The organism is Treponema denticola (genome assembly GCF_024181405.1).
Taxonomy (GTDB): Bacteria; Spirochaetota; Spirochaetia; order Treponematales; family Treponemataceae; genus Treponema_B; species Treponema_B denticola_D.
In genome coordinates this window covers 1,440,137-1,497,807 of record NZ_CP051302.1, presented here as the reverse complement: position 1 = coordinate 1,497,807, position 57,671 = coordinate 1,440,137, and the positions used below count along the sequence as shown (strand labels likewise).

Here is a 57,671-nt window from a genome sequence, read left to right as displayed (position 1 = left end):
GGGCCGAATAATAACCTATATTAGGTTTAAAAGCTGCGGGAACCAAATTCTTTTCCTTCATCTTATCTAAAAGCTCTTTAAAAAAGCTTACAAGATTATCCTTTACCATTCCCGTTTTATTCGGAATAGCTTCAAAAATCGGGTCTAAGCCCATACATGCACAGTTATTCGTTTTTTTTGCCGAAGTTTTTAATAAGTCGATGTAGTTCATATTGGCGCTAAGTTTAGCCTAAAACGGAAGATGTGTCAATTATCGTTAAGCTATAGATTTTTTTTTGCTTATTTATTATATTTATAAGATTATGTTAATTACTTTTAAAGAATTGGGACTTGACGATATAGTCCTGCAAGCAGTTGAAGCCAAGGGTTTTGAAGAACCTACTCCTATTCAGGTTTTGGCTATTCCCCGTCTTCTTTCGGGAGAAGCAAATGTTATCGCTAAGGCTCGGACAGGAACGGGAAAGACGGCAGCCTTCGGCCTTCCCCTTGTGCAGGAGCTGCGTTCAAACACCGGAAGGGTGAGAGCCCTTATTTTGGTTCCTACCAGAGAGCTGGCCGTTCAAGTTGCCGGCGAACTTGAATCTTTTAGAATCGAAGAATATCCCCGTATCGCAACCGTTTACGGAGGAGCGGCGATAGGCCCTCAACTTAGAAGCCTAAAAACCGGCGTCGAAATTGTTGTAGGAACTCCCGGCCGCATAATGGATCATCTTGAGCGGGGCTCCCTAAAAATCGAAGATATAGAATATTTTATTTTGGATGAAGCTGATGAGATGCTTAACATGGGCTTTATCGAAGACATAGAAAATATCTTTTCAAAGGCAAATCCTGAAGCCCGTGTTTTAATGTTTTCGGCGACGATGCCCAAGCAGATACTGAGCATAGCTTCCGACTTTATGGGCGACTATGAAATTGTCGAAGAAGAACCTCAAGAAGAAAGAGCGTCTTTAACGGAACAGTTTTTTTGGGTCGTAAGGGAAGGGGATAAAACCGAAGCTCTTGTCCGTCTTATAGATACAAGCCCTAACTTTTACGGCCTCGTATTTTGCCAAACAAAAATCGATGCCGATGATGTTGCAAAGGAACTTGACGAAAGGCACTACGAAGCTGCCGCCCTCCACGGGGATATTCCTCAAAGTCAAAGGGAAAAAATATTGGAACGCTTTAGATCTAAAAAGACTCGCATTCTTGTTGCAACCGATGTTGCCGCAAGGGGTATAGACATCGAAGGCATTTCCCATGTTGTAAACTATGCAATTCCTTATGACGGGCCGACCTATACCCACCGTATAGGAAGAACGGGACGGGCCGGAGCGGCAGGGGTTGCCGTAAGTTTTGTACGCCCTAATGAGGTAAAAAGAATCGAGTACCTGCGCAAACATGCCCGCGGAGAATTAAAAGAAGGCAAAATTCCTTCAATCGAACAAGTCATCGAGATCAAGCGTACCCGTATCTTAAAAGAAACGGCTGCCCAAATCGAAAAACGCATTAGCGAAGAAAAACCCGAACAGGGCTTTGCAGCCTTTGCAAATAAACTTGTAGAATACGGAGATGCTCAAACTGTTCTCTCCTTTATTCTTCAAATGCAGTACGGCTCGTTTTTATCGCCTGCTCATTATAAAACAATCAAGCCTGTGCGTTCCGAAGGGAGGGCGCGAAAATCGGATGAGGATTCTTTGCGTCTTTATATAGGTGTGGGCCGAAAAGACGGCATCACAAAGCGAAAACTTGCCGAAATGCTAAGCCGGCTTCTTTCAATCCCCGAACGGCTTGTAGATGACATAGAGGTTATGGATAAGTTTTCTCTTGCTACAATGCCTAAAAATGCCGCAAATGATGCTCTGCGCCTCTGTAAAAAGAAAAGGGGCTTACCTCATATGCATATTGACGCAAAAAATGAAGCTCCGGCTAATTACGGCTCTATCGGTAAGGGAAAAAGAGGACAAAAACGGAAAAACGGAACTCAAAGGAAAAAAGAAGGCTTAAGCTCTGCCTCAAAGTATAAGCGTAAATAGTTTTAATTTGAAATTTGTAATTTTTGCTTGACAATATTCTGTTTTTTACGGTATAATCTGCGGTACAGGAGTTATTTTTATGAGTGTTATAAAGGGAATTGTGCGGGATAAAAACAAACAGCCTGTCAGTCATGCTAAAGTTGCTCTTTTAACGGAAAGATTTGAAGTTATAATCAGCGGTGAAGCTGATGAGTCAGGCCGTTTTCGTTTGGAAGCTGATGCTAAAAAATATCCTTATTTTATCGCTTCAAAAGGTTTTAATGAAAAATTTCTTGATTTTTGGGGCTATAATATAGATCTAAGGCATGACCTTGAGGTAAACCCTCTGCTTGATAAAATAGAAATTTTTAGTTTGATATTCTTTCCTTCCCTCGATGCAGATAATTGCATGATGGTTTATTTTAGGCCTATGAGTTTAAAACAGCTTGTAGGCAAGGAAAAAGTAATTGCACCTGAGCTCGGCACCGATGATATAACCGTTTCCGTCAACGGGGACTTTTATGAAATTGCTACGATGAGGGTTATAAGCGAAACGGTTAATAAAGGGGTTGAACCTATAAGGGCCTATGCCTTAAAAATAAGCCTGGACGGAATCGAATTCGACGGGAAAAATAAACTCGAAATAAGCATTATAAAAGATGACGGTTACGGCGAAGCCGTTTTATTTTTCTAAATATAAGTTTTAAATAAGATTGGTTTATGATAGATTCCCATGTTCATCTTAGAGACGGTCTTTTATCCGATAAGGAAACTATAGCCCATGCCTTGGCCTTGGCCTGCCCCGCAGGTTTTACGGCCTTTTTTGATATGCCGAATACCAATCCTCCTCTTACAAATGCAGAGGCTGTTTTGGAGCGTTTTGCCCTTGCGGAAAAATCTATAAAGCAGGCCGGAGTATCTGCTTTTTACGGTATTTATGGCGGCCTTACTTCAGATATTTTTCAGATAGAAAAAATGGTTTTATTCTATAAAAAATACTTTCCTAAAATAGTGGGCTTTAAAATGTTTGCGGGTCATTCTACCGGAAACATGGGTATAGTTGAAAAAGAAGATCAAAGAAAGGTCTATGCCGCTCTTAAAAAATTCGATTACAGGGGCATTCTTGCCGTTCATTGCGAAAAAGAAAGCCTTATGAATAATTCCGTCTTCGATATTGAAAAACCTATTACTCACAGCCTTGCCCGTCCTCCCGTTGCCGAAACGGAATCCATAAAGGATCAGATTGAGCTGATGCAAAATGAGGACTTTAAGGGGCATCTTCATGTCTGTCACATAAGCACAAAAGAGGGAATAAGGCTTGTTGCCGAGGCAAAAAAAAGCGGTATTAGTATTTCGTGCGGGGCTACGGCTCATCACGCCCTCTTAAATATTGATTCTTATAAAAAGTCCGGTATCTTTGTAAAAATGAACCCTCCCTTGCGTGAAAAAGAGGAACAGGAAGCCGTTTTTAATGCCCTCATTTCAGGAGGGATTGACTGGATCGAAAGCGACCACGCTCCTCACACATATGAAGATAAGAAAAAAGGCGCTTCCGGTATTCCGGGTTTTGCCGGTTCTCTGATTCTTTTAAAAGAACTTCGCAAGGCCGGCTGCTCCGAAAGAAGACTGAGCGAACTTTGCGGTAAGGCCGTAAACCGTATTTTTAAACTTGATTTGGCTTATAAAGTCCCCTCAAACAGCGAAATCGATGCCTCCCTCCCAAGTTTAAGATCCGGCTACCCCTTCGATGCCTTTGAATTTTTTAAGTAGATGATTAAAGGGCGAAAAGCAAATCAGAGTGAAATTAATATTAAAATAGATACTTTTTTACGCTCTTATGCATTCGGCTAAATTCAAAATTTTTCAATTTTTCTCAATTTTACTTGGTATTTTAAATTTTTTGATGTATAATGGAAGAACGAAGAACGAAATACAATTTGCCGTTTATCATTCGGCATTTCAAACATTTGACCTTCGCCTTTACTATAGGAGGTTTTTATGAAAAAGACATTATTTTTTGGTTTGATGATACTTGTTTTAATGGTGTCATCCTGTAATTTATTTTTAAAAGAAGAATACGGCGAGCTTATTTTAAGCTTTGACGGAAGTCTTCCCGACGGAGCCAGAGCCTTGGATTCCAAAGGTCTTCCCGTTCTTTCGTCTTCGCCTATGAAAATCAATATAATCAGAGAGAATGGCTATACAATAACAAGAGAATTAGGAGCCGAAGAGCCTAAGTCTTTGGTTGAGCTTGTTCCTGTCGGCGAAAAAATCGGCATAAAAGTCATTTTAATCAGTGATCTTGCCGAATGGGCCGGCTATGCCGAGCATACAGTTACGGCAGGACCCAATAAGGTTGACGTAACGCTGTCTAAAAAGCCGAACGTTGCCGCCAATCTGCTGGTCTCCATTACGGGAAAACATCTTTCAGGCAGCAATATCGTATCCTTAAGTACGCAAAACGGTAAAACACTGCTCGATGGAATTCTTGTCGGTAAAAAGCCGGTAACGGCACGGGACAAAATCGGCAGAATATATGTGTTGTATGAAGATACTTCCTCTACTCATCTTAAACGCTTTGATGTAGAGGGAAATGAAGATACCGGATTTGGAACAGCTCTTACTACTGCACTACCGCCCGGCGTTACTATCAGTCATATTGATAATATCGCAATCGATATAGACGATAACTATATCTTTTTGTTTAAAGAGAATACCGTCTATTGCTTCAAGGAGAAAGAAGATCATTCGTTTGAATCTTTTAGCAGTGCTGCATTCCCGACTGTGCCGTCACCAGTGCCGAGTTCCAGTGCCGTTGCAGTATATGATGATGTACTGTTTGCTGTGTATGATCAGACTTTGTTTGCCTGTAAGTTTGAATTTGAATATGCGTCCGGTCATTCCGGTGCTAAGCGTTTAAAATTTGAATCGCAGGCAACTAGAAAACCGTTGGATAAACTTCGATCGGATCCCGCCTTCGGCAATAATCGTACTGAGTGTACCGGACTATTTGCCGACGAGGACGGTGTGTACTGCTTGCTTAAAGAGCAGGGATTGCATCACGGAAAACTATACGCACTTGGTCAGCTTGTATGTTATAAATATTCCGGCAGTACGCTTACAAAAAAAGGAGAAACAGGGCTTAATCCTGCTGCTTCAACCGGAGACCCCATCGCCTTTAATGCACAGTATTTTTCCAATCCCATCGGTTTTATCGGCTATGATGAAGATAATATCTACATTGCGGACGACGGTATTGATATTAAATATGTAAACGAAAATTGGCGGATTATTGGCAATCAAAACCGCATCGCCGCATTTAATCGTGAAACGAACGGCATGTCGTTTGACGATGCGGGTAACGCGACGTGGTTTGCCGAACATTCCGTATACAAAAAGCCCAATACGAAAATGTTGCTGTGGGAGAAAGGCGATGAATCTACGTATTACGGTATGAAATATTGGTTAGGCGATTCGGCAGGAACACCTCCCCCAACAACTGCTACCGATGCGCTTTGGTTTTCTACTTTACAGACAGAAAATCCTGCCGACGTGTTCTGCTACGATCAGGACGGTAATCTGTATATCCTGTGGCGAGACAATTCGAATAATTGCAAGGTCAGACGCTTTGGGCTGAAAGCAGACGGTACTTATGATAAGAATACAGCTACAACTCCGGATCAAAATTTGGATTTAACTGTACCCTTCTCGCCTAATGCTGACTGTGTCATTGCGGTAGATATTTCCGACGGGAAAAAGTATCTGTATTATGTAGATACCGCTAGTAATCCGGCGCCCGTAAAAAGGTTTGAATGGAATACGTTATTCGGTGCCGGTTCTAAGGATACTGCCTACAATATCTCAATTCCGGCGAGCGAAAAAGTTACCGCGCTTGCAGCAAACAAAGACGGGCTGTTTGTCGGCACAAGGACAATGAGCATATCTCCTGCCGGCTATACATTATCGGTAAAGAAATATGCCAAGCAGGACGGAGCCGATAAAGGAACGATCGATGTCGGGGCATTCCAGCCGACTCCTACCGAACCTGGTTCTCCCTATCCTCCGTATACGAAAATTATGAGCGCTATTAACGACTTACAGGTTTTCGACGGTGTGTTGTATGCCGTCACTTCAGAAGAAGAGTGCGGTATGAAAAAAACTAGTTTCGATTACAGAGCCGATACCTTTAAAAACAGCGGCAAGCTGTATAAAATCGGCAGCACGAAGGATGGATTCTCCGGCAGTGCCGTCGAATTGGCTAAAAAGGATCCTGTAGATACGGCAGGGAATGAAGTCGGCTACGGCTTTTATCGCTTTATTGCCGTAAAATACGACGAAGCCGAGCGGATTAGGCTCATCATCGCCTCGGACGGTGCATGGGGTAAGGATGGAACTGTTATTTTCCCTGAACAGCCTTACTGTAAAAATGCCGACAAGGTATTGGAGTACGATTTGAAAGGCCGTTTACAAGACGAACAGAATTCCGGCGGAAGCTTTTCTAAGACGTTACAAGAATCAGGCTTTGAGTGGGACTAAACTGTCGGATGAGTTTTATTTCTCGAGCCGCACGCTTCGGGCGAGCGGCTCGGCAGAAGCCGCCGGTCAGCCTTTGCGTTCCCGTGTATGGGACGGAGGGGCTGATCGGGCGGTTTTTTGAAAGCGTGCTGCAGCAGACGGATTCTCCGCCTGTTGAAACGATCGTCGTCAACGACGGAAGCCCCGGTACAAAAGAACTGCGGAGTATTGTTAAAACATATACAAAGCGGTTTAAAGCGCAGGGGGTGCCGCTCGTGTTTTTGGAACACAGTAAAAACCTCGGTACGCTCGAAGCGCGCCGGACAGCGGTAAATGCGGCATCGGGCGAATACTTCGCCTTTGCCGACCCCGACGATGAGCTGCCGCCTGACGCTCTCCGCATTTTGTACGATGCAGCCGTTACGTCGGGTGCCGATATTGTACACGGGAAGGCTGCGGTATGCGGTATGGAAGGAGAACCGGACGCGCGTGTTGCAGCCTTTGCCCAAAGGGCGCAGAATGTGTACGATGGTGTTTTAACCGGCAATGAAATCCTCCGTACATATATCGTTGAACACTCATACAGCAGTTTCGTATGGGGCAAGCTTTTTAAAACAGACCTTGTTCAAAAAGCGTACGGCGACATTCCGTTTACCTATTGTACAATGGCGGAAGATATGCTTCTCTATTTTTTTATAACCTTATATGCCGATAAATACATAGGCATACCCGATATCGTGTACAATTACCGCATCAATACAGGCCTTACTTCCCGCCGCCAAATCACCGATCTTGCCGCCTGGCAAAAAGTGTGTTCGGCTTCTTCGGTATTTACGATCCTTTTTTCCTACTTGGATGACCATCCCGCTATCGGCAGTGATATACGAGAAGCGGTACGGGATTTAGGCCGTGCTCACTATGCCGATAACCTCAAGCAGCTGGAAATCTGCGTAGTTCCTTCATTACAGGAAGAAGCTCGTGCGATGCTGGAAGAATGGTGGGGAATGCATAATTTATAATTAGAATGATTAAATTCATAATTCATCAGTTATGTTTTGGCATCCGTCCTTTTCAATACATCAAATACTTTTCCCTCATCTTTAAAAACTTCTTTTCATCTTTTTCGATAAATTTAAAGTAGTCATCTAAGGAAAGGCTCATCGAGCTTAGCTTGTTTGTTCCGGTTAATAAATTGAGGCCGCAGAGTTCGGCAGGGTAGTTATTTATCTTAAAACTATCGGGATACATTTCCCTTATTGTGTACATCATCGCGATTGCAGCTGTTACGGGCAAGAATCTCTTTTTATCCCTTACGATAATTTGAACCCCTTCGCATAGCTCCTCCTTATAAACCGAAATGGCCGGTGTAAAATAGGCGGGCTTAAAAAAGACTCCCTCAAGTTTGAGGGCATTTAGAGCTTCTGCTAGAGCCTCGGCATCTATATAGGGGGCTCCTATGTATTTAAAGGGCATGGTTGTTCCTCTTCCTACCGAAATATTTACCCCTTCAAAGATACAAAAGCCCGAATAAACTAAGGCCGTATCGGCCGTAGGAATATTCGGCGAAGGCGGCACCCACATTAAATTAAGGTCTTCAAAATAGTCTTCACGCTTCCAGCCCTGCATGGGGACTATTTTTAAATTACAGCCTATCTTAAATTCTTTATTGAACATTAAGGCTAATTCTCCCACTGTCATTCCGTGCCTTTGGACAATCGGAAAATAGCCCGTAAAGGATTTAAACTCCTCTTCCAGAATATTCCCTTCAACATTTATGCCGTTTATAGGATTGGGCCTGTCAAACACAACAAATGTTTTTCCGTCACGGGCACATGCTTCCATGGCATAGGCCATTGTGTAAATATATGTGTAAAACCTTGCCCCTACATCCTGAATATCGAAGCATAAAACATCTATTTCTTGCAACATCTCTTTTGTGGGCCGCTTTGTTTTTCCGTAAAGGCTGTAAACGGCAAGGCCGGTTTTTTTATCTACCATGTTTGAAATACCGGCTCCCTCCCTTGCATTTCCCCTTATTCCGTGTTCCGGAGAAAAGAGGCTTGAAAGATTAGTCTTTTCGTATAAGATTTCGATGCTTGATCTTCCTGAAGAGTCCATTCCTGTTTGATTTGTAATCAATCCTATTCTTTTCCCTTTAAACAGATTAAAAAATTCGTCTACGCGTTCGATGCCTGTCTTAAAATCAGACTCGTCCGGCTTTCCATTGGCAAAGCTAAGGATTGCAAGACTACAAAAGCAAAATAAAAAAAGCTTTTTCTTCATTTTGCCGTTCCTTCAGCTTGTTTTTTTGCCAAGCTTTTCTTTGAGTTCCTTGATTGAATTTCCGCAAGTATTGCCATAGCTTTTTCACTTTTTAAAAACTTCCTCAATATTGCAGATTGCTTTGATTGTTCTTTTATGCTTTCCATTATGGCTGTCAAGTCCTTGCGGGAACCTTCATTATCATAAATTTCAGGAATCATATTTATAAGTTCGTTTCTGCCTACTGCAAGTTCTATAAGCATTTGATCCAGCATAGCATTATCATAGTTTTTAAATGCAGAATAAATAAGGGTGGTAATGGCTCCATAGTTTTTTGCAAGATAAAAATCGCCTTCATATTTTCCGCGCAAGTTTTTTCCAAAAAGGGCTGGGGTGTTTTTTGCACTTGTAAAAATTATGATTATTAAATCTTCTTTAGGATCGATTAGAGTTAATGTCCCGGTCCAGCCTGTGTGTCCTATTGTGTCCGCACTCGCAAGCTGCGAGAAAGCCCAAGCGTAGCTGTTATTAAGCCCCTGCCTCCTCCATCCTAAACCTGCCTGCGAAAAAAAATTCCCCTGACTGGTAAATAAATTTAAAACGCTTGAATCGAATAATTTGATATTTCCATATCCTCCGCCGTTCAGCATTACCTGAGCCAGGACTGCTATACTTTCGGCATTTGCAAAAAGCCCCGCATGACCGCTTACCTGATCCATTGAATTGTAGGCCTCAGGGTCATGTACCGTCCCGTGAACCGGCATGTATTTTATATCTTTGAATTTTTCGTCCTTTGTTCTTTTGGCCGCCCGTATTTCGGTTGCGGTAATATCCTCTTTTGTAAATCCCTTTTTTAGGGGTTCATAGCAAACCGAAGCTAGATTTAAGGGCTTATAAAGGTTTTCTTCCGTATACTTATCCAAGGGAAGGCCTGTTACTTTTTCTATAATCAAACCTAAGAGCATATAATCTATATCGGAATATAAGACCTCAGTACGCGGAGAATATATTAAGGGAGTGTTGCAAATCAGCTCCAAAACAATCTCCTTGTTTTGTCTTTTATCGGTATTCTTTTTTTGTGTTATTTTTTTGTTCACATAATATTGTGCCCCTGCCGGGAAACCCGCCTGATGCTTTAATAAGTCCTCAACCGTAATGTCGCTCTTTCCCTTAAAAAGAGCTTTTTTTTTGTCCTTAAAATCAGGAAAAAAATCTTGTACCTTATCATAGATTGAAATCTTTTCTTCGGATATAAGTTTTTGTAAGGCGAAATTTACCGTATACATTTTGGTATTGCTGGCTAGATCAAAAAGAGTTTCTTTTGTGATAGGCTTTTTGTTTTTTTGCATCAGAGGTTCTCCAAAATCATCCACGGTGCTGATATAGCCGTAGGCCGAGTTTTTTATCATCCTTCCGTTCTTTACCACTACAAGCTGAACCGATGGAAAACCGTTTGCTGTTTGCGCCTTCATAATGTCATCTATTATTTGAAAGGCTCTATAATTTACGTTATTTAATTTTTCCGTTTTTTCGATAATGGAAGGGTAGGGGATTTTTACCGATAAGGTATAGGTTTTCGAAAAGCCCTTATCATTTTTTTCGGCTTCAATGTTTGTAATAAGTAAGTTATTGGTGCCGTTTATTACCTCATCTCCGATATAAATTTGAGTGTATTTATTTTTACAGATTTTTTTTGTATCGATTCTTTTTCCGTTTAAGTATAAGAAAAAATTCTTTACATTTTCGGTATAAAAATAAATATAGCCCTGTCCGGTATAAGCCTTAAAAGGAATAAAACCGTTTGGTAAAATTGAAGGATCATATTTGTCTTTTTCCGGAGGAAAGCTTACATCCGTCTGAAAGCCTGAAAAGCCGTCTTCGTTTTTTTCCGATTTATAAATGTCTGCGTCTGCCGGATCGGCCTTTATCTTTGATATTTGAGCCGAGCGGCATGACAATATTAAACCTGCTAACAAAATGCACAAAAACTTTTTCATTTGCCCATTGTATCATAAAATGTAAAAATAGAAAAGAAGAGAAATTTCTTCTTGCACATCAAGGGATTATTGTATATAATGAATTCGGAGGTAATTTATGTCACAATTTAAAATGCAAAAAGCGAGTGCCGAAATTCTGGATAAATTGATAAAGCCTGTTTCATCGATTACCGGCTCCCATAATGAGGGCTTTTTATTGACTGCAGGATGCGGAACTGAGCGTGAACAATGGAATACAATGACTGCGGGTTGGGGATCTATAGGCTTTTTATGGAATAAACTTACTGCTACCGTTTATGTAAGACCTACCAGATATACTTCCGAATTTATCGATAAAGAAGATTATATAACTCTTTCTTTTTTTGACGAAAATGATCCATGGGCTCGGAATATGCTGGCTTTTTGCGGTTCCGTTTCGGGACGAAATATAGATAAGGCAGGGGAAACCGGTTTAACGCCTGTGATGCTTGATGATGGTGTTATATCTTTTGAGTAGGCTAAGGTTGTGCTTTCATGCCGTAAGTTATACCGAAGCGAATTCGATATGGATTTATTTGTGGACCCGCAGATTATTATAGATTCATATCCAAAAAAAGATTTTCATTATGTTTATATTTGCGAGATAGTTTCCGTTTATACAAAATAAAGTTATTCGCTGCAGGTTTAACGGCCTATAATGGACACATTTGCACCGAACCATTTTTTACTCGTTTTTTCTAAAAAATCGGTTTTAGCCATCTCTTCTAAAGTCGATTCTACTGCGTTCTTCAGGGCAAGGTCTTTTTTTCGAAAGGCTATAACATATTCTTCATAAGCTATAGCTTCATCCAGCACTCGGTAAGAGCCTTTTCTTGTTTGTATTAAGCTGTTAATTGAAAGAAGATCGTATACTACACACTCTACTTCACCTTTTTCAAGAGCGTTTATGGCTTCTTGAGCACTCTGAAATATAACCGTATTTGTAAATATTCCGTGAGTAGATTCGGCTTTTTTAAGGCTTTCGTGTATAAATGACGAGGAGGTAATACCCATTTTCTTTTCCCTTATGTCTTTAATAGAATAGTAAGGCGACTTATCCTTTACAATCAATACTATGGCACTCTTTATATAAGGTGAGGTAAGAGAATAAGCTTTATCACGCCTTTTACTGTATGAAAAGGCACTCCATATACAGTCAATTTCTCCGCTGTTAAGCAGTTTATCTCTTTCGCTCCACTTAATGACTTTAAAAATCGGCTTTATTTTCATTCGATTGCACAGCTCTTGAGCGACTTCAATGTCATAGCCCTCCATTTTTGTAGTAAAAAGATTTAGAAAGGAAAAAGGAGGATGGTCATCTTTTATACCTATTACAAATTCTTTTTTTACAAAAATTTTTGCAAGAGAAATATCGTTTTCTTTTTTTTGGATACGGACAGCCCTTGGTTTACAAGATGCCATAGCTAATACCGTAAATAAAAAGATAAAGCTAAGTTTAAAAATATGATTGTAATTTTTTTTCATGATAAATTTTCCTTTTTACTTTCCAAAAATCAGTAAATCTTTACCGAACCATTTCCTTGAAATCTTTTCAAGAACGCCTTTTTTTTCTAAGATGTATAAAACTCTTTCGATTTCCGCTTTTAAAGCCTTATTTCCTTTTTTAAATGCATATACATAGTAGTCTAAGGCTATAGCCTGTTCAACAAGGCTGTACACATTCGGCTCCTTACTCAAGTATTCTATTATTGCCGAAATATCTCCGACACAGGCATCTACTCCAAATATTTTTAAGTCTTCCAAAATTTGAGGAATATTATCATATGAGTCATTTAGTGAATGGATTTGACTCATAATATCGGGATTATTTTTAATCAATTCCGGCCCTAAACTTCCTTTTTGTCCCCCTATCTTCTTACCCTTTAGGTCTTCCATAGTTTTAATATTCCTTGATCTCAGAGTTAAAATAACTACGGCATTGCGTAAATAAGCTTGTGAAAGTTCATAGTTTTTGTTTCTCTCATCCGAATAAGAGAATCCTGATGCAATACAGTCTATGGCGCCCGTATTTATCAGCTCGTTTACTTCTGTGGGAACTATGGGGCGGAATTCCGCCTCAATATTCATTATATCTGCTATTTCTTCGAAGACATCGATATCAAAGCCTATTATTTCATCTTTGTTATTATAAAAACATATGGGCGGATTATATGCATTTACCCCTACAATGATTTTAGATCTTACAAGAACCTCGGCCAATGAAACATCATCCGAAGATATTTCATTGATTTCATTCTTTTTGCATGAGGATATCAAGCTGAACAGCAACATTACCGCAAAAAAAACAGCCATTGAGTTTAATTTATTACGCATAAAATCAATATATCACAGTATTCGTAAATTGTAAAGAACGGAAAAAAGCTTGCTTTTTCATTATTGAAACTTTTATCGAAAAATGATAGAGTATAGGTTAGGAGAAATTTGTGAACGATAAGATTGCCATTATCGGAGCAGGCTCTTGGGGAACGGCCGTGGCCTGTTCTCTAGGAAAAAACGGACACAGGGTTGTGCTTTGGAGCCATACTGCAGGCGTTGCCGATTCGATAAATAATGAACATATAAATGTAAAATATTTACCTAAGCATAAATTGCCTAAAACCGTCTCCGCTTCTACGGATATGGAAGAGGTGTGTAAGGATTCTTCTTTTATATTTTTAGCAAGCCCTTCGCTCTATTTAACCTCAGCAGTTGAAGAACTTCTTAAATTTGCTCCTTTTAGCCATGATGACGGCAAAATGCCTTATCCTACAATGGCGGTGCTGACAAAGGGTTTTATTCCCGATGAAAACGGAGAGCCTCAGTTTATAATAGACGTTTTGGAAAAAATGCTGCCCGATTTTTATAAAAATCACTTGGTTTATGTAGCAGGGCCCAGCCACGGGGAGGAGGTGGCCGAAGGTAAGCTGACCGGTCTTATAGCTGCATCTCAAAATCCCATGTGTTCTATCCGCTGTAGAGAAATTTTAAAATCGAGGAGTTTGCTTGTTTATTCCAGCTTGGATATAATCGGAGTGCAGGTTTGTGCGGCCGCAAAAAACGTTATAGCCGTCGCTTTCGGTGTCTTGGATGCTTTAACCGTAACCTCCGATATTTTCGGCGACAATACCGAATCCCTCCTTTTGGCTGCCGGCTTAAACGAGATTCAGGCTATAGGCAGGGCTATGGGAGCGACTCATCCCGAAACCTTTACATCGATTTCCGGAGTAGGCGACCTTGACGTAACCTGCCGAAGTAAGTACGGAAGAAACCGCCGCTTCGGTAACGAGATTATCACAAAAAAGATTCTCCTTTCTTTTGAAAATTTGGATGATCTTATTAAAAATATCGATAAGATAGGCTACTTGCCGGAAGGCGTTGTAGCCTGTAAATACCTGAACATTCTTGCAGAAAAGCGTAATTTAAAGCTGCCTATCTGTTCCGGTCTTTATAAAATCTTAAATAAGGAATTAAAACCTCTTGACTTGATAGAAAACTTATTACAGGGAGATACAAAGTAATGCTCGAAAATATTACCGAAAAATTCAGCGGGATAATACGCTCTTTGAGCGGTAAGTCCAAAATTACCGAAAAAAATATTGAAGATACAATCGAAGAAATAAAAACGGCCCTTTTGGATGCCGACGTAAACTTGCGTGTTGTACGCCGTTTTATAAATGCTACGGCAGAAGAAGCCAAGGGAGAAAGAGTTTTAAAATCCGTCGATCCCGGGCAGCAGTTTACAAAGATTGTATACGATAAGATGACCTCCTTTTTAGGGGACGAAAAAAAAGCCCTCGATCTAAGGGGGCCTGACACCCAATCTGTAATCCTCTTTTTAGGTCTCCAAGGCTCGGGAAAGACTACCAGTGCCGCAAAGTTAGCCTTAAAGCTTAAAAACGAAGGAAGAAAGCCCTTGCTGGTTGCCTGCGACCTTGTCCGCCCTGCCGCCGTAGAGCAGCTTTCCGTTTTAGGCGGAAACATCAGCGTGCCCGTTTACAAAGAAGAAACGAAAGATGCGGTAAAAGTAGCTAAAAATGCTTTGGCCTTTGCAAAAAAGAACTTTTATGACACGGTAATAGTCGATACGGCGGGACGTCTCCAAATCGATGAAGACATGATGAAGGAAATCGTCAATATTAAATCTGCCGTAAAACCTATGGAAACCATTCTTGTTGCAGATTCAATGACGGGTCAAAGTGCCGTTGATGTTGCAAAGGAATTTGACGAGCAGGTAGGGCTTTCAGGCTTAATCCTTACAAAATTCGATTCCGACACCAGAGGCGGTGCGGCCCTTTCCTTAAAGACCATAACCGGTAAGCCTATTTTTTATATAGGAACAGGCGAAAAGCTCGAAGACCTTGAGCCCTTTTATCCCGACCGCATTGCAAGCCGTATCTTGGGCATGGGAGATATTGTTTCTCTTGTAGAAAAGGCCCAAGCTCTTTATGATGAAGAAGAGGCGGAAAAGCTTCAAAAAAAGATGCAAAGCGAAAGTTTCAGCCTTGCCGATATGCTCATGCAGTTGGAGCAGGCCGAAAAGATGGGGCCCTTAGAGTCAATGCTCGATATGATTCCCGGGCTTTCAGGTCAAATAGATAAGGATAAGCTTGACCTCTCGCTTTTAAAACGCCAAAAAGCCATAATCCAGTCGATGACCTTAAAGGAAAGAGATAATTTCCGCATTATCGGACCGCCCCGCCGTAAACGCATCGCAAAGGGCTCAGGAACCTCTGTAGGCGATGTAAATAAGCTTTTAAAGCAATTTGAAAAGACCCGTCAAATGATGAGGAAGGTGTCAAAAAACAAGGGGCTGCAAGCTAAAATGATGTCCGGCGGACTCTTCGGATAATTTTCCGTATTAAAATTAAAAGGCCTTGAAGCGTTAAGCTCAAGGCCTTTTTAGATGCTCACAGTTTGTTTTTGTGTTTTTTAAGGATGCATCTTTTTTTCCGATTTTGCCTGGCAGTGGATACATTTTAAAGCATAGGGCAGGGCCTTTAATCTGTCTTCGGGTATCTGCTCTTTGCAGGTAATACATCTTCCGTACTTTCCCTCTCTTATCCTTTCCAATGCAGAATCAATCTTTTGCAGCTTTTTTACATTATTTTCTCCGATAAATTCGAGCATGTCTCTATCGGTACTATATGATGCCAGATCTGCAAAGTCTTTGGGAATGCTGTTTGCTAAGGTTTCTGCATACTCCTCATCGTTTTTCTTCAATGAAGAGAGTATTTCTTCCCTCTCTTTTAGCAAATATTCTTTCATTTCCTCAATAAACTTCTTTTTCATACACATCTCCTAGTTGACAATTTTTTTAATAGACTTTAGAATTATACGACTAAATCAAGCAAAAAGCAAACGTTTTTCTTGAATTTATTCATTTTTTTGGAGGTCCTGTGGCTAAGGAAGAAGCAATTGAAGTTGAAGGTATTGTTAAGGAGTCTCTTCCCAATACTATGTTTAGGGTTGAGTTAAAAAACGGTCATGTTATTTTGGCTCATTTATCCGGAAAGATGCGGAAGCATTATATTAAAATTGTACCGGGAGATACGGTAAAAGTTGCCCTATCCCCCTATGACTTGACGAGAGGCCGAATTATCTTCAGAGAAAGATAAGCTCTAATCGAAAATCGCCATATAGCCTTTCCGTATTCGGAGGACACCCTCTGTAACAAGGGATAAGGCTAATAGAAGCCCAAAAATTCCTAAAAAGATAATACTCTTAAACAGCAGTAGACCTACTATGGTCAGTATTATGCCGCGTATAAGTATCCTGAAGGCCTCACTTCTGCTAATCTTCTCTCTTTTCTTTGCATTTTCATTTCGGACGTTTCTCCAATTTTTCCACCAATTAGAGCTGAAAATGTCGTCTCCAAAGGGATTTGTGTCTTGACCGTAAGTATAGGTTTTCGCAGAGGAGCTAAAGGGGCTTGACATACTGAGATCGTAGTCTCTTCTTTTTTGAGGGTCTGAGAGCACGGAATAAGCCTCACTTATACGCTTAAATTTTTCTTCGGCTGTCTTGCTATCCGGGTTTTTGTCGGGATGATACTTCATAGCCAAGGCCCTATATGCCTGTTTAATTTGGTCTTCATCAGCATTATTCGAAACATTAAGTATATTGTAATAATTTTCCATTAGCCGATTACCGTTCCTTTAAAATCTTTACCGTTGAGAATATTTTCCAAATTCTCAATATCCTTTCCGGCAGCGCATATTACCCTTATGCCTGCTTTTTGAGCTCTTTGGCTGGCTATGGGGTCAAAGGGCGTGTTTTTTCCGGGAACCCATTCCGTTCCGACTATTTTTATAAAATCTTCCCAAGAAATAGAATCGATGGGTTTAGCTTCAGGATTCTTTTTAGGATCATCTGTATAGACTTTGGCAATGTTTGAAAGATTTACTACCAAATTTCCCGAAAATCTTTCTGCAAGGACTACGGCATCATTATCCGTAGAAAAGCCGGGTTTCCAGCCTGCTGCAACCAGTATTTGCCCGCCGAACATATCTACTGCTGTCGGGTCGTAAACTACAGGATTCGGGCAAAGATCTTCAAAAACAGCCTTTACAAGCTGGGCATTGAGCCTTGTTGCCATTATTCCTATCCAATCCGCTTCATCATTTTTGGCAGAGGCCTTTCTTAGGTCACAAACTGTCCTGTATGCGTTTTGATAATCTCTGGCAGGAGCTCCGCCCCCGATTACCATAATAATTTTTCGCGATGAATCTTGCGAAAGCCAACTTCTGATAGTTTTTGAAAATTTATCTAAAAAATCGAAATCCGGTTTATCCGGGGCTACTATAGAGCCTCCTACCGACAAAACAGTTACCATACTATCCCTCCTCAAGGATAATTATCAGTGTATTAACAACTATACATAAAAAAAAGTTTCTTAAAAATTTCAGTTAAATGCATTATATCGAATTCCGAAGCTCCTGCGGAGGATAAAAGTTCAATAAAAAATGTCTCGTTTATTTTTTTCCCTCCTTTTTTAAATAGTCCTAAGCCCGAAAGGTAGTTGCATATCTGTTCCGAGTTTTCTTGAATCATTTTCATTGAAGCCTTTTGTAAGTAAATGTTTTTTTCTATGCTTGGATTATCCTTTTCTGTCAGCGGATTATTTTTTTCCGCTATATAAAGGGAGTAACAAAGAATAAGCACGGCATGGGAAAGATTATATGAGCCGAAGTCTTCTTCAGCAGGAATATTAACCGAAAAAGAGCATATATTAAGCTCTTCATCTATAAGACCGGTGCGTTCATTGCCAAAAAGGAGGCCTAATCTGCCTCCGTAGAATTTTTTTAAATCAAGACAGAGGTCTTCAGGGCTTATTCCTAAATCTTTGCGTTTATGGCCTGTTCGTCTGCTGGTTCCTATTAAGGTTGAACAATCCGCTGCCGCTTCTTTTAGGCCTTCAATGGTAGGAGGATAAAAATGGGCATTTTTCCACACATGGGAGGCGTGAAGGGCCAGTTTTAAGACTTCCGTTTCATCGTAATCCTTCTTGTCTCCCGTAATTCTTAAATCGCTAAAGCCCGTATTTGCCATAACTCTGCATACGGCTCCTATGTTTGCACTTGTTTCCGGCCGGCAAAGAATAATTGTTTTTTCAAAGTTCATTTTTGTATATTGCCGTCATTCAGTCTTTATGTCAAGAGAAATTAAAAAAAATCTTAAAATTTGCAAACATAAGCTACAAGCCTATAAATATTAGCCAATACTGTAACTGTAAAAGGAATTCTTTGTTCTCGTATGGTATTTTTTTGAATTATTAAAAGTACAAGTTACAGAAAAATAGATTTTTTTTTGTTTTATATTTGACTTTTTTTAAAATAAAGGGTATAATGGAGTTTAGACATACTGGATTATTTCTTTATTTTGAAAATAAATCGGGAGAATTATGAGCAATAACAGTGTTATAGCCGGCTTTGATGATGAAAAAGATGACAGCTTGAAGATCCGGCTTCAAAGAGTAGATGGACTTGATAAATGCGTAGTTGTTTTTTTGAACGGCTACATTGATACCTATAACTCTGCGTTTTTTCAAAAACGTATTGCAAAAATTATAGACAGCGGTTTTATTCAGATTGTATTTAACTGTGCCGCTTTAAATTACGTTTCATCCACAGGTATAGGTTCATTTACAGCCTTTTTAAAAACCGTAAAACCAAGAGGCGGAGATATAGTTTTATTGGATATTCAGCCTAAGGTATATGAAATATTTCAGCTTTTAGGCTTTTCACAATTTTTTAATATTAAGGATGCTTTGTCTGATGCAGTGTCGTTTTTTCAAAGTTCAAGTACTACTGCAAATACCAAAGTATTTCCCAAAATATTTGCCTGTCCCATATGTTCAAAGAAACTCAAGGCTACTAAGGCCGGACGTTTTAGATGTTCGGAATGTAAAACTATATTGGCCATCGATAATAATGCTCAGGTATTTTTGGGCTAAATCTTATTCCCATTAAAAATAATTGCAGTTTATATAGGCGGTTTTCCCTGACCAAGCTTATAAACTGCAATAGATGTTTTCAAGCTTATCTTTAGATTTCTAAAGTTATTTTTATCTTACAAACGAATTAACCGAAAGAGGAGAGCCTATCCATATGCCTTCGGCTCCGAGGTACTCCTTTTTCTTGCCGTTAATTAAAAACTGAACGGAACTTACCGTGGAAAATTCGCATGCCGTAAAAACTATTTGTTCAAGCTGGGCTTGATAGGCCTCTATGCCGTATCTGTTAAATTGAAAGTCTTCGCTTATATTTACTTCTGCAACCCCGTTTTTTACCTCAATCGATAAAAGTTTTGTATCGGGAGGAATAAAGGAGCGGAAGCCTTGTTTTGCTTCTTCCGTTGTGGGGCCTTGAAGAAGGCTGTTTATGGCATCGGTTAAAGGCGAGTCCGTTTTTTCAAGCTGTCTCATAATCGGCTTTCTTACCAATTTACCGTCCGAATCTATTTTAACCAAATAAATTTTAGAGCTCCTTTTTTCGGATGCTTTTTCGTTTTTTTGCTCAAGTTTAGGCACATCTTTTTTAGATTCATCTTTATTTTTGCTTTCAGAGTTTTTTTTGACGGGTTGAGTTTCCGTTTTTGTCTTTTTTTCGTTTGAGTTTTGAGAACTTGTCTTTTTTTCTTCTTTAGGTTTATCCTCAGCTGTAGTTTTTTGCGGTTCCGAATTTTTTTTGACCGTTTTTTGAACTTGTTCAGCCGGTTTTTCCGGCTCAGCTTCGGCTTTTTCTTCAGAAGAATTTTCTTCATCTTTTTCTGCCGCTCTGATTTTTTCTATTTCATTTTGAATGCCTTCAAGGTCTACTTCATTTTGCTTTTCTTCTTGCGGTTCTTTTTTTTGGAATATGCTTATTGCATTTGTTTTTTCAAAAACACGGGCAATATTGTCTTTGTTGATAAAAAAGAGCAGGGCTATCAATAAAATAAAAGCAAGCCAAAAAAAACAGCCTAAAGATGTATTTTTCTTTCCCATAATTACCCACATAATAATATATTTTAGAAAAAAATACTATACTTTTTATAAAAAAGTATATACATAATGTTAAAAAAATTGTATAATTGTAGAATATGATAATAGCGATTGATGGACCTGCAGGCTCAGGCAAAAGTACTCTTGCAAAGATGCTTGCTGAACACTTGAACATTACATTTATGAATACGGGTAGTTTTTATAGGGCCTTGGCTCTGGCTGTACTGCGTTCTTTCGGAGGCAGAAATGACGGAAGCGGCGGACAAACTCCCGATCTTTCGGATGAAAAAAAATGGACCTCATTTGCAGAAAAGACGGAACTTTTTTATATAAACGGCTCCATGTTTTTAGGTAATGAAAATGTTGAGGCTTATCTTCGAAGCGATGCTGTAGAATCCATTGTCGCACCTCTTTCAGCTATAGTTCCTATAAGGCACATATTAAATAAGAAAATTCGTGAAGAAGCCGCTAAAACCGGAGCTGTTTGCGAAGGCAGGGATATGACAACCGTTGTTTTTCCTAATGCAGATATTAAGTTTTATCTTGATGCTTCTGTAGAGGCCAGGGCAAAAAGGCGCTTTGATCAGGGAACAAGCAATCTTTCGCCGGAAGAAATAAAAAAAACGATTCTCGAAAGAGATGAGGTGGATAAAAACAAAAAAGAAGGGAGCTTAAAAGTGGCTCCCGATGCCGTGTACCTCGATACATCGGACTTAAATATAAATGAAGTTTATGAAAGAATGCTGGCAGAGGTGTCGGCAATAATATCGGCATCAAAGTCGGAAAATATCAATAATAAAGGGTTATCTATGGAAAAGATGGAAGTGGTAAAGGATGTTGAAAAAGACTCCAACGGAAACATCCAAGCACAATTACAAGAGGAGTACTTAAATAATTTTGAGGCTCCTGAGGCGGGGACAATTAAAGAAGGTTATGTTGTTGCTGTAAACAACGGAACCGTTTTTGTCGATGTAGGCGGTAAATCCGAGGGACATATTCCTTTGGATGAGTTTGATGAAGAACCTAAGGTAAACGATAAGGTAAATGTACTTATCGAAAAAACCGAAAGCTCAAACGGTCATTTATCCGTATCAAAACTCAAGGCCGATAGGCTTATTCTTCAAAAAGAGTTTAAACAGGCTTATGCCGATAAGACTCCGATTGATGGTACTATCGCAAAGCAGGTTAGGGCCGGCTATGAGGTAAAGCTCGGCGGCGGATTGACTGCTTTTTTACCTTTGAGTCAGGCAGATGTATCCAGAGTCGAAAAGCCTGAAACCCTGGTAGGCGTAAAGTCTAAATTCTACATTGAAAAATTAAGCTTTAATTCACGCACAGGTGAAAATATTGTTGTAAACAGGCGTAAGTACATGGAAGGGCGTACCGAAAAAGAAAGAGACGCCTTTTTTCAAAATACAAAGATAGGCGACACCGTAAAGGGAACGGTTAAGAGCTTTACCAGTTTCGGTGCCTTTATCGATTTGGGCGGTTTTGACGGCCTCTTACATATCAATGATATGAGCTGGGGTCATGTAACCCGTCCTAAGGACTTCGTAAAGAAGGGCGAAGAAATAGAGCTTAAGGTAATCCGCCTTGATCCGGAGAACAAGAGAATAAATCTCTCATTAAAGCATTTTACTCAGGATCCTTGGCTTCAGTTTGAAGACAAGTTCCATGTTGAAGACATTGTTACCGGAACGGTTACAAAGACAACGGATTTCGGTGCCTTTATTGAATTGGATGAAGGAATCGAAGGCCTGGCCCATATCAGCGAATTCAGCTGGGTTAAGAAGATTAATAAGCCTGAGGATATCTTAAAGCCCGGAGATAAGGTAACATGTATGATTCTCGGCTACGATATTCAGGCCGGAAGAGTTTCTTTGGGTCTAAAACAGGTTACGGACAACCCATGGGATACGATTGAAGAGCGTTACCCTGTAGGAACACGCTTAACTCGAAAGGTCGTTAAAATTACAAATGCAGGCGCCTTTATTTCTCTTGAAGAAGGTATCGACGGATTTTTACATGCAGACGATATTTCGTGGATTAAACGCGTAAAACATCCCGGAAGCGAGCTTGAAGTAGGTAAAGAAATCGAAGTTATCGTTATCGAGTGCGATGCCGAATCAAGAAGAATCCGTTTGGGTATTAAACAGCTTACCGATGATCCTTGGGAAAAATTCGGAGCCGCTTATAAGGTCGGTTCTATTGTTGAAGGCGAAGTTTCCTCAATCACCGACTTCGGTGTATTTGTAAAGGTTCCCGGAGATATCGAGGGCTTAATCCACAAACAAAATTTGGTTGAGTCCAGGGATGAAACACCTGAAGAAGCTCTTGCAAAATACGCCGTAGGAGATAAGATCAAGGCTGTAGTAATCGAAATAAATCCGAGAAACAAAAAAACCGCTTTCTCGATTAAAGATTTTAAGCGAAAACAACAGCAGGAAGAAATTTCTCAGTACATGTCAACCGAACAAGAAGATGATGATTCATCTTATACTCTTGGAGACCTTTTAAAGAATAAACCGGAGTAAATCCGTTCGTCTTATGAGCACGGTTGAGAGCATTAAAAGAGATAAGCTTAATACTCTTATAAACACAAGCTTGCTGATAAACTCAAATTATTCCGATTTGAGTGTTCTTTTGGAAAAGATTGTAGAATCGGCAATGGATGTTGTAGAAGGGGATGCAGCATCTCTTTTGATGCTTGAGCCGGATGGTGAAAGACTTAGGTTTGAAATTGCAATAGGGCCTAAGGGGATTGAAGCAAAAAAGATGGTGCTTGCCTTGGACGGTATTGCCGGCTGGGTTATAAAATATAACCGCAGTGCCATAATAAACGATGTATTAAGCGATCCCCGCTTTGATCCTACAGTGCAGAAGGTTACAGGTTACAAAAACCGTAATATGCTTGCAGTCCCCATGCGTATTAAAGACGAATGTATCGGGGTGATTGAAGTCTTAAACAAGAGAGAAGAAAAAGATTTTGATTCAGACGATTTAAACGTATTGGAACTTTTTGCTACACAGACGGCTATAGCCTATCAAAATGCAAAGCATTATGAGAAGTCTCGGGAAGAAATTATTTGCCTTCAAGATCAGCTGGAGCAGGATAGAGGCTATCATACTTTTATTGCAAAAAGCAAGGTAATGAATGAAAAGCTTGAGCTATGCCGTAATATAGCGGCTTCCGATGCCTCCGTACTCATATTGGGCGAGAGCGGGGTTGGAAAAGAGCTGATTGCCGAACAGCTTCACTTGAATTCGAGGCGTGTTAATAATCCCTTTATCAGGGTGAACTGTGCGGCCTTACCCGAAGGCTTGCTTGAAAGCGAGCTTTTCGGCCATGTAAGAGGGGCCTTTACGGATGCAATTGCAGATAGAAAGGGCCGGTTTGAACTGGCCGATAAGGGAACTATTTTTTTGGACGAAATAGGCGATATCCCTCTAACCTTGCAGACAAAGCTTTTGAGGGTTTTGCAGGAAATGGCCTTTGAAAGGGTCGGTTCAAATAAAACTCTTACGGTTGATACCAGAATTATTGCCGCTACAAATAAAAATATAGAGGAACTTGTAAGGCAGGGCAAATTCAGATCGGATCTTTATTACCGCTTAAACGTCTTGCCGATATATATTCCGCCTCTTAGAAATAGGAAGGATGATATTCAGGAGCTGGCCCATTTCTTTTTAAAGAAGTTCAGCAAAGAGGTAAAAAAGCCGTTTTTAGGTTTTTCGCCTGATGCGGAAAAACTTATAAATGCTTATTCTTGGCCGGGAAATATTCGGGAGCTTGAAAATGCCGTTGAGAGGGCCTGTGTTTTGGGTAAGCCGCCGTATATCGAGGAAAAGGATTTGCTTTTAAAATCTGAATCCTCCTCTTTTGAACCTGAGGTTAATTATTCGAATCCGGATTTAAAATCGGCCGTAAATGATTTTAAAAAATCTTTTATTGTCAAAATTTTAAATGAACATAAATGGAATCAAACAGCTGCTGCCGAAAAACTCGGAATACAGCGTACATATTTATCGAGATTGATAAAAGAGCTCGAAATTAAGGAGATATAAAATGGTTTTGGAAGAAAATAAAGATTTGGCACAAAAAATCAACGATTTTTTAGTCCAATATAGAAAAATAGTGCTTGGCATTGTGGTTTGTATTCTGGTTGCCGTTGCCGGTGTTGTTGTTTGGTTTGTAATCGGTGAAAATTCCAAGAAAACTTCGGTAACAAGCGTTGAGAAAGTTATTTATGAGCTTGAAGACTTTAAACGGGAAGATCGGGCTAAAAATCCTTCATCTGAAGATGACGCTGCGGATAACGAAAAAACTGTTTCTGCAGCCGTAAAAGAAGCTGAGGACAAGGCTATTGAAGAATTAAAAACCCTTGGTTCAAAATATTCTTCTTCCTATGCAGGCTTTAGGGCAAATACTACGATAGCCGAAATTTATTTTCAGCGAAAAATGTATGAAGATGCTTTAAAATTCTATGAACTTGCAGCAAAAGCCGTAAAAAATTCTTATGTCGAAGGAGTTGCCTCTTTTAATGCCGCAGCTTGTGCCGATGAGTTAGGAGATAAAGAGAAAGCTCTCGCTTATTATGAACGAGCTTCAAAAGTTGAAAATTTTCCGCTGATTCCCAGGGCGCTTTTTAATACGGGCCGCCTGTATGAAGCCTTGTCAAAAAAAGAAGACGCTATCCTTTCTTATAACAGGCTTTTGGAAAAATACCCTCAAAATGAATGGGCGCTTCTTGCAAAATCCCGTATAATTGTTCTTACGGGAAACGATAAGCAGTAAGTTATTTAAGGATAAATTCGGTAATGCCGGTTTATCCTTAACAGAGGTCATATGCTTGGGAAAAAACTATTATGTTTATTAAGTATTTTTGTTTTTTTCTCCTGCGGTATAGACAATATTGTTTATTTGGAGCCTCCAAAATTAATTCATGATCCTACAGGGCATTCTAGTGAATATCTGATGTATTTTGAGTTTGAAACCTCAGATAAAAATAATTTGGGTGTCGGTGAGTTTTTGGGCTTTGAAGTATATTACCGTATTTATGAATCGGAAACCGATTGTAAAAATATGATAAAAAATATAGTGCAGTACAATGAGTCAAATCCTGCCAACTCAGTTAATTACCTTCTGTCATCTTATAACTATAAGCTGTTAACATATGAGGGACACTTATATCAAGATAGACCTATTGTTCCGGCTTCAGGTTCTCCTGTCAACCGTAGAGTGAGATTTTTTATTGAAGCACTCATCTCTTATCCTAATAATTTTAGTATAGACGGAGCAATACAAGGTAAGGTCTTACGCCAATTAGGTGAAGACTTTGCTGCTGCAAAGAGCGGGGATTATGATGTACAATCTTCAAGTAATCCTTCTAACGATTCGTTTTATGTTGCAGTCTTTGCTGCAACTTACGGCGTTGATACAACCTTTAGACCGGTTTATAGCAGCCTTATTTCATTGGGCTATGTTAAAATAAAAAAGAATACATAGTTTTATATATAAAAAAAGTTTAATTTCTCCTTAATACCGTATTTCATCACACGGAAATCAATTTTGCTAAAAACTGCCGATAATAAAGGTATGGATTTAGAAAATATATTCGATTACTTTAACGACATCAAAATAATTAGCAATCACGACGGATATTTTTACAGCGTAAACGAAGCTTTAAAAATATTATTACTTGGTCTTCTTTGCGGGCGTAAAAACATTAGAGAGATACACGAATGGGCAACTGCTGACATTATAAAGGATAGGCTAAATAAAGAATTCGGCATAAAAAAGACACCTTGCTATTATTGGCTTACCTGTCTACTTAAATTGATAAACATAGACTCATTAAACGAATGTTTTATGAATATGGCTGAAGCTCTTATCAAAGAATACGGTACAGAAAAACCTCTTACAATAGCGATAGACGGAAAAACTATCCGTTCAACAGATAAAATGAGCAGCTATGAAAGTCCGCTGCACATAGTCTCTGCACAAGTTGCCGAATTTGGTATAACATTGGCACAAAAGTGTGTTAAAGGAAAGACAAATGAGATACCTACAGTTCAATCTCTTATAAAAACTCTTAATATAAAAGGACATATAATAGTTACAGATGCCTTAAATTGTCAAAAAGAAACTGCAAAAATCATAAAAGAAGGAAAAGGGGACTATTTATTGTCGGTAAAAGGGAACCAGCCTTTATTAAAAGCGGATATTGAAGAATATGTTCAAGATGAAATTTTAAGAAAACAAATGGACACGGCTTGTAAAAGTGAAAAAAATCGTGAAAGAGTTGAAAAGCGAACAGCCTTCTGCACAACTAATTTAGGTTGGATGGATAATACAGGTGAATGGGAGGGGTTAAGCTGTATTGGTGCTATTCATTCCGAATTTAAGAGTAAGAAAGGAAAGAGTGATGAATGGCATTATTATATTTCAAGCAGAAAACTTACAGCTCAAGAGCTATTGGATATCGCAAGGAAAGAATGGGTTGTAGAAACCATGCATTGGTTATTAGATGTTCATTTTAGAGAAGACTTTTGTCGGCTTTTAGATAAAAATCTACAACAAGCCTTGAACATAGGACGGAAAGTGGCGTTAAATTTGGTCTCGCGATACAAACAAAAAAATGCACCTAAATCTTCTTTGTCACACATTATGTTTAAAGCTCTCATGGATATATCTTTTATCAAAAAAATATTACAAAATTGATTTCCATGATTTCATCACGTAAATACTTGCAATTCTAAACATGATATGGTAAAATATAACATAAGAGGAACTTGATGAAAATATTGAAGCTTTTCATTTTTTGTATTGTTTATTTGCTTTTAAGTTCATGTAATCGAAGAGTATCTGAAGGTAATGCCGTTAAATATGATATCGATAAAGTTTTAAATAAAAGTGAGCCTATTACTATAAATATTTGGCATTATTATAGTGCAACCCAAAAAGAAAATTTTGACAGCCTTATAGATAATTTTAATGCTTCTGAGGGGGCCAAATACGGAGTTTATGTCCGCGGTATTAGAAGGGCAGGAAATGCAAGCGAAATATCTTCATTTTTAGCAGATGCTCTTTCTCAAAAACTTGGCGCAGATGAAATCCCCGATATTTTTTCGGCCTATCCGGATACGGCCTATGATTTTAACCAACAAGGTCTTTTGTTGGATTTAGCCGATTTTTTTACCGAAAAAGAGAAAGACGAATATGTAAAAAATTTTTTATATTCCTCCGGGTTTGGAGTAAAAGATGAAATTAAGCTCTTTCCCGTTGCAAAGGCTACCGAGGTTTTTATTTTAAATAAGACTGCATGGAAACCCTTTGCAGAAGCCATGGGTGTTTCTTACCGTGATTTAATTACATGGGAAGGCTTGGTGAAAGTTGCAGAATTATATCATAAGTGGACCGACTCATTAACTGCAGAACCTAATGACGGTAAGCCTTTTTTTGGACGGGATGCCTTGAGTAACTATATCTTAACCGGTACCTATGAACTCGGCAACAGTATCTTCAATGTGTTGGAAAACGGTGATGTTGAGTTTGTGCTGGATAGGAAATCCTTGCGTACTTGTTGGGATAATTATTATGTTCCGTTTGTCAAAGGTTTTTTTACTGCAAAGGGAAGGTTTAGGGCTGATGATTTAAAAACCGGCGACATCATTTCATGCATAACCTCAACTTCATCCGCAATATATTTGCCGTCTAAGGTTATAGATTCTGCAGGTAATTTTACATTTATTGAGTTAGACGCCTTACCCATTCCTCATTTTAGAAATGCAAAGCGTAAAACCATTGTTCAGCAGGGAGCCGGTATGGCTGTACTAAAAAGCGATATAAAACGGGAGACAGCCGCTGTTCTATTTTTAAAATGGTTTACCGAGATGCAAAAATATTCCGAATTTGCAGTTTCTACGGGTTATCTGCCTGTCAAGAAAAAAGAACTTGAAACCGAATCCCTGACAGCGGCCTTTTGCACTGACGATACCTGTATTTTACCTGTAATGCAGGATGCTCTTAAGATAAGTATGGAAACAATGAAATCCTTAGACCTTTATTTTCAGCCGGCTTTTAAGAATTCGGATAAGGCGAGGAATATTATTGCGGACCTACTTCAAGAAAGGGCAAAAAGAGACAGGGCTAAGGTACTTGAAAAGATTCAGTCCGGAAAAACTCATAAAGAAGCCGTAAATGAATTTCTTAGCGATAATGTTTTTGAGGAGTGGTTAAAAGAACTTGAAAAACAGTTATTTGATTTAAAATAGTTGGAGTTATAATGAAAAAAAGTAAAAATGCTCGAAAATATTCTACTTCCATTTTGTCACGCCTTTTGGTTCCCATGCTTTTTGTATTTGCTCTTCAGGCTGCAGTAATGCTGACGATGTTTTTAAGCTCCGATATCCTTAAAAAATCCGGCGATAATGCTTATGGAGTTTTAAGTGAAAAGGTTTTAAACCGCAAAATGCTGATCGAAAATGAAATGTCCAATAGGTGGACAAGAATTACGGATTTGCATGAAAAAGTTTTGAAGGTAATCAAGGCCGAATTGTCCCGTAATAATATTGAGCTTTATCAGCTTGCAGATAATCATGACTTGCAAAACAGTATTCTCGATACACTTCTGCCTCAGCTTATATATACCATAAGACGGAACTATGTTACGGGCGTCTTTTTGGTTATTGATGCGCCAAGTCCTATTGCAAAAAAAGACGAATTTTTTTATCCCGGCTTATATGTAAGAAATGAAGATCCTTCTTCCTATTCTTTAAGCAATGAGGACATCGTTATATCGAGAGGTCCGTCAGAGGTTGTGCAAAATCATAATATTGCTTTAGGAGTGGATTGGTCTCCTTTCTTTACTATTTCGCCTAACAGCCGGGATATTTTTTATAGGTATTTTAATGCGCCTATTGCTGCCGCTCTAGAATATCCTAATGAACCTGCTAAAAATCTTGCTTTTTGGAATACTTTATTTAGACCGGATACTTTAAGTGATGAGGTGATTACATACTCCATTCCGATAAAGGATGAAAAAGGAAAAATTTACGGAGTTATTGGTATAGATCTTTCGGCAAGATATATTCAGAGCTTTTTAGACTTTGCTGAGCTTGATATTTATAAAAAGGGAATGTATTGTATAGCCTTCCATGATGTAGATAAGAATGCCGGAACTTTTTTGCCGATAGTTTTTAACAGCATTGCAAGTAATTTGAATGCCGGCCATATTCCTGCCTTTGAGGTTGAACAAACCGACTATAAAAATGTTTATAGTATCGATAAGGGTTCAATATTTACGGAAAGATATTGTTTGGCCATAGAACCCTTTCATCTTTATCAACGTAACGGAATGTACGAAAATCAAGAGTGGGTGTTGATAGGTCTGGCTCCCGAGGCAAGTGTACTTTCGTTTTCGGTAACATTAAAGAAAATATTTTGGCAGTCTGTTCTTGTTTCGGGTTTTTTGTTTTTAGCCGGTTCTTACTTGTCGAGTCAACATATTTCCAGTATGTTTACAAAGGTTGTACTAAAGCTTCAAAACAGTGATCCCAGAAAGATGCTGAGTATCGAAAAAATGAATATTACGGAAATAGATACTCTACTTGTTGCAATAGAAAGATTAAGTGCCAGTGTTTTTAATGCGGCTTCACGGGTTTCTACGATTATAGAAAAGCTGCAGGTTCCTATAGGGGTTTTTGAACACAATATATTGATGGGTACGGTTTTTTGCAATTCGATTTGGTTTAAATTGTTTAATAGTCAAAAATATTCAGGCGATTCCGTTTTGAATACGGACGAATTTTATAAATTGTTGGATCATTATGAGTATTATATAAATTCAAAGGATGATACAAAAACCATCTATGCTATACCTACAGGGGAACATGGGAAGGTCCGCTGGATAAGGTTTATGCAGACGAAGGAAAACGACAAAATCTTAGGTATAGCACTCGATATTACAAAGGAAGTTGAAGACCGCAAAAAACTTGAACTTCAAATGAATTATGATGAACTTACCGGCCTTTATAATAGAGCTGCCTTTGACAGAAAGATAACCGAAGTATTTAAGCAAAAACATTTAGGTATCTGTGCTCTTGTTATGTGGGATCTTGATAACCTAAAATATTTAAACGATTCTTTCGGGCATGCTTATGGAGATACTCATCTTATGGCTTTTGGAAAAAAGCTTGCCATGCTGCAACAAGAGCGCTGTCTTGTTTGCAGGCGCTCAGGGGATGAGTTTTATAGCTTCTTTTACACCTTTTCGACATCCGATGAAATTAAACTTATTTTGACCGCTTTTTGGAAGGATATACAGGAGACTCCCATCACTCTCCCTAATGGAGAAACGTCAAAGCTCCGAGTCTCGGCCGGCTTGGCTTGGTATCCTTACGATGCAGATAATCAGGCCGATTTAGTCCGATATGCCGATTTTGCAATGTATGACGTAAAACATTCGTTTAAGGGCTCTTTACATGAATTCAATTTGGATGTTTATAAAAAGAATTATATAATGATCCATGGTACGGAAGCTCTTAATCAGATGCTTGACAGGAATCTTATAGAATATGCCTTACAGCCTATTGTTACTTCAGGTACCGGAGATATTTACGGATATGAAATGCTGATGCGTTCTTCTGCTCCGGAATTTAAAAGCCCTGAGGATATATTGCGTCTTGCTAAGGCCCAGTCAAAGCTGCATAAACTTGAAGAGCTTACTTTTTTTGGAGCAATGGATACCTTTGTTAAAAAGATAGAAAGAGGCGAAATATCTAAAGATACGAAGATATTTTTAAATACCATAAGCTCGCAAGTTTTATCGAATGCCAAATTCTTCGAATTTGAGGAAAAGTTTAAGCCTTATCTTTCAAATATTGTTTTGGAAATTACGGAATCCGAGCCTCTTAACACAAACTTTTATGATCTAAAAAACGAAAGAATCCGCAATTGGAATGCAATGGTTGCAATTGACGACTTCGGAAGCGGCTATAGTAACGAGTCATCTCTTTTGTTCTTATCGCCTAATTTGGTAAAGATAGATATGTCCATCGTAAGGGATGTCCATAAGAGTCTTGATAAGCAAAATGTATTGGAAAACCTTGTTTCATATGCAAAGAAAAGAGATATAATAATATTGGCCGAAGGTGTTGAAACAATAGATGAGATAGACGTATTGCTGCGGTTCGGTGTAGACTTGTTCCAAGGTTACTTTTTTGCAAAGCCGTCTTTCGATATTACTCCCATACCCGAAGAAAGAATACAGGAGTTAAACAAGGTTTTCTCTTTGTATTAGAACCGATTGGATCTTGTTGCTGTGGATCCTAGTTGACCGCAGGCTCCTCCTATGCTTTGACCTCTTTTTTGCCGTGTGCTTATATTTAAACCGGCCTTCTTTAGATAAGTCTCAAAAGTACGGACTTCCGTTTCAGATGGAGTTTTAAAATTCAAGCCTTCTACGGGATTCCATGGTATTAAATTTATAAAGCATTCAAGGCCTTTTGCAAATTCTATGACCTGTTGAGCTGCCTTTTTATCGGTATTAAGCCCCTTCATAAGGGCCAGCTCTAAGGTTACCCTCTTATTCGATTTTGAATTAAAGTATTTTATTGCTTGCTTTAATTCGTCAAGGCTGTTTGTTTTATTGATAGGCATAAGCTCTGATCTTAATGTCTCGTCAGCAGTTGTCAATGATACGGCAAGGCGTACTTCAGGCCCCTTATCTGCCATCTCATAGATTCCCTTGCATAGGCCTGAGGTTGAAATTGTTATGCGCCTTTTGGAAAGATTTCTCCCTTTAGGATGGGCAAGAATGTTTATTGCCTTATCTATTTCGGGTAAATTCAACATGGGTTCTCCCATCCCCATAAAGACTATATTATCCAAACTTCCTGCTTCTCTTTCCAAATGTAAAAATTGTTCTACGATTTCTGAAGCCGAAAGATTTCTTAAAAAGCCTATCTGTCCGGTTTTACAAAAAGCGCATTTCATGGGGCAGCCTGCCTGACACGAAACACAGGCTGTTTTTCTTTTTGCTTTATCTGTCAGTAATACGGTTTCTATGACTGAGCCGTCATAAAGCTCTACAGCCAGTTTGATTGTACCGTCCTTATCCTTTAATGCTTCTTTTATTTTTGTCGAAAACAGAGAAAAATCATTTTTTAGTTTAGAGCGCATATCGAATGACAGATTTGTCATTTCGTCAAAGCTGTTTACTCCCGAAGCTATCCAGTGAAAAATTTGTTGGGCTCTGAATTTTTCTTTTAGACCGCAAAAGTTTTGAATCTCTTCAGGAAACATTCCGGAAAGAGCTGTTTCATTCTTTTTAATGGTCATTTTTTGTCAGCTCAAACAAGAGGTCTGAAACCGTTTGATTTTTAATTCCAAGTTTTTGGAAATCTATTAAGGTTTCTATAGCTTTTTGCTTTTCCTTTTTTTCTATATAGCACTGGGCAAGTTCAAGATATACCCTATAATTTGTATCTTCGGTATCTTTAAGATGGGTTAGGGTAGTAATAGCCTGATCATATTTTTGCTGCAGCTTGCACAATATTGCAAGGCCTAACATTGCATATGAATCAAAGTCTATATCAAGAGCTTTTTGATAGTTTTCTTTTGCCTTTTCAAAGTCATTCATGCTGCGGTAGGCATCGCCTATTCGTGTTAAAATGACCTTGTTGTTAGGATCAAGTTCAAGTATTTTTTTCCAGTATACTATGGAGTTATATTGCTGGTTTAAACCTCTGTAACAGTCAGCCAAACCGAAGAGGCCGTAGAAATTATCGGGTGAGCGTTCAAGGGCTCTTTCAAAATAATATACACCTCGGTCAAAGAGCTTCATCTTTCGGTAACAGTTTCCAATAGATGTTAAGATACGTATATCTACCAATTCTCCGCTTGATTCCATTACCTTTTCCCAGTATACGAGGGCTTCCCGATATTTTTTAAAGTCGTAATTTAGGTGACCCAAGCCTATTAAGGCGTAAGCGTTTTTCGGGGATTTTTCCAACACTTTTTGATAAAGTTTTTCTGCCTTTTCAAATTCCTTGGTTTTTCGATAAGCATCGGCTACACGGGTTAATACCGTGATATTTTTATCATCAAACTTAAGGTATTCTTCCCAGATAGCTATGGCCCTTGGAAATTGGTTCATTGACTTGTAGCAGTCTGCAAGACCGAAAAGAGCATAGTTATTGCTGGGATGATGTTCAAGGCATTGTTTGTAAAATTTTATTGCTTCATTGAATTTATTGTTTTTACGCTCTGCATCACCTAAGCCTACCAGCGCATAATTATTTGTGGGATCCAGTTCCAATATTTTCTTAAAAACATTGATCGCTTCAGTAATACTGTTGCCTTTTAAAAGGGAGTAGGCCTGTTTTGAAAGTTCGGATATTTCTACCTGTTTTGAATCCTCCGGGCTGAATATCTCATCGCTAAAGGGCGGACTATTTATAAAATCAGATTCCTCAATGTCAGGAATCTCTTCATCTAATTTGTTTTCGAAACTTTTTGTAGTCTCACCGGGACTATCCATATTGGCTAACTTTTTTTCATGTTTGATGTCTGACATTAATCCTCCATAAATGTGTGTACGTACATCTAAAATTAATTAAACGATGCAAATTTTAAATAAGCATACGTATAATTTCTGCCAACTTATCCAGCAAAATACCTTCTTTACTGGTATTATGAGCCAGATGATAAAATTTTAATGCTTTCAGGTGTTCATTTCGGTTTGCGTAGTAGTCGCCTATTCTTACAAGGCCGTCCGAATAGCCGGTTGTAATAAAAATCCTTTCTGCAGCAGTTATGTCCTTTTTATTATAAAGTTCATTACCTCGAAGGTTTAGTTTTGCCTTTTGTTCTGCAGTCAAGGTTTTAACGGGCAATTCGCTTGTCTTTATAAAGCCTTCTGTAATTTCTTGCAATATTCTTCCCTTTAAATATACTTATATAAATATTTAAATTTGTATTGTACGACTATAAAAATAGTAAGCATCTATAAATTTAAAACAGTATTAATTGTAAAATGTTACATCAAAGCCTTATTTTAACTACGAAGGCAAAGCATAACAAATCAACATAAAGCTGATCTTATTTATACAATCAATTATCGGATATTATACCCCAGTTTTTGATTTAATTCAATAACTAATGGAAGAAAAGTATAACCAAAGAGTAGAATTCGGACAACTCTTTGGTTATTCGGAAAATGTATTTTTAAATATTATTCATCAAAGTCATCATAATCCAAGTCATCATCGTTATCATATTCAAAGTCTTCGTCATCAAAGTCGTCGTCGAAATCATCATCATCGTCAAAGTCGTCATCATCATCAAAATCGTCAAAGTCATCGTCAAAATCATCATCGTCGTCGAAATCGTCAAAATCATCATCAAAGTCATCGTCGAAATCGTCGTCATCAAAGTCATCATTGTAAGAATCACTAAAAATTAAGGCTTTATCGAATTTTTCCAATTCAAGATTTTCAAGCATAAACAACCCCTTGTACTACTATTGGTTTACATCTATATTATTATAATAGATGAGAGCTCGCATTTTTGTCAACTAGATAATGTCAAATTCTTGTCTTTTTTATATAATTTATTGCCGGATTTTGTATACTATTAGGCCGGAGCGTCCTGTTTCAAAAAATCTTTGTTCTTCCCAGGCCGAAATTATAATATCTTTTCTTATTACGAAGTATGTATAAATAAATCCTTCGGGGAGTACCGGCAGGGCGGTTTCCACCCATTCTTCAGTTTCCGGATCTGTGTAAAAAAGCCGGCCGGTTTCTAAAAGAACGGCCTTAAGGGGGGGGGAAGCGTTTTCAGGTGTAAATTCACATACCGAGGCCGTAATTTCAAAGTCTCCTGCATATGAGGTATTTGAATTTCGGTAAAAAATTACCTGCTTTGTTTTTAAATCTTCCGAAAACATCTCCGCTTTTACGTTTTTTTCAGTCATTTTGAAAATTTTACCTATGCCGCTCTCATCCCGAAAGGCGGTAACAGGAGAAGACGCCTTAATAAATTCTTCTTGACTTATTACGGAATATTTTCCCTTTAATAAGTCTTCAAAAGAAAAAAAGGAAAAATAATCGAATTCTACACGGCCGTCTTGTTCCGTTTTAAAAGCCGCAAACCATTTTTTATTGAATTCCAGGGCTGAAAGCTGTGAAAGATTTTTAAGTTTAAAGTGTTCGGGGCGGATGAGGCTTAAAAGGTCTCCGTTTACGCTATTATAGCGTAAAAGACTTGAAGGGCTTTCATCCTGAAGAATGGAGGAAAAGATGGTGTTTGTATATAATCTTATAAGGCTTCCGACGTCCGTTCTATAAAAACCTTCAGCCGTTTTTGTATAAAATTCGCTTTTTATTTCTATTGTAGGTTCTTCTTCAATTGAAAATGCAGGTAAAATCCCTGCCTTATTTACAAGAAAGAGGGGAGGATCATACATCAGCCCTAAGCCCGACACTCTTACAGCCTCTGTCCACGGCCTAAAGCCTTGCTCGGGAACTTTTTCGGGAGAATCCGTTTGTTTTAAGCATGGAGTTTCCGATTCTGCATCTTGAGTAAAATAATACCAGACTGTGCTTATCGGTTTGGTTTCCTCTTCGGTTTTTTCTTCTGAATAGACGGTTTCAGGTTCGGCCTCTTTGTTTGCACAAGAGGCAAATAAGAGGGCCGAAGCCAGAAGCACAGGAAAAACCCGTACTTTAAATAAATTATGCAAGAGCGATTACTTCTATTTCGACGAGGGCGTCTTTAGGAAGGCGGGCAACCTGTACTGCAGATCTTGAAGGATGGTTTGATGAACCGAAGATTTCTGCATATACCTCGTTCATTGCAGCAAAGTTATTCATATCGCTTAAAAAAACGGTGGTTTTGATTACCTTGTCGATGCTTGTTCCTGCCTGTTCCAAAATTGCCTTTACGTTGAGCAAGGACTGGCGTGTTTGGGCTTTAATTCCTTCAGGAAAGGCTCCCGTAGCAGGATCCAAGGGGATTTGCCCCGACGTAAATACAAAACCGTTTGCCTTAATTCCCTGAGAATAGGGGCCGATGGCTGAAGGTGCTTTGTTTGTTGCTATGATTTCTTTCATATCTAGTACTCCTAAAAATAAAATCTTATGCGTTTATTTTACTCGTTTAAGGTCTCATAGTCAAGCCGAGATTAAGTTCGCTTTATCCGTTTAAAAAGTTCGGTGCGGTCGATTATAAAATAGAGGGGGCGGCCGTGGGGGCAGAGCGGTTCGGGGAGGGCGAAGGTTTTAACCGCTATATTGTATGCAGAAACGGGGTCGATGATGTCGCCGTCTTTGCAGGCGGCACGGCAGGCAGATCTTGCAAGGATATGGTGCATGAGTCCCGAAGTATCCTTACCTGCACCTGCAAGGTCTTCTTTTAAGTCCTTTTCCGTGCCCTGCCATCTTATGGGAACCGCCCTTATAATCCAAAGCCCTTTTTTTTCTTCACTTATATTAAAGCCCGCTTTTTGAAGCTCTTGGAGGTTTAGCCTTATGATTTCATCGTCTTTTTCGGATTCCGTTTCGAGGCGGTAAGGAATTAAAAGTTCCTGCGAGGGGCCGAGGCTTTTTTTTAAGCCTTCAAAGAGGATACGCTCGTGGGCGGCATGTTGGTCTATTATATAGAGGGCATTGTTTTTTTCGACAGCGATAAAGGTGCCGCAAAATTGGCCTAAAAATTTAAAATTGGATTTGGGGAGGTCTTGCGGCAGAGCTGAGACCTCATGAGCAGCAGCCGACAGTCTATGCTGTGCTGCTGACACTTCCTGAAAAGCTGCCGAGGCTTCAAGCTGCTTTATCGGAGATGACGGCCAATAGGTTTTTGTGCTGTTCTGCCGATAGTCGAAGGTATTGCTCTGCAGATAGTTTTTTGTGCCGGCCGGATTATAGCTTTGGTTTAAATCGGCGGCTTCATATTCAGTTTTTTCAAAATCAAAGCCTCGCGTATATTCAGGTTGATAGCTTTCCTTTAAAAGATCGGAAACCGTTTTTTGTTTATAAAAAGAACTTATGGTTGAGCTCAGGCTGTGATGGATTTCTTTATAGTCTTCAAATTTTGCTTCCCTTTTTGCAGGATGAATATTGAAGTCGACTCTTTCGGGGTCTACATTTAAAAACACAAAGGCTGTGGGAAAGCCTCCATTGGGAAAATAGCCTTCCGATGCATAGCAAACGGCTTGAACAAGGCCGTACTCGTTTATCCGCCTTCCGTTTACAAAAATATAGATATTCCGCTTGTCGGATCGGACTACAGCGGGGCTTCCTAAAATTGCTTTAAAAGAAAAGCCGTCGCCTTTTTGGTTTATCTCGTAAAAAAGCTCTTCAGGTTCTTTAAGGCTCATGGCTGCAAGGCATCTTTCTTTTAAGGAAGAATGGGCCGGAAGAATGAGCTTATTTATTCCGTCCGCTATATAACGCATTTCGATATTGTAGTGGGGGAGGGCCTTTTCGACAAAGGTCTGACGGCATTGGGCTGCCTCATATTGGGGGCGTTTTAAAAATTTTTTTCGGGCAGGGAAGTTTTCAAAAAGATTTTTAACTTCGACTGTTGTGCCATTATTTAGGCGGGCAGGAGAAATCTTTCCTAAGGAAAGTTTCCAAGCTGCGGGGCCTTCGCGGGTGGAGGTAATTTCGAGGGAGCTTACCGCCTGCACCGATGAAAGGGCTTCGCCCCTAAAGCCCAAGCTCCGTAAGTGAAGGAGGTCTTCAGCCTCTTCTATTTTGCTTGTGGAATGGGTATGGGTACAAAGTTCCAAGTCTTCCCTTGTCATTCCGCAGCCGTCATCGCTTACCCTTATTGCACTTATTCCGCCTTCTTCGATTTCTACTATAATTTGAGAGGCTCCCGCATCTATCGAGTTATCCAATAGTTCCCGCACAACAGAGGCAGGCCGCTCGATAACTTCTCCGGCGGCTATTTTGCTTGCGGTTTCTTTTGATAAGAGTTTTACGGGCTTGTATTCTCTCATGCGGGCTTCCTTTAAACGTTTTCCGTTACCGTAAACAGGTCGAGTTCCGGCTCTTCTTCAGGCAGTACGGGCTGGTTTAATAAGACTTCAATCTTTCCTTCCATTTTTTCTATATCTTTTTCGAGCCCCTTGGCAAGCTTTATGCCTTCTTCAAAGAGGGAAAGAGCTTTTTCCAAAGGAATATCGGAGGAGCGTATGTCATCGCTTATCTTTTCAAGTTTTTCCAGTCTTTCTTCAAATTTTTTCATAGACAAATACTATCCTTTTTTTTGATGAGGGTCAAGTCTTCTTTACGAATTCCGATAGCGGCGGATAAGCGAAACAATATAATTGACATGATTTATAGATTTTGATAACATGTATCAAAGATTGTAATTTTTAATAGATATAAAATGAGAGGAAAATAAATTGAATAAATAGACAAAAATAGCCGCCGATTACAGATTTTAAGTTTCTTTTAAAACTAGATAACTTCTAAAAACTTCGGTTTTGAGGAGTGCTGTAATGGTGTGCCTTTTAAGTTGTAAACTTTTTTCTTTTGTCTAGGAGTTCAATATGTTAAAGAATTTTATTAAGTGCATCTGCACTGTTTTTAAATACGGAGCCTTTCCGGCTGTAGTCTTATTTTTTCTTTCGGTTTTTACCGGGCTGACCCTTCCTTTTACGGTTTTATATACTCAAAAATTAATCGATTCTATAATTTTATTTTTAAAAGAGTCTGTTGTTTTGTCTTCCGTTTTATGGAATGCTGCTGTTTTAGCCCTAACCATTCTTTTTATGAATCATGTTAATTTTATAAGCAATATAGCCTTTATCTATCTTGAAAAAAAATTGACTTATAATTTATCCGAAGCTATTTTAACCAAGATGCTTAAGATAGATTTTGCATGTTTTGAGGATGCTGCATTACACGATGCATTAAAGGAAATTAGGAGCCGCCCTGCAAAAAAGGTTATAAATCTTTTTAAAGAATGTAGGGCATTCCTTTGTGACAGTATAAAACTTTTTGGAATGGTTTTTATATTTGCAAGGGTTTCCCCTTGGCTGAGTCTCGGCTTTTTTGTTTTTTTAGTTTTAGATTTTATAAACGAATATATTGCAACAAAAAAAATCCAAGCTATCTATGCTTCTCAAGTTTTTGATGAAAGAGAACTCGAAGATTTAAGCTCTATCCTTTCAAATAAGGATGCCTTGCCCGAATTAAAAATATTTTCCGCGATTCCTTTTATCGTAAAAAAATTTAAGGATAAGTATAAGGTTTTATTAAAGGAAAGAATATCGATTACTCTAAAATCTTACCGTTACATGGGGATTGCTTCCGTAATAATGATAGCATGGTTTTCTTTTTTAATCTTTGTTTTGATTAGGTTAATCATAAGAGGACAAGTATCTGTAGGAATGTTTACAGGTCTTATAGCCTCAATAACGGAAATTTATTATTTGCTTGTATTTATGTCTCAAAGTTTTTGGGGCCTGATTGATGATAATAAGAGTATCGGCTTTTTGTACACATTTATGGACCTTCCCCATGATATTCACTATAACAAGATGCGGCATGAGGAAAAAATTTTAGAACAAAACATTTTGGAACAAAAAACTTTCGATAAAAAAAATGCAATCATTTTTGAAAATGTTTCTTTCCATTATCCTAATTCTAAAAAAGAAGTTTTAAAAAATATTTCTTTTAGGATAGAAGCGGGGGCACACATTGCCTTGGTAGGAAAAAACGGCAGCGGAAAAACAAGTTTGATAAAACTGATAACAGGGCTTTATAAGCCTTCATCCGGAAATATCTTTATAGGTTCAAAAAACATAAACTCTATTTCCCGCGATGCCCTTCATAAGGAGTTTAGTGTTGTGTTTCAAGATTATGCAAGCTATCAGATGAGCCTGCGTGAAAATGCAGCACTGGGAAGTATCGAATTTTTAAATGATGATGAACACCTAAAAAAATCCCTTGCCCTTATTTCCGATGATCCGGTTTTTGATGATCTGGATAAGCATCTTGGAAAATTGGAAGAATCGGGAACGGAGCTTTCGGGAGGACAAAAACAAAAACTTGCAATTGCAAGGGCTTGTGTCGCTAAAACTAATTTTATAATTTTTGATGAACCTACGGCTTCATTGGATCCTTCAGCCGAAAAAGAAATGTATCAAAATCTTCAAAAAATTATAGGTACTTCCAATAAGGGGCGGGGCTGTATTTTTATCTCTCACCGTCTTGCAAGTGCAAAAATGGCAGACATCATTTTTGTGCTCAATGAAGGAAGAATAATAGAAAAAGGCTCCCATGATGAACTTATAAAAAATGGCGGCCTTTATTCTAAAATGTACAAGGAGCAGGCCTCTTGGTATAAGGATGAGCCTGACACTAATAAAGTTTTTATGAGAGGAGACTTATGAAAAATAATTATCTATATCGTTCTTTTAAATTTACTTTTAGGGTAAGTCCCGTTTCACATATTTTTGTTTTAATTGAAGAGATTTGGCAGGCCTTGTTTCATTCTATTGCAGCTATTCTTTTAAGCGGTTTTATTGACACCGTTATAGCTTATTCTCAAAAAAGGGTTGAATCTAAAAGTCTTTTGCTTTATGCTTTGAGTTTTGCCTCCCTTTATGTCTTACAGGAATTATGGGCTCTTGTTTATAACGGCTCAATGAATATCGGAATGTATGAAAAACCGAACAATTATGCAAATCTTTTAATTGCCGAAAAGGCTTCACGATTACGCTTAATCGAATTTGAAGATGCAAATATCTTAAACATGTATAAGTATGCTAAGGATAATATAGAAAACGAATATGTGCCTTATCTTGTAATGCGTATGATTTATATTTTTTGCCGATTTATCGAAATAGCTTCTTTAACATTTGTAATAAGCAAATTCGATTGGCAGCTTTTTTTTGTTGCAGGCATTTCGGTTATTCCTTATTTTATTACCCGCCTTATCCGCGGAAAAGAAATGTATAAATATAAATCGATTCAAATTCCTGAGGAGAGAAAATTGGATTATCTTTGGTCTCTTTTTACGGACAAGAGTGCAGGAAAGGAATTGCGCATTTCAAGATCCGATGAGTACATAAAAGAAAAATGGCTTAAAAAGAACAAGGAAGTTTTTGATCCATTTTGGAAGTTAAAGAAAAAAGATGCCTTTTCCGTTTTGTTTTGCGACATGCTTTCTTCTATCGGATATGGAATTGCCGTTTTTATCTGTCTTTACCTTGCCTTAAATAAAACAATCAGCATCGGAAATTTTGGAGCAGCCATCGGTGCTTTTACTATGATTCAGTTTTGTATGCGGAATCTTTTGGAAGCCCTAGGCTCGATTTCAATGTATGCCGCCCACACAAAACATTTTTTCGATTTTTTAGATTTACCCGAAGAAACAGCCTCAGAGTTTAAAGATTCAGTCTCCGTATTAAAAAAATCGTCCGCCGAATCTAAAGATTCTTTTTATAGTTTAAAAAATTGCATCGAATTGAAAAACGTTTCTTTTTCATATCCGAATAAAGATAAAAAAGCTATTGAGGATATAAATCTTTCCATTAGAAAAGGAGAAACAATAGCTCTTATAGGCGAAAACGGTTCGGGTAAGACAACTCTTTCTAAAATTATTTTAGGGCTTTACGAGGCGGACGAGGGTGCCGTTCTTTGGGACGGTACCGATTTAAATTTTCTTGACAAGGATGCTCTTTATAAAAATATTTCTCTTACTCTTCAAAAGCCTGTTCAATATAATTTTAGTTTGAGAGAAAATGTTGCAATTTCAGATTTGAGCAGGATAAACGAAGAGGTAAAAATTATAGAAGCCTTAAAGGAAAACGATGCCGATTATCTTTTAGAAAAGACAGGTGGTTTGGACGGAAGACTTGGGCGTATTTTTAATGGAGCTGAACTTTCAGGTGGAGAATGGCAGAGGCTTGCCCTAAGCCGCTGCCGTTTTAAAAATGCCGATTTTTTAATCCTTGATGAGCCGACCTCGGCCCTCGATCCTATCGAAGAAAGCCTTGTTCTAAAACGGTTTATAAGCCTTATCAAAAACAAAACCGCTGTAATTATCTCGCATAGGGCGGGCCTGTGCAGGCTTGTAGACAGGGTTGCCCTTATGAAAGAGGGCAGGCTCTTAGCTTTAGGTACCCATGACGAGCTTTTTTCTTCTTGTGAGGAGTATAGGAAGCTTTATTCTGCTCAGGCAGATTTATACCGAGATTAAAACTGAATTTCTAAGTTTTTTTCATTTATGCCTTGATTAAAATAAAAAAATAATGTATGTTCGTTGCAACATTTTGTGAGAGGTTGCTGACATTGGTACCCTTAATTATTTTGAAGGAAGGCGACAAGGCCTCCGTACTTAAATTTGACGGAACGGGGGCCGAATTTTCCCGCCTTCGCAGTTTTGGAATAGATATAAATACGGAAATAACCGTTGTTACTTCTCAGGCCGATAAAAAAGGGCCTATTTTGCTTTTGGTAAACGGTTCAAAATATGCAGTAGATTATAATCTTGCTTCTAAAATTTTGGTGCGTTTATAGTATTGAGGAGATTGGAGATTTAAATGACTCTTGATGAATTGGAACAAGGAAAAAAAGGAATCATAGAAGATCTTGAGATAAGCGGAATGACTTTGCAAAGGCTTATAAGTCTTGGGTTTACTCCCGGAGCTGAACTTTCGGTTGTAAGAAAGGCCCCGCTTTTAGATCCCTTTGACATTTCCATCTGCGGTTCGCTTGTAGCAGTCCGCAAGGATGAAGCTAAAAAAATCATTGTAAAAGAAGTTTAGAATATGAAAAAAGAAAAAATAAATATTGCTTTTGCCGGTCAGCCTAACTCCGGTAAGTCAACCCTATTTAACATGATGACGGGAGCTCATCAGCATGTTGCAAACTATCCGGGTATCACTGTCGAGAAAAAAACGGGAGAGTATTTTGCTCTTGACCAATCGGTTTTTATTACCGACTTGCCCGGCACTTACAGCCTTACTTCCTATTCACCGGAAGAAAGGGTAACCCGTAATTTTATCCTCCGTGAAAAGCCCGAACTTTTGGTAAACATTGCCGATGCCTCAAATTTGGAAAGACATCTTTATCTGACATTCCAGCTTTTGGAAATGAACTGTCCTCTTGTTATGTACTTAAACAAGATGGATTCTGCAAAAAATGCAGGCTTGCAAATCGATGTCGATAAAGTTTCTTCTCTCTTGGGTATTCCGATAATAGCCGGTTCGGCCAAGAAAAAAGAAAAGATAAACGAATTAAAAGAACTTATTTCAAGAAGGGCTGAAAGCTCCGAACCTCAAAGTCCCTTTATGCTTACCTACGGTAAGGATATGGAATCCTATTTGGAAAAAATTGTCGAAAAATTAAAGGCTTCTGCAAAGGACGATTTTTTTTCTATTCCCTTAAGATGGCTTGCAATCAAGCTTTGCGAAAAGGATTCCGCAGTTATCGAAGAAGAGGGTAAAAATTTTACAAACTTTGATTCCATTTTAACTTTTATAAAAGAAATTGAAGCCGAGCACAAGGAAAAACATAAGCACAGCTTTGAAATAGAAATAGCTCTTGCCCGCTCCGCTGCGGCAAAAAAAATCGTTGAAGCTGCAGTTTCAAAAAAAGAGCTTGAACAAAAAGCCGTCGAGTCCTTAAATATTAAAAGAAAGATTACCGAGGTTATTGCCGCCCTTATTCTTTGTTTTGTAACCTATGAGATTTTGGATTCCCTCTTTTTGCTTTTGCCGGTTCCTATCTTTGCAAATAGCATTCTACGCTTGATTCTTAGTATAGCCGGAGCCTTTGCCTTTACGGGAGGAGCCGCTCTTATTTATACTAAAGGCGGTTCAGGCAGTATAAATTCAACCGACAGAATCGACAAAGTGCTTTGTCACAAGGTTTACGGTCTTTTGATTTTGGTTGAGCTTGTTTTGGTTTTTTATTGGATAACGGTAGTTTTGGGTTATAAGATGACCGACAAGGTTTTCCCGATATTTAAATTTGTCAGAACAATAGTTTCTCAACTTATTTATCCTGAAGGACTTATAAACGAGGGGCCTTTAAGAGGTTTGTTTTTAAGCGGGATAATTGATGGGGCAATAATGATTTTAAACTATGTCCCAATCTTTTTCTGCTTGTTTGCCCTCATTGCCTTTTTGGAAGATGTCGGCTACATGGCCCGCCTTGCCTTTATCATGGATAGGATTTTACGCAAGTTCGGTTTACACGGACAGTCAACCCTTCCTATGATTCTATCGGGCGTTATAATGGGAGGCTGCGTTGTTCCCGGTGTTATGTCCACAAGGACAATCAGGGATGATAAGTCAAGATTGGTAACGATTCTTATCCTGCCCCTTCTTAACTGTATGGCAAAGATTCCCTTTTATGTTTTAATTACGGGAATATTTTTTACAAGTTACCAATGGATAGTTCTAGGCGGAATTTCATTTTTTACATTGATAGTCGCCCTGATTGTTGCAAAATATTTCAGCCTCTATGTTGTTCACGGCAAGCCTGAACCCTTTGTACTTGAGCTTCCGGCTTATAATATGCCGACCCTTAGAGGTGTTTTAACACGCACCTTTGAACGCTTATGGAGCTTTATAAAAAAAGTTGCAACGACTGTAGTTGCCGTTTCAGTTATAATTTGGGCGGGCGTAAATTTCCCCTCATTGAGCTCTGAAAAAACCGCTCAATATGAAGCAAGAAAAGCAGCTTACATTCAGGACTTTGCAGGAAAATTAAACAATTCCTATTCCCAATATTTTACTTCCGAAAAGGGCTTTATAGAATATCAGCGTTTAACCGAAAAGCTTTATTTGTATGATGCTATAAATCTGTTCGGCGGAGCTAAGGGCATGGAAAAGAATGTAAACAGATTGTTTTTACAAAATCCCGAAATGACAAAAATAGCCTTAAAAGGAAAAATTGAACTCGGCAGTAATATAGGTGCTTTTAAAAATTATTTTGATATGTATTCTTCCGCAAAAAAAGATTTTGATAAGGCATACAATGATGCTCAAGAATTTCAAAAGCCTATTTTAAAGGCTTCATTTTATGCTTATTGGCAAAAGCTGAATCCTTACTTCTTTGCCATTGTCAGAACCGGAAAAGTGAAAATTTCAGGCACAGCTGTAATCGATTCCGAAGCTGCTGCCGCTGCAAAGGCTATACGCCCTGCAAGTGCAGACCTAAAGCTTATCTCCGTACAGCTGCGTAAAGAAACTTTGGAGAACTCCGTTTTGGGATATTTGGGAAAGGCATTGGAACCCGTTACAAAATATGCGGGCTTTGATTGGAAGGTAAATATCGCAATTCTAGGTTCCTTTGCCGCAAAGGAAGCTCTTGTTTCGACCTTGGGCACTATTTACAGTGTTGAGTCTTCAAGCGAGGATTCGGGTAAAGTTTTGGAAGCCCGCATTCAGGATAAGGAAACGGGATTGACCCCATTAGACGGTCTTACTATTATGATTTTGATAGCCCTCTTTCCACCCTGTATTGCTACCGTTATGGCAACAAAGACCGAGACACAGAGTGTGGGTTGGACGCTATTCAGTGTTATGTATCCCGTGGTCCTGAGCTCGCTGGTTGCCGTCCTAGTTTTCCAGCTGGGAAGATTGTTCGGCTTTTGATTGTAAAAGAAATTTAAGGAAAGCCTCTAAAGCTGCGGCTTTTAGAGGTTCACATTTAGGATTATAAATTTATGGGAGTTTATAGATGAAAAAAATATTTATCGTATTTGTTTTAATGATGTGTTCTATTATGCTTTTTGCACATTCGCCCCTATTGACCGTTGAAGATAACGGAGACGGAACTATCTATGTTCAAGGCGGATTTTCAAATGGAGCTTCGGCTGCCGGTGTTAAACTTTATCTTACCGATAAGGCTTCAGGGCAAAAAATCTGGGAAGGAGAATTCCCCGATGTAGGCGAACTCAACCTGCCTATCCCGAATGTTCCTTATACTGTAACCTTTGATGCAGGGCCGGGCCATATTATCGTAAAAGACGGTCCCGAACCCGAAGGCGGTTTCGGCAGTCAGGCTGCTTCTTCTGAAGCCGCAGGAGAAAACGAGTCAGCCGGAGATGCTGCTCAGGCTCAAAAGCCCGTTGCTGTCTCCGGTTCTGCAGGTTGGGTTCCTATGGATACCGTTTCGGCAATGCCTAGTGTCGGTCCTTCGTTTACGGCAATCTTGGCCCTTGTACTTGCCGTAATAAATTCGATACTGATTGTCTTCCTCTTTAAAAAACAAAAAAGGTAGGTGTAAAAAGTGAAAAAGCTATTTTTTTCCGTATTGCTATGCTGGACGGCTTTGAGCCTTTTTGCTCACTTTCAAATTATTTATACTCCGGCTTCGATAATCGAAGCTTCAAATAACAAGGTTGATTTTATAATTTCTTTTACTCATCCCTTTGATTCCGGCCTTACTATGGACATAGGTAAAAATGAAGCAGGCGAAATAAAAGGCTTAAAGGAATTTTATTCCATCCATAAAGAAAACAAGACCGACTTAATGCCCTTTTTAAAAAAGGGGGAATTTGAATCTGCGGAAAACAAGGCCTTTGCATATACCTTTGAATTTGATAAGGAGGCAGGTTTTAGGGGAGGCGGAGACTGGGTCTTGGTTGCCGTTCCTCATCCGTATTTTGAAGCAGCCGATGACGGATATATTCAGCAGATAACTAAGGTCTTTATTAACAAGGCCGGACTTTCAACCGATTGGCAGTCAAGGGTTGCCGAGGGTTATCCCGAAATTTTGCCTTTGGTAAAGCCCTACGATATTTGGGAGGGCGGTGTGATCCGTGCCCTTGTTTTGGACTCCGCTGGGAACCCCGTGCCTTATGCTCAAGTTGAATTTGAAAACATGAACTACGATGTGGATATGGCAAACAAGAAATTTACCGGAGAACCTAAGCTGCAAAAAGCGGGCGCCGGAATGATAATGGCCGATAATACCGGCGTTTTCGAGTTTATTCCTCCTTGTCCGGGATACTGGGGCTTTGCCGCCCTTAGAGTAGGGAAGGAAAAGGAATTCGGAGGAAAAGAACTTTCTCAAGATGCCGTTATTTGGTTTGAGGTCAGTAAGATTGAAGATGCGGTCGAACAGGCCGATAGTACAAAACAAGCCGATATATCTTCTTCTGACGGAGAGCCTTCTGAAAGAGCAAAACCCAAGGAAGGATTTTCGCCTGCGGCCCTGATAATAGTAATCTTGCTTTTTGTGGTTATGTTCGCTTGGCCTCCTATCTTTAAAAAGATTTCGGATAAGGCTGAAAATAAGTAGGAATAGTAAATAAATAAGACTTGTTGGGGGCTTGCTTTTTTTTTGAAAATATTTATAATTACCCGAAGGTTATAGACAAATAAGGTTCTTAAATTAATTTTTAAGATTAAAAGGGAAACCGGTGAAAAACCGGCACAGCCCCCGCTACTGTAATTGAGTTTGTTTATCATAATGCATCTATGTATTGGAGGCATAAGCCACTGTTAATATGGGAAGGCGATAAACTTTAAATCATAAGTCAGGAGACCTGCCTATTTGTAGTATTACGAAATCCTTCGGAGGGAAGGAAAATCGGAAAACTCATTATTGTACAACTCTATTTTATTGTCAGCTTTTTCTATAAACGGAGCTGATGCCTTGCGTTTTTCGTGTTTCCTTTATTTAATCTCCGATTTATTTTTAATTAAAAGTTTGCTGTTCCGTCTTTGGGGGCTTGCTTTTTTTTTAAGAATAAGATAGATTGTAAGTGCTGATTTACATTTGGATTTGAAAAAAAAGATTTTTCCGTGAGTTTAAAGCAAGACTTTTGGTCCTATCTTTTTTTGAACTTAAGATTATGAGTCTTTAGACTAAAATATTTATAGGAGAGTTTTTTATGAAAAAGCGTACAGGAATAGTTTTATTTTTATTCTTGGTATCTATGGCTTCATTTGCACACTTCCAAATGATTTATACCCCGACCTCAAGAGTTGAAGGCAACTCTGTTGATTTTAAGATTGTTTTTACACATCCTGCAGAATCAGGACACGCAATGGATGTCGGTAAAAACGAGGCCGGAGAAATCAAGGGTTTTGAAAAATTCTTTTCCGTGCACAAGGCAAAGATTCAGGATCTTCTTCCCTCATTAAAGAAAACAGAGTTTACAACTTCAGAAAATACGGCTTCAGCCTATGACCTTACCTTAAATAAGGATAACGGTTTTAGAGGAGGCGGAGACTGGGCTCTTATCGCTGTTCCTCATCCTTACTATGAAGGTGCTGAAGATAAGTATATCCAGCAGATTACCAAGGTCTTTATCAATAAGGCAGGTCTTGATACGGACTGGAGTGCAAGATGTGCCGAAGGTTACCCCGAAATCATGCCATTGGTAAAGCCTTACGATGTTTGGGTAGGCGGACTTTTCAGAGGTACTGTTGTAGACTCAAAAGGCAAACCTGTTCCCAATGCGGAAATTGAAGTTGAATATATCAACTTTGATGTAAACATGAAAAAAAGCAAATTTGAGAAGAAGGCAAAAACAAAAAATGCCGCTGCCGTTATTTTAGCAGATGAAAACGGAAACTTCTCCTTTGTTCCTCATAAGGCCGGATACTGGGGCTTTGCTGCCCTCGGTGCCGGAAATGTAAACGAATTTGCCGGTAAAGAACTTTCACAGGATGCCGTACTTTGGATTGAAGCAGTGCCTGTAAAATAAGGATTGCCTTATGACATTGGGAATGGTTTTGACTATTTCGATAGTTGCAGGTGTGATTCTCTTACTCATCCGTAAATATTACAGGATATTTAAGGGTAAGGCTTCAGCCTGCAGCTGCGGAGAAAAAAATATCAATCCTAAGAGCGGCTGCGGTTGCGGATGCTGCGGCTGTTCTGCGGAAAATAAAAAAGGCTAGTTTCTTTTTACTTTAAGTCAAGAATTGTTTCTTGTTTAAATAAAAAGTTAGCTACATATAACTTATATTAACTTAAAGGAGTTTAATTATGGTTAATAAAAGAATGGGTGCAAAGATTGCACTTATACTGGTTACACTCGCAGTTATTTTTACTGCCTGTAAATCAATGCCTGCTGCAAAAGATAATAAGCTTGCAGCCGGAATGGAGTTAGCCGCCTGGAAGGGCGAGTGGGTTTCAGCAGATATTATAAAAAACAACCCGTCTTTAAAGGCAGCTTATAAAAAAACAGCTGCAGATATGCGCTTTTATACACCTGAAGGCCTTGAAGCTGCTGCCTTGGACATGTACAAAACACCGGCGGTAAAGGCAAAGTTTGACGGTACAAACACTGTTCTTTTTACATATTTGGATAAAGACGGTAAAGAAATACAAATTTCAGTCAAATACAAGTACTTGGGACAAAAAGCTGACGGTGAGTATCCCGATTCTATGTGGGAGACTTTTGAGGCTGTAGAAGATAAGCTTGATAATGCAAACTTTAAGTATTTTATATCAATGCCTCCTCATGCTCATGGTGACGGACCAAAACACTGGCATGCCCGTTTTGGAAAATACGGTATTGACAACCTTGTAACCGGTGCAGGAAAATGGCCTACATACTATTCTTCATCTACACCTGAAGCAGAGCTTGTTAAGATGTTTGAATCTTCAATCCCAAATATGCCTAAATGGAATCCTGCTTCTCCCTTTGAATCCTATGCCAAGCACGGTAAATGGATCAACTCTTTATCTATTTTTGAAAATACAAGTAAAGAAGTTGAAGCTGCCTATGCAAAGGTTATAAAAGAATTTGCAGGCAAAAATCCCAAAGGCGGAGATTTTACAAAGGCTGAAATTATTGCCGAATTACAAAAAGGAAATAAATCCGTTAAAGATTATTCCCACATGGAATTTATTGTAAAAGATGGAAAAAATGAACTTGTTTTCTATAAAGGAAATAAAGAGATCTTTAGATCAAGCTATGTTCGTGTTGGTGCAAGTCCTTCAAAGCCGTATATGACGATGAAGGCTGAAAGAAAAGATGCCGGTATGTTTTCTTTGATTTCATTTGTAGTTGTACACGGTAAAGCTCCGATGCTGCATTTCCACTTGTGGTACGGTAATAACGAAAAAGAAATTGAAGAGTTTGAAGGAACTCCTACTTGTTACAGGACAGCTCTTACAGACGCTGAAATTGCAGCAGCTGTAGAGAAATCTGCAAGAACTCTTTTAGAAAGATTAACAAAGGCTAAAAAATAAATTTTGTTGGGAACCTATTTTAGGTTCCCAATTTTTATTAAGTTTATCAATATTTGATAATACCTTATTTTGACATAAGGAGGTTACTATGTCTAATAAAAATTTCGGTGCAAAACTTGTATTAGTTTTAATGGTTCTTGCAGTTATTTTTACTGCATGTAAGTCAATGCCTGACACAATCGGAGGCATGAAAATTGAACCCGGTAAAGAACTTGCCGCATGGAAAGGCGAATGGGTTTCGCTGGATTCCGCAAAAAATGATCCTTCTTTAAATCCTGCATACAAAGAAGCAGCAGCCAAAATGGAAAATTATACCGTTGAAGGTTTCAAATTGACCGTTGAAGGAATGTATAAAACATCATTTTCAAAGATAAAATTTGACGGAACAAACACTGTTGTGTTTACCGTAAAAGATGCTGATGGAAAGGAAAAAGAAATTTCTTCCGAGTATGTTTACAAGGGAAAGGTGCCTGTTATAGGTTATGACGGATATTACTGGGAAACTTTTGAAGCCGTAAAAAATGTACGCGGTCTTACTATGGCAAAATATATTATCTGCTTTCCCCCGCATCGAGATTCCGAAGGAGGACTACTCCATTGGCATGTAAGAACAGGCGGATCCAGTATTGACGCATTGGTAAAAGCAGATCCTATGTGGTGGCCTACCTATGTGTCTGCTTCAATGACAAAAGAAGAACTTGTAAAGAATTTTAAAGATACCATAGGAGCTGTTGCAGGCATGTTCCCAAAATCTCCCTTCGAGCCTTATGCAAAAGAAGGAAAATGGATGAATACCTCTTTAATTTATGACAACACAAGTGCTGAAGTTAATGCAGCTTACGATAAAATCATTAAAGAATTTGCCGGTAAAAATCCTAAGGGTGGAGACTTTACAAAAGCTGAAATTATTGCCGAAATGAAAAAAGTATACGGCACGACAGATCTTTATACCCATATCGAATTTGTTACCGAAGACGGTAAGAACGAATTTGTAGTCTATAAGGACGGAAAAGAAATTCATCGAGCTGCTTATAAGAGAACTGCCGAAAATGCTTCCAAGCCCGGATTGCTTGCTGTGGTAACTGATAAAAAAGATGCAGGAATGTTTACGACAATTTCTTTTACTAACCCTGGCGGAAGTCCTTTACATTTCCATTTTTGGTATGGTATGAATGATGCCGATTTTGCTAAAATTAAAGGAAAACCGACTTGTCTTCCTGCTAATCTTTCAAATGAAATGATTGCTAAGCGTGTTGAAAATACTTGCCGCAAAATTTTAAAAGGTATTGTTGAAAAATAATTGTATTGAGACTTTTTATAGGAGAGAATAAAAATGAAAAAAAGAACAGCTATCTTTATTTGTTTTTTAGTATTGGGAGCAGCTCTTTTGTTTGCTCATGCCCCGATATTGCACTGTTATGATAACGGTGACGGAACTTTTACCTGTGAGGGCGGTTTTACCGACGGTTCATCTGCTGAAGGTGTAGAAATTCGAATCGAAAATCCTAAGGAAAAAGATGCAAAAAAGAAGGTTATAATTAAGACCAAGCTTGATAAAAATGGCGAGATAACAATTAAGTACGCCGATATCAAGGTAAAAGACTTTTTAATTATCTTTGATGCAGGACCCGGCCATGTGGTAAAAGTAAAATCAAGCGATATCGAAAAATAAGTTTTACTTTAGTTTTTTAAAAAAAGGGACTTTGTTTTTACACTGTCCCTTACAATCAACCTCATTTTTTTTCGTTTAAAAGAACATCGGCACTATGCCAGCTTAATGTCGCACATTTTATACGTGCCGGCATTTCGGCAAAGTATTCCAAGATTTGCGCATCTTCCAATTCTTCTTTTTCTTCTTCCGAAATTTCTTTTCCGTTCATCATCTTAAAAAATATTTCTACCTTGCGTTTTCCTTCTTCGGTTTTTTTTCCTTTTATAAGTTCAATCAGCATATTTGTAGAGGCTGTAGAAATGGCGCAGCCCCTTCCTAAAAAGGAAGCCTCTTCTATGACTCCGTTTTTTTCTCGGATAAGCAGGGTAAGGTCATCACCGCATGAAGGATTATGGCCTCTTTCTATCTTTACTCCTTCGCCCGAAAGTTCGCGGCAGTTTTCTTTTTTTCGGGAGTATTCTAAAATCATTTCCTGATAAATCGTATCTATGTCCATTTATGTTCCTTATCGATATTATTTTTAAGTTTTTTTAATCCTTTAAAAAAACGCTTTTTACTTTTTTTAAGGCTGTGATCATAACGTCTATGTCTTCCTTGGTATTAAAAATAGAAAAACTTGCACGGCAGCAGGAGTTTATGTTTAGGTGAGCCATCAGGGGCTGCGTACAATGATGTCCGCTTCGAATCATAACACCGTATTCGTTTAAGATGTAGGAGGTGTCATGCGAGTGCACGTCTTTTACATTAAAGGCTATTATACCCGCCCTCTCTTCAGCATCGGTACCGTAGGTTTCTACAAAGTCAAGTTTTTTTAATTCGGAAAGAGCATATGAGTCCAATTCTTTTACGGTTTTTTCTATATTGTCATAACCGATCTTTTCGATATATTCTATTGCGTTTTTAAGAGAAACTATGGCCGCTGTATCATGGGTTCCACCTTCATATTTATATGGGGCTTCCTTAAACTCGCTTGACTCTTCTGTAACAAAGTTGATCATATCTCCGCCATATAAAAATGGAGGCATCTTGTCCAATAGGTCTTTTTTTCCGTAAAGCACCCCGACACCGAAGTCCGAAAAAATCTTGTGTCCCGAAAAAACTAAAAAGTCGCAGTCAAGGGCTGATACATCCTGCTTGTAGTGAGCAATGGCCTGGGCTGCATCAACCACAACAACGGCTCCGCTCTCATGGCTTAGTTTTATTACCTCTTCTACAGGGTTTATAATTCCTGTAGCATTTACCACGCTTGAGAGGGCTACGACCTTTGTTTTGGAGGAAAGTTTAGCCTTAAAGTCATTTATGTCCAAGGTACCGTTTTTGTTAAGATAGATAAATTTTAAGGCAGCTCCCGTTTGTTTTGCAACAAACTGCCAAGGCACAAGGTTTGCATGATGGTTTGATACCGCCAATAGAATTTCATCTCCGGTTTTAAGATTCGATAAGCCGTGACAATAGGCAATTATATTGAGAGCCTCGGTAGAATTTTTTGTAAAGATAATGCTTTCAATTTTGTCGGCTCCGATAAACTCGGCCGTTTTTTTTCGTGTTTCTTCAACCAAAATAGAAGAAGCTATTGCAAGGGAATGAGAACCTCGGCCCGCATTTCCGTTTGAGTGTAAAAAATATTCTTTAATGCCTTCGATAACCGGCATAGGCCTCTGTGCTGTTGCCGCCGAATCCAAATAATGAATGTTAGGATTTTGCATAAGCAATGGAAAATCGTTTTTGTACATCTATTTCTATGCTCCTTAAAGCCGCATTTCTCCTTTATTTTACATAAAAATAAACCTTTTGTCCAGCAATGGGGGAGGGGATCGAAAAGGAATTGAAATTGAAATTGAGGTGTTGACAATCTGTAATATATATATTACAATATAGAAATGATAGAGATAAAAAAGACCGAAATATTCGAAAAATGGTTTAGAAAAATAAAAGACGGTAAAACACGCTCTATTATAAACATGCACATAATCCGTCTTTCACAAGAATATAATTGTGATTGCAAACCTATTGGTAAAGGTCTTTCGGAGTTGAGAATTCATTATGGTCAAGGATTCCGTATTTATTATAAAAAGAAAAACAATCAAATTATTATCTTGTTATGTGCAGGCGATAAATCAACTCAAGAAAAGGATATACAAAATGCTTATAAAATAGCTATGGAGGTGTAAAAATGAAAGTTACAAAATGGGATATGGCTGATTATATCGAAACAGCTGAAGATGTACTAATTTATTTATCGACAGCTCTTGAAGAAGGTGAACCGGCCGATGTCATTAATGTAATCGGTGCAATAGCCCGCTCAAAGGGTATGACACAACTTGCCAAACAAATAGGGGTAAGCCGCGAAGCTCTTTATACTTCTTTGTCGGAAAAGGGGAATCCCTCGTTTTCAACCGTCTTTAATATACTTCGTTCAATGGGTATAACACTTCAAGCCCGCCGAACCGTAATTGCTTAATATATAGATGAGGCCTTTCGAAACCCCGAACTCCTTGCAAAAATGTTTATAAAGTGGCAATGAATGATTAAAGGAAGGATTGGGCGCTGACGGGATCGAACCGCCGACATTCTGGGTGTAAACCAGACGCTCGTACCAGCTGAGCTAAGCGCCCAATGACATGGATAATATTACAAATCACAAAAAATGTCAATACATATTTTGTAAAAAAATGAAGTTTTTTGCCGCAGTCTTATCGCTTCTTTTTGAGCTATTTATTTAATTTTACAAGCCCCGGCACCGGCTGAGGCTTGATAAATTTTATAAACTTAAAGGGATGTATATCTATTGCATTTGAATACCAGCCGCCTATGGAATAAATATCTATAATATTTACGCTTAACCTATAGGATATCGGAATAATCACGCTCTCTCCCAGCAAGAGCTCTTCTGCCTTGCTCAACATCTCATACCGTTTTTTAAAGTCTTTTTCGGAATGGGATTTGAGGATTATTCTTTCAAATTCCTGATTTTTCCAGTCCGAGTCATTGAGGTTGGAATTAGGCCGGAACATCTCCAAAAAGGCCAGAGGGTCTGCAAAGTCCCCTATCCAAGTGATTGTTCCTAAATCGTAATCATTTGATTTTAGACTGTTATAATAAGCGTTCAAAGAAATAAGCTTAACTTCGGTTTTTACCCCGATTTTTGACCATGCAGCCGATAAAATTTCGGCTAATTCTTGATAATACGTATTTTCGGGTATTTTAATTACCACCTTTTTTTGTTCTTCGTTTAAATTAAGTTTATTTATGATTTCTTGGGCTTTTTGCAGGTTATATTCATTTACACCCTGAATTTTGGGGTAGCCTGCAAGAGGAAAAATTAAAGTTTCAGCCTTTATAGGATAGCCCTTGCGTAATTCCTCATAGGGAACAGCTAAAAGAAGGGCCTTTCTAAACTCCGCCTCCTTAATATTCAAAGATGAAGTCTTAAAGAAAAAATAATCCGTTGCAAAAAGAGGGTCTATATTTACACAACGCTGATCTCCTATTTTAGAAATCACATCGCTTCTTGAAAGCCAATGAATCTTCCCCATATTGAATTTTTCTATAGCTTCTTCCTTGCTTAAGTCGAGGAAGAGGTTTATTTGAGGAATCTGGACATTATCCTTATCCCAATAGTTTTCGTTTTTTACCAAAATCAGCTCTTTTTCGGAAAATTTTTTTATCTTATAGGCTCCGCTTGATATGGGTTTAAAGCTGTCCCTTAATTTTTCTATTCTTTCTATGTTAGAAAATTTTAAGGCTGCTTCAAGCTGGGAGGCTTCAACGGCTGAAAAGGCATGATGACATAAAATGTTGGGAAGGTGCTCAATTTCTGTATTTGTGGTTACTAAAAGAACTTGCTCGCTTTCGGCTCTTATTCCGACCTGATTTTTATTTTTTAGTTTTCCGTTACGGTAATCGGCAGCTCCGTCTATGCAGTCTAAAAGCGAAGCATAGGGATGATTGCCTGCGGGGTTTAAAAGATTCAGCCATGAATCGACAAAGGTTTGAGCCGTTATGGGTTTTCCGTTTTCAAACTTTGCATCTTTTCTGATTGTAAAACGCCATGTTCTTCCGCCTGAAACACTGTGCTTTTCGGCAAGTGCCGGAACGGGCTGCAATGTATAAGGATCGTATACAAAAAGGCCTTCACAAAGGGCTGTTAAGATTTGGGCTTCTCCCGCATCGAAGGCCGTATGAGGGTGAAGCATCGGTATCCCTGAACTTATGGAAATATTCAGTTCCTTTTTTTGGTCTTCTTGCGAAAAGAGGTAAAAGGACATTAAAAGCAAAAATAATGCTAATAGTTTATTCTTCATATAAGCGACATTATATTGTTTTTTTTATTATTATTCAATCGGATTATACTTTAGATAACTCCAAGTTTTTTCATTTGGCTTACTTCTTCGCTGAGAGCCTGATATTCGGCCCTGTATTGGTTTGCCTTTATAATCGAATTTGTGATTGTTGTAATTTCTATCTTAATTCCTCTTATTTTGCTTCTAAGCTCAGGTTTTACGTTTTTATAAAATTCGTCAAGCCCTCCAAGCTGTTTTAGCATCTCATTGCTGTCGCTTATGTATTTTGTAAGGCTGTTAAAAAGAAGCTCGTTAGGCATTGTTTTTATTTTTTGATTAACAACCGAATTCGGCATTAAAATACTTTGGAATAAGGCTATTTTTTGAAGCACTTCTTTTTCAAAAACGGAATAGTTAATTGTTTGTTTTTTTGTATTTTGATTGATATTATCGATAATGATGATTGTTATATGCTTTTCAGGAGGTTCCAATTTTAAAATTTGCCTGAAAATTTCAGCAATTTTTCTAAATATTGTATTTTCGGATTTATAAACCAGCTCCTGATTTGATTTTATTTTATCCAGTGCTGCTTTTAAGTGAGGAGCGGAATTTGAAAGAACCCGTAAGCCCGATATTAAAATAGGTCTGTGGTCAACTTCCTTATTTGCAAAGGAGCTTTCCTTTGGTTTAACTTCAAGGCGGGATAAAACCTCCTGCTGTAATATGGCCGAATCATCCCCGTAATCTTCTCTGATTATTTCGACTATAAGATCCGTGTAAAAAGGCTTTTTTTTGAGCTTTAGGGTGAAAATCTTTTTTATTTCCCTTAGTATATTTGAAGGATTTGCACAATCCTCTTTTGTTATCTTTACTGAAGGTATAATCTCTCTGCGTATTAAAAGCTTGTATTCTTCACGGTGAAAGATGGAAAGGCTTTTAAGCTGGGTATTGATATAGGTCTCGCTTTTTGCAAGATGGGCTACGGAATCCCGTAAAAGACTGCTTGATAATTGGTCGGGGCCTTTGAAAAGGTTGTTTATTATATCGGCTATAGCCCGCGTATTTGTATGATTCGATGTATTTGTAAAATCCGACCAAATAAAGGTATTGTTTAGGTCAAGAAGGATGGCAATTCTTTTGGGAGTTAAAAACTCGGTATTAAACTGATAATAATTGTTTACAAATTCCAGCATTGTTTCATAGTGGGCCAAACGGGTGCCTATAACGCTTGCTTTTTCCGAGTCTGCAAAGTTTTCCTTGCTG

Annotated in this window: 52 protein-coding genes, 1 tRNA gene, 1 pseudogene and 1 riboswitch (2 of these 55 running past the window's edge); of the genes and pseudogenes, 31 read left to right on the top strand and 23 right to left on the bottom strand. The window is 38.7% G+C overall.

Annotated features, from left to right (window positions below):
• Positions 1 to 211: the 5' portion of an orotidine-5'-phosphate decarboxylase gene (gene pyrF, locus HGJ18_RS07160; protein ID WP_253695328.1), read on the bottom strand. The gene continues 692 nt to the left of window position 1, outside the view; 211 of the gene's 903 nt are visible here — the first part of the coding sequence; the start codon lies at positions 209 to 211; its stop codon lies off the left edge, out of view.
• A 91-nt stretch (positions 212 to 302) separates the two neighbouring features.
• On the opposite strand from pyrF, the gene HGJ18_RS07155 reads away from it, so the two are divergent.
• The 5 genes from HGJ18_RS07155 to HGJ18_RS07135 all read left to right on the top strand — a co-directional run bounded on the left by HGJ18_RS07155 (position 303) and on the right by HGJ18_RS07135 (position 7,528).
• Positions 303 to 2,015, top strand: coding sequence for a DEAD/DEAH box helicase (locus HGJ18_RS07155; protein ID WP_253695327.1), 1,713 nt, complete (start codon positions 303 to 305; stop codon positions 2,013 to 2,015).
• Positions 2,016 to 2,094: 79 nt separating this feature from the next.
• Positions 2,095 to 2,688, top strand: coding sequence for a carboxypeptidase-like regulatory domain-containing protein (locus HGJ18_RS07150; protein WP_253695326.1), 594 nt, complete (start codon positions 2,095 to 2,097; stop codon positions 2,686 to 2,688).
• A gap of 26 nt (positions 2,689 to 2,714) precedes the next feature.
• A complete protein-coding gene (locus HGJ18_RS07145; RefSeq protein ID WP_253695325.1) occupies positions 2,715 to 3,764 on the top strand; it encodes a dihydroorotase in 1,050 nt (349 codons plus the stop codon).
• 228 nt (positions 3,765 to 3,992) lie between these two features.
• The gene (locus HGJ18_RS07140) at positions 3,993 to 6,530 is read left to right on the top strand and encodes a hypothetical protein (RefSeq protein ID WP_253695324.1); all 2,538 of its coding nucleotides are present in this window, start codon (positions 3,993 to 3,995) and stop codon (positions 6,528 to 6,530) included.
• A gap of 8 nt (positions 6,531 to 6,538) precedes the next feature.
• Positions 6,539 to 7,528 (top strand): glycosyltransferase family 2 protein, encoded by a 990-nt coding sequence (locus HGJ18_RS07135; RefSeq protein WP_253695323.1) that lies wholly within the window; start codon positions 6,539 to 6,541, stop codon positions 7,526 to 7,528.
• A 52-nt stretch (positions 7,529 to 7,580) separates the two neighbouring features.
• Here HGJ18_RS07135 and HGJ18_RS07130 read toward each other — a convergent pair whose 3' ends face one another.
• Together HGJ18_RS07130 and pbp4b are read right to left on the bottom strand one after the other, a co-directional pair.
• Positions 7,581 to 8,792, bottom strand: a complete 1,212-nt coding sequence (locus HGJ18_RS07130; RefSeq protein WP_253695322.1) for an exo-beta-N-acetylmuramidase NamZ family protein — start codon at positions 8,790 to 8,792, stop codon at positions 7,581 to 7,583.
• A complete protein-coding gene (pbp4b, locus tag HGJ18_RS07125; RefSeq protein ID WP_253695321.1) occupies positions 8,789 to 10,768 on the bottom strand; it encodes a penicillin binding protein PBP4B in 1,980 nt (659 codons plus the stop codon). Before pbp4b ends, HGJ18_RS07130 begins: the two co-directional genes overlap by 4 nt.
• Positions 10,769 to 10,865: 97 nt before the next feature.
• Here pbp4b and HGJ18_RS07120 point away from each other — a divergent pair.
• Positions 10,866 to 11,414 (top strand): annotated as a pseudogene (locus HGJ18_RS07120) (hypothetical protein).
• Positions 11,415 to 11,431: 17 nt separating this feature from the next.
• Here HGJ18_RS07120 and HGJ18_RS07115 read toward each other — a convergent pair.
• Both HGJ18_RS07115 and HGJ18_RS07110 read right to left on the bottom strand, forming a co-directional pair.
• On the bottom strand, positions 11,432 to 12,271 hold the full coding sequence (locus HGJ18_RS07115) for a substrate-binding periplasmic protein (protein WP_253695320.1): 840 nt from the start codon (positions 12,269 to 12,271) through the stop codon (positions 11,432 to 11,434).
• A gap of 15 nt (positions 12,272 to 12,286) precedes the next feature.
• Positions 12,287 to 13,120, bottom strand: a complete 834-nt coding sequence (locus HGJ18_RS07110; RefSeq protein WP_253695319.1) for an ABC transporter substrate-binding protein — start codon at positions 13,118 to 13,120, stop codon at positions 12,287 to 12,289.
• A 110-nt stretch (positions 13,121 to 13,230) separates the two neighbouring features.
• Here HGJ18_RS07110 and HGJ18_RS07105 point away from each other — a divergent pair, with 110 nt between their 5' ends.
• Complete coding sequence (locus tag HGJ18_RS07105) at positions 13,231 to 14,304, top strand: NAD(P)H-dependent glycerol-3-phosphate dehydrogenase (protein ID WP_253695318.1); 1,074 nt, start codon at positions 13,231 to 13,233, stop codon at positions 14,302 to 14,304.
• Positions 14,304 to 15,635: a signal recognition particle protein gene (ffh, locus tag HGJ18_RS07100; protein WP_253695317.1), complete on the top strand. Its 1,332-nt coding sequence runs from the start codon at positions 14,304 to 14,306 to the stop codon at positions 15,633 to 15,635. Before HGJ18_RS07105 ends, ffh begins: the two co-directional genes overlap by 1 nt.
• A gap of 80 nt (positions 15,636 to 15,715) precedes the next feature.
• On the opposite strand, the gene HGJ18_RS07095 is transcribed toward ffh, so the two are convergent.
• Positions 15,716 to 16,075, bottom strand: coding sequence for a TraR/DksA family transcriptional regulator (locus tag HGJ18_RS07095; protein WP_253695316.1), 360 nt, complete (start codon positions 16,073 to 16,075; stop codon positions 15,716 to 15,718).
• 107 nt (positions 16,076 to 16,182) lie between these two features.
• On the opposite strand from HGJ18_RS07095, the gene infA reads away from it, so the two are divergent.
• The gene (gene infA / locus HGJ18_RS07090) at positions 16,183 to 16,401 is read left to right on the top strand and encodes a translation initiation factor IF-1 (RefSeq protein ID WP_002668257.1); all 219 of its coding nucleotides are present in this window, start codon (positions 16,183 to 16,185) and stop codon (positions 16,399 to 16,401) included.
• A gap of 3 nt (positions 16,402 to 16,404) precedes the next feature.
• On the opposite strand, the gene HGJ18_RS07085 is transcribed toward infA, so the two are convergent.
• Genes HGJ18_RS07085 through HGJ18_RS07075 form a run of 3 tightly spaced genes read right to left on the bottom strand, consistent with a single transcriptional unit; the run spans position 16,405 to position 18,406 of the window.
• Positions 16,405 to 16,923 carry a DnaJ domain-containing protein gene (locus HGJ18_RS07085; protein WP_253695315.1) on the bottom strand — a complete coding sequence of 173 codons (519 nt, stop codon included), beginning with the start codon at positions 16,921 to 16,923 and terminating at the stop codon, positions 16,405 to 16,407.
• Positions 16,923 to 17,618, bottom strand: coding sequence for a UMP kinase (pyrH, locus tag HGJ18_RS07080; protein ID WP_253695314.1), 696 nt, complete (start codon positions 17,616 to 17,618; stop codon positions 16,923 to 16,925). The genes HGJ18_RS07085 and pyrH overlap by 1 nt, the downstream gene beginning before the upstream one ends.
• A 32-nt stretch (positions 17,619 to 17,650) precedes the next feature.
• Positions 17,651 to 18,406, bottom strand: a complete 756-nt coding sequence (locus tag HGJ18_RS07075) for an RNA methyltransferase (RefSeq protein WP_253695313.1) — start codon at positions 18,404 to 18,406, stop codon at positions 17,651 to 17,653.
• Between the two features lie 280 nt (positions 18,407 to 18,686).
• Between HGJ18_RS07075 and HGJ18_RS07070 the strand changes: the two genes are divergently transcribed.
• Entirely contained in the window at positions 18,687 to 19,238 is a 552-nt protein-coding gene (locus tag HGJ18_RS07070; RefSeq protein WP_002668265.1) for an STAS domain-containing protein, read from the top strand.
• Between the two features lie 111 nt (positions 19,239 to 19,349).
• Here HGJ18_RS07070 and HGJ18_RS07065 read toward each other — a convergent pair whose 3' ends face one another.
• Positions 19,350 to 20,270, bottom strand: coding sequence for a GerMN domain-containing protein (locus HGJ18_RS07065; RefSeq protein WP_253695312.1), 921 nt, complete (start codon positions 20,268 to 20,270; stop codon positions 19,350 to 19,352).
• A 95-nt stretch (positions 20,271 to 20,365) separates the two neighbouring features.
• Here HGJ18_RS07065 and rpsA point away from each other — a divergent pair, with 95 nt between their 5' ends.
• From rpsA to HGJ18_RS07030, 7 genes are all read left to right on the top strand, one after another.
• Entirely contained in the window at positions 20,366 to 22,801 is a 2,436-nt protein-coding gene (gene rpsA, locus HGJ18_RS07060) for a 30S ribosomal protein S1 (protein WP_253695311.1), read from the top strand.
• 13 nt (positions 22,802 to 22,814) lie between these two features.
• Complete coding sequence (locus HGJ18_RS07055) at positions 22,815 to 24,332, top strand: sigma-54-dependent Fis family transcriptional regulator (protein WP_253695310.1); 1,518 nt, start codon at positions 22,815 to 22,817, stop codon at positions 24,330 to 24,332.
• A 1-nt stretch (position 24,333) separates the two neighbouring features.
• A complete protein-coding gene (locus tag HGJ18_RS07050; RefSeq protein WP_253695309.1) occupies positions 24,334 to 25,062 on the top strand; it encodes a tetratricopeptide repeat protein in 729 nt (242 codons plus the stop codon).
• Between the two features lie 51 nt (positions 25,063 to 25,113).
• Complete coding sequence (locus tag HGJ18_RS07045) at positions 25,114 to 25,773, top strand: hypothetical protein (protein ID WP_253695308.1); 660 nt, start codon at positions 25,114 to 25,116, stop codon at positions 25,771 to 25,773.
• Between the two features lie 90 nt (positions 25,774 to 25,863).
• Positions 25,864 to 26,988 carry an ISAs1 family transposase gene (locus HGJ18_RS07040; RefSeq protein ID WP_253695307.1) on the top strand — a complete coding sequence of 375 codons (1,125 nt, stop codon included), beginning with the start codon at positions 25,864 to 25,866 and terminating at the stop codon, positions 26,986 to 26,988.
• Positions 26,989 to 27,062: 74 nt separating this feature from the next.
• Positions 27,063 to 28,541: an extracellular solute-binding protein gene (locus tag HGJ18_RS07035; RefSeq protein WP_253695306.1), complete on the top strand. Its 1,479-nt coding sequence runs from the start codon at positions 27,063 to 27,065 to the stop codon at positions 28,539 to 28,541.
• 11 nt (positions 28,542 to 28,552) lie between these two features.
• The gene (locus HGJ18_RS07030) at positions 28,553 to 31,567 is read left to right on the top strand and encodes an EAL domain-containing protein (RefSeq protein WP_253695305.1); all 3,015 of its coding nucleotides are present in this window, start codon (positions 28,553 to 28,555) and stop codon (positions 31,565 to 31,567) included.
• On the opposite strand, the gene rlmN is transcribed toward HGJ18_RS07030, so the two are convergent.
• The 8 genes from rlmN to xseB form a co-directional block, all read right to left on the bottom strand.
• The gene (gene rlmN / locus HGJ18_RS07025; RefSeq protein WP_253695304.1) at positions 31,564 to 32,607 is read right to left on the bottom strand and encodes a dual-specificity RNA methyltransferase RlmN; all 1,044 of its coding nucleotides are present in this window, start codon (positions 32,605 to 32,607) and stop codon (positions 31,564 to 31,566) included. The genes HGJ18_RS07030 and rlmN overlap by 4 nt on opposite strands.
• Entirely contained in the window at positions 32,597 to 33,844 is a 1,248-nt protein-coding gene (locus tag HGJ18_RS07020) for a tetratricopeptide repeat protein (protein ID WP_253695303.1), read from the bottom strand. Before HGJ18_RS07020 ends, rlmN begins: the two co-directional genes overlap by 11 nt.
• A 55-nt stretch (positions 33,845 to 33,899) precedes the next feature.
• Positions 33,900 to 34,202, bottom strand: coding sequence for a hypothetical protein (locus tag HGJ18_RS07015; protein ID WP_253695302.1), 303 nt, complete (start codon positions 34,200 to 34,202; stop codon positions 33,900 to 33,902).
• A 299-nt stretch (positions 34,203 to 34,501) separates the two neighbouring features.
• The gene (locus HGJ18_RS07010) at positions 34,502 to 34,771 is read right to left on the bottom strand and encodes a hypothetical protein (RefSeq protein WP_253695301.1); all 270 of its coding nucleotides are present in this window, start codon (positions 34,769 to 34,771) and stop codon (positions 34,502 to 34,504) included.
• A 108-nt stretch (positions 34,772 to 34,879) separates the two neighbouring features.
• Entirely contained in the window at positions 34,880 to 35,977 is a 1,098-nt protein-coding gene (locus tag HGJ18_RS07005; protein ID WP_253695300.1) for a DUF8086 family protein, read from the bottom strand.
• A gap of 25 nt (positions 35,978 to 36,002) precedes the next feature.
• Entirely contained in the window at positions 36,003 to 36,380 is a 378-nt protein-coding gene (locus tag HGJ18_RS07000) for a RidA family protein (RefSeq protein WP_002668289.1), read from the bottom strand.
• 71 nt (positions 36,381 to 36,451) lie between these two features.
• A complete protein-coding gene (mutL, locus tag HGJ18_RS06995; RefSeq protein WP_253695299.1) occupies positions 36,452 to 38,272 on the bottom strand; it encodes a DNA mismatch repair endonuclease MutL in 1,821 nt (606 codons plus the stop codon).
• 11 nt (positions 38,273 to 38,283) lie between these two features.
• A complete protein-coding gene (xseB, locus tag HGJ18_RS06990) occupies positions 38,284 to 38,520 on the bottom strand; it encodes an exodeoxyribonuclease VII small subunit (protein WP_002668301.1) in 237 nt (78 codons plus the stop codon).
• Positions 38,521 to 38,827: 307 nt separating this feature from the next.
• Here xseB and HGJ18_RS06985 point away from each other — a divergent pair, with 307 nt between their 5' ends.
• The 12 genes from HGJ18_RS06985 to HGJ18_RS06930 all read left to right on the top strand — a co-directional run bounded on the left by HGJ18_RS06985 (position 38,828) and on the right by HGJ18_RS06930 (position 52,125).
• On the top strand, positions 38,828 to 40,675 hold the full coding sequence (locus tag HGJ18_RS06985) for an ABC transporter ATP-binding protein (protein WP_253695298.1): 1,848 nt from the start codon (positions 38,828 to 38,830) through the stop codon (positions 40,673 to 40,675).
• Positions 40,672 to 42,486, top strand: a complete 1,815-nt coding sequence (locus tag HGJ18_RS06980) for an ABC transporter ATP-binding protein (protein WP_253695297.1) — start codon at positions 40,672 to 40,674, stop codon at positions 42,484 to 42,486. Before HGJ18_RS06985 ends, HGJ18_RS06980 begins: the two co-directional genes overlap by 4 nt.
• A 56-nt stretch (positions 42,487 to 42,542) precedes the next feature.
• Positions 42,543 to 42,806: a FeoA family protein gene (locus tag HGJ18_RS06975; RefSeq protein WP_315315651.1), complete on the top strand. Its 264-nt coding sequence runs from the start codon at positions 42,543 to 42,545 to the stop codon at positions 42,804 to 42,806.
• 23 nt (positions 42,807 to 42,829) lie between these two features.
• Positions 42,830 to 43,054, top strand: coding sequence for a FeoA family protein (locus HGJ18_RS06970; protein ID WP_002668304.1), 225 nt, complete (start codon positions 42,830 to 42,832; stop codon positions 43,052 to 43,054).
• A 3-nt stretch (positions 43,055 to 43,057) separates the two neighbouring features.
• Complete coding sequence (gene feoB / locus HGJ18_RS06965) at positions 43,058 to 45,892, top strand: ferrous iron transport protein B (RefSeq protein WP_253695295.1); 2,835 nt, start codon at positions 43,058 to 43,060, stop codon at positions 45,890 to 45,892.
• An 85-nt stretch (positions 45,893 to 45,977) separates the two neighbouring features.
• Positions 45,978 to 46,520: a hypothetical protein gene (locus HGJ18_RS06960; RefSeq protein WP_002675501.1), complete on the top strand. Its 543-nt coding sequence runs from the start codon at positions 45,978 to 45,980 to the stop codon at positions 46,518 to 46,520.
• A gap of 9 nt (positions 46,521 to 46,529) precedes the next feature.
• Positions 46,530 to 47,543, top strand: a complete 1,014-nt coding sequence (locus tag HGJ18_RS06955; protein ID WP_253695294.1) for a DUF4198 domain-containing protein — start codon at positions 46,530 to 46,532, stop codon at positions 47,541 to 47,543.
• Positions 47,544 to 47,608: 65 nt separating this feature from the next.
• Positions 47,609 to 47,812, top strand: a riboswitch (cobalamin riboswitch).
• 326 nt (positions 47,813 to 48,138) lie between these two features.
• On the top strand, positions 48,139 to 48,957 hold the full coding sequence (locus tag HGJ18_RS06950) for a DUF4198 domain-containing protein (RefSeq protein ID WP_253695293.1): 819 nt from the start codon (positions 48,139 to 48,141) through the stop codon (positions 48,955 to 48,957).
• Between the two features lie 10 nt (positions 48,958 to 48,967).
• Positions 48,968 to 49,153, top strand: coding sequence for a hypothetical protein (locus tag HGJ18_RS06945; protein WP_253695292.1), 186 nt, complete (start codon positions 48,968 to 48,970; stop codon positions 49,151 to 49,153).
• Between the two features lie 88 nt (positions 49,154 to 49,241).
• Positions 49,242 to 50,453, top strand: coding sequence for a ZinT/AdcA family metal-binding protein (locus tag HGJ18_RS06940; protein WP_253695291.1), 1,212 nt, complete (start codon positions 49,242 to 49,244; stop codon positions 50,451 to 50,453).
• An 88-nt stretch (positions 50,454 to 50,541) separates the two neighbouring features.
• On the top strand, positions 50,542 to 51,753 hold the full coding sequence (locus HGJ18_RS06935) for a ZinT/AdcA family metal-binding protein (protein WP_253695290.1): 1,212 nt from the start codon (positions 50,542 to 50,544) through the stop codon (positions 51,751 to 51,753).
• 33 nt (positions 51,754 to 51,786) lie between these two features.
• Positions 51,787 to 52,125: a hypothetical protein gene (locus HGJ18_RS06930; protein WP_002674683.1), complete on the top strand. Its 339-nt coding sequence runs from the start codon at positions 51,787 to 51,789 to the stop codon at positions 52,123 to 52,125.
• 61 nt (positions 52,126 to 52,186) lie between these two features.
• Here the strand turns inward: HGJ18_RS06930 and sufU are convergent, their stop codons facing one another.
• Entirely contained in the window at positions 52,187 to 52,621 is a 435-nt protein-coding gene (sufU, locus tag HGJ18_RS06925; RefSeq protein WP_253695289.1) for a Fe-S cluster assembly sulfur transfer protein SufU, read from the bottom strand.
• Positions 52,622 to 52,655: 34 nt separating this feature from the next.
• A complete protein-coding gene (locus tag HGJ18_RS06920) occupies positions 52,656 to 53,858 on the bottom strand; it encodes a SufS family cysteine desulfurase (protein WP_253695288.1) in 1,203 nt (400 codons plus the stop codon).
• Between the two features lie 147 nt (positions 53,859 to 54,005).
• Between HGJ18_RS06920 and HGJ18_RS06915 the strand changes: the two genes are divergently transcribed.
• Together HGJ18_RS06915 and HGJ18_RS06910 are read left to right on the top strand one after the other, a co-directional pair.
• Positions 54,006 to 54,296: a type II toxin-antitoxin system RelE/ParE family toxin gene (locus tag HGJ18_RS06915; RefSeq protein WP_253695287.1), complete on the top strand. Its 291-nt coding sequence runs from the start codon at positions 54,006 to 54,008 to the stop codon at positions 54,294 to 54,296.
• A gap of 2 nt (positions 54,297 to 54,298) precedes the next feature.
• Positions 54,299 to 54,586, top strand: coding sequence for an addiction module antidote protein (locus HGJ18_RS06910; RefSeq protein WP_253695286.1), 288 nt, complete (start codon positions 54,299 to 54,301; stop codon positions 54,584 to 54,586).
• Between the two features lie 80 nt (positions 54,587 to 54,666).
• Here the strand turns inward: HGJ18_RS06910 and HGJ18_RS06905 are convergent.
• From HGJ18_RS06905 to HGJ18_RS06895, 3 genes are all read right to left on the bottom strand, one after another.
• Positions 54,667 to 54,740: transfer RNA gene (locus HGJ18_RS06905), tRNA-Val, on the bottom strand.
• 96 nt (positions 54,741 to 54,836) lie between these two features.
• A complete protein-coding gene (locus tag HGJ18_RS06900) occupies positions 54,837 to 56,321 on the bottom strand; it encodes a peptide ABC transporter substrate-binding protein (protein ID WP_366793595.1) in 1,485 nt (494 codons plus the stop codon).
• A gap of 158 nt (positions 56,322 to 56,479) precedes the next feature.
• Positions 56,480 to 57,671: the 3' portion of a TP0584 family protein gene (locus HGJ18_RS06895; RefSeq protein ID WP_253695284.1), read on the bottom strand. The gene runs 212 nt beyond the window's last position; only the last 1,192 of its 1,404 coding nucleotides appear in the window; its start codon lies off the right edge, out of view; its stop codon occupies positions 56,480 to 56,482.

Excerpts from the sequence above, each read along its gene's own strand:
- HGJ18_RS07155 (WP_253695327.1), top strand. The coding sequence starts at position 303 with ATGTTAATTACTTTTAAAGAATTGGGACTTGACGATATAGTCCTGCAA.
- HGJ18_RS07150 (WP_253695326.1), top strand. The coding sequence starts at position 2,095 with ATGAGTGTTATAAAGGGAATTGTGCGGGATAAAAACAAACAGCCTGTC.
- HGJ18_RS07145 (WP_253695325.1), top strand. The coding sequence starts at position 2,715 with ATGATAGATTCCCATGTTCATCTTAGAGACGGTCTTTTATCCGATAAG.
- HGJ18_RS07140 (WP_253695324.1), top strand. The coding sequence starts at position 3,993 with ATGAAAAAGACATTATTTTTTGGTTTGATGATACTTGTTTTAATGGTG.
- HGJ18_RS07135 (WP_253695323.1), top strand. The coding sequence starts at position 6,539 with ATGAGTTTTATTTCTCGAGCCGCACGCTTCGGGCGAGCGGCTCGGCAG.
- HGJ18_RS07130 (WP_253695322.1), bottom strand. The coding sequence starts at position 8,792 with ATGAAGAAAAAGCTTTTTTTATTTTGCTTTTGTAGTCTTGCAATCCTT.
- pbp4b (WP_253695321.1), bottom strand. The coding sequence starts at position 10,768 with ATGAAAAAGTTTTTGTGCATTTTGTTAGCAGGTTTAATATTGTCATGC.
- HGJ18_RS07115 (WP_253695320.1), bottom strand. The coding sequence starts at position 12,271 with ATGAAAAAAAATTACAATCATATTTTTAAACTTAGCTTTATCTTTTTA.
- HGJ18_RS07110 (WP_253695319.1), bottom strand. The coding sequence starts at position 13,120 with ATGCGTAATAAATTAAACTCAATGGCTGTTTTTTTTGCGGTAATGTTG.
- ffh (WP_253695317.1), top strand. The coding sequence starts at position 14,304 with ATGCTCGAAAATATTACCGAAAAATTCAGCGGGATAATACGCTCTTTG.
- HGJ18_RS07095 (WP_253695316.1), bottom strand. The coding sequence starts at position 16,075 with ATGAAAAAGAAGTTTATTGAGGAAATGAAAGAATATTTGCTAAAAGAG.
- HGJ18_RS07085 (WP_253695315.1), bottom strand. The coding sequence starts at position 16,923 with ATGGAAAATTATTACAATATACTTAATGTTTCGAATAATGCTGATGAA.
- pyrH (WP_253695314.1), bottom strand. The coding sequence starts at position 17,618 with ATGGTAACTGTTTTGTCGGTAGGAGGCTCTATAGTAGCCCCGGATAAA.
- HGJ18_RS07075 (WP_253695313.1), bottom strand. The coding sequence starts at position 18,406 with ATGAACTTTGAAAAAACAATTATTCTTTGCCGGCCGGAAACAAGTGCA.
- HGJ18_RS07070 (WP_002668265.1), top strand. The coding sequence starts at position 18,687 with ATGAGCAATAACAGTGTTATAGCCGGCTTTGATGATGAAAAAGATGAC.
- HGJ18_RS07065 (WP_253695312.1), bottom strand. The coding sequence starts at position 20,270 with ATGGGAAAGAAAAATACATCTTTAGGCTGTTTTTTTTGGCTTGCTTTT.
- rpsA (WP_253695311.1), top strand. The coding sequence starts at position 20,366 with ATGATAATAGCGATTGATGGACCTGCAGGCTCAGGCAAAAGTACTCTT.
- HGJ18_RS07055 (WP_253695310.1), top strand. The coding sequence starts at position 22,815 with ATGAGCACGGTTGAGAGCATTAAAAGAGATAAGCTTAATACTCTTATA.
- HGJ18_RS07050 (WP_253695309.1), top strand. The coding sequence starts at position 24,334 with ATGGTTTTGGAAGAAAATAAAGATTTGGCACAAAAAATCAACGATTTT.
- HGJ18_RS07045 (WP_253695308.1), top strand. The coding sequence starts at position 25,114 with ATGCTTGGGAAAAAACTATTATGTTTATTAAGTATTTTTGTTTTTTTC.
- HGJ18_RS07040 (WP_253695307.1), top strand. The coding sequence starts at position 25,864 with ATGGATTTAGAAAATATATTCGATTACTTTAACGACATCAAAATAATT.
- HGJ18_RS07035 (WP_253695306.1), top strand. The coding sequence starts at position 27,063 with ATGAAAATATTGAAGCTTTTCATTTTTTGTATTGTTTATTTGCTTTTA.
- HGJ18_RS07030 (WP_253695305.1), top strand. The coding sequence starts at position 28,553 with ATGAAAAAAAGTAAAAATGCTCGAAAATATTCTACTTCCATTTTGTCA.
- rlmN (WP_253695304.1), bottom strand. The coding sequence starts at position 32,607 with ATGACCATTAAAAAGAATGAAACAGCTCTTTCCGGAATGTTTCCTGAA.
- HGJ18_RS07020 (WP_253695303.1), bottom strand. The coding sequence starts at position 33,844 with ATGTCAGACATCAAACATGAAAAAAAGTTAGCCAATATGGATAGTCCC.
- HGJ18_RS07010 (WP_253695301.1), bottom strand. The coding sequence starts at position 34,771 with ATGCTTGAAAATCTTGAATTGGAAAAATTCGATAAAGCCTTAATTTTT.
- HGJ18_RS07000 (WP_002668289.1), bottom strand. The coding sequence starts at position 36,380 with ATGAAAGAAATCATAGCAACAAACAAAGCACCTTCAGCCATCGGCCCC.
- mutL (WP_253695299.1), bottom strand. The coding sequence starts at position 38,272 with ATGAGAGAATACAAGCCCGTAAAACTCTTATCAAAAGAAACCGCAAGC.
- xseB (WP_002668301.1), bottom strand. The coding sequence starts at position 38,520 with ATGAAAAAATTTGAAGAAAGACTGGAAAAACTTGAAAAGATAAGCGAT.
- HGJ18_RS06985 (WP_253695298.1), top strand. The coding sequence starts at position 38,828 with ATGTTAAAGAATTTTATTAAGTGCATCTGCACTGTTTTTAAATACGGA.
- HGJ18_RS06980 (WP_253695297.1), top strand. The coding sequence starts at position 40,672 with ATGAAAAATAATTATCTATATCGTTCTTTTAAATTTACTTTTAGGGTA.
- HGJ18_RS06975 (WP_315315651.1), top strand. The coding sequence starts at position 42,543 with ATGTTCGTTGCAACATTTTGTGAGAGGTTGCTGACATTGGTACCCTTA.
- HGJ18_RS06970 (WP_002668304.1), top strand. The coding sequence starts at position 42,830 with ATGACTCTTGATGAATTGGAACAAGGAAAAAAAGGAATCATAGAAGAT.
- feoB (WP_253695295.1), top strand. The coding sequence starts at position 43,058 with ATGAAAAAAGAAAAAATAAATATTGCTTTTGCCGGTCAGCCTAACTCC.
- HGJ18_RS06960 (WP_002675501.1), top strand. The coding sequence starts at position 45,978 with ATGAAAAAAATATTTATCGTATTTGTTTTAATGATGTGTTCTATTATG.
- HGJ18_RS06950 (WP_253695293.1), top strand. The coding sequence starts at position 48,139 with ATGAAAAAGCGTACAGGAATAGTTTTATTTTTATTCTTGGTATCTATG.
- HGJ18_RS06945 (WP_253695292.1), top strand. The coding sequence starts at position 48,968 with ATGACATTGGGAATGGTTTTGACTATTTCGATAGTTGCAGGTGTGATT.
- HGJ18_RS06940 (WP_253695291.1), top strand. The coding sequence starts at position 49,242 with ATGGTTAATAAAAGAATGGGTGCAAAGATTGCACTTATACTGGTTACA.
- HGJ18_RS06935 (WP_253695290.1), top strand. The coding sequence starts at position 50,542 with ATGTCTAATAAAAATTTCGGTGCAAAACTTGTATTAGTTTTAATGGTT.
- HGJ18_RS06930 (WP_002674683.1), top strand. The coding sequence starts at position 51,787 with ATGAAAAAAAGAACAGCTATCTTTATTTGTTTTTTAGTATTGGGAGCA.
- sufU (WP_253695289.1), bottom strand. The coding sequence starts at position 52,621 with ATGGACATAGATACGATTTATCAGGAAATGATTTTAGAATACTCCCGA.
- HGJ18_RS06920 (WP_253695288.1), bottom strand. The coding sequence starts at position 53,858 with ATGTACAAAAACGATTTTCCATTGCTTATGCAAAATCCTAACATTCAT.
- HGJ18_RS06915 (WP_253695287.1), top strand. The coding sequence starts at position 54,006 with ATGATAGAGATAAAAAAGACCGAAATATTCGAAAAATGGTTTAGAAAA.
- HGJ18_RS06910 (WP_253695286.1), top strand. The coding sequence starts at position 54,299 with ATGAAAGTTACAAAATGGGATATGGCTGATTATATCGAAACAGCTGAA.
- HGJ18_RS06900 (WP_366793595.1), bottom strand. The coding sequence starts at position 56,321 with ATGCTTCACCCTCATACGGCCTTCGATGCGGGAGAAGCCCAAATCTTA.